Below are 57,671 nucleotides of genomic sequence, written 5' to 3'. Positions count from 1 at the left end.
GGCAAAGCGCCGTTCCTGTTCGGTCTGGTCGCAGCACAGCCAGTATTTGAACACCAGTATGCCATCGTCGATCAGCAGGCGTTCGAACACCGGCGTGGCCGCCAGAAAACTGCGCACCTGGCCTTCGTCGGCAAAGCCTTCGACGGCTTCGACCCCGGCGCGGTTGTACCAGCTGCGATCGAACAGCGCGATTTCGCCCGCCGCCGGCAGGTGTGCGACATAGCGTTGGAAATACCACTGGCCGGCTTCGCGCCCGGTCGGCTTGTCAAGCGCGACGGTGCGCACCTGGCGCGGGTTCAGCTTTTCGGAAATGGCATGGATCACCCCGGTTTTACCCGCGGTGTCGCGCCCTTCGAACAGCACCAGCACGCGTGCGCCGGTCTTGGCCGCCCAGCGCGCGGCCACGCTCAAGTCTTCCTGCATGTCCTCGAGCGCGGCGGCGTAATGCTTGTGCCCCAGCGTGTCGGGCGAATGTGCCATCAGGCTTTCAGCATCAGGAACAGCGCGATGCTGCCGACCAGGATGCGATAGATCGCAAACGGGACAAAGCTGTTGCGGCTGATATAGCCGATGAACAGGCGGATCACGATCAGCGAGACGGTGAACGAAATGATCGATCCGATCGCGATCTGGGTAAACCCGACATGCGCGGTCTGCGTCGCCAGTTCGTGGCGGTTGTCCCACAATTGCTTGGCCGTGGCGCCAAACATCGTCGGCACCGCCAGGAAAAAGCTGAATTCTGCCGCGGTCTTGCGGTTTTCGCCCATCGACAGCGCGCCCATGATGGTCGCGCCCGAACGCGACACGCCCGGGATCATCGCCACGCATTGCACCAGCCCGATCATGAACGAGCGGCGCACCGGCAATTCACCCACCGTTTCATACGCGCGCTGGCGCGCCAGGCGCTCGATCACGATGATCGCGATCCCGCCTGCAATCAGCGCGATGGCCACGATCACCGGCGATTCGAGCAGCAGGTCGATCTTTTTCTTCAGCAGCACGCCCAGCACCGCGGCGGGGACAAATGCCACCAGCACGTTGCGGATGAAATGCAGCGAACGCGTATCACGACGCAGCGCGCCGATCGCCACATCGGCAAAGGTGCGCCAATAGACCACCACCACGGCCATGATCGCGGGCAGCTGGATGACGATGTTGAACACTTCCCAATCCTTCAGGTCCAGCCCGAAGATGCGGGTGGCCAGGACCAGATGCCCGGTGGAGGAAACAGGAAGGAACTCGGTCAGTCCTTCGACGATGCCAAGCACGATGGCGGTAAGGTTCAGGCTATCCATGGCGCAAGGGAATTGCCGCAGCGCAGCACGCTGTCAAGCGCTGGCGGTGCCTGGCAAGATATCGCAGGCGCCCCCGGTCGGAAAGGTCACGCTCAGCGACCCGCGCACCGGCACCTTGTCCCATTGCGCGGTCAGCACATCGATCCGCGCCCGGATCGCCTCCACATCGCCGGCGGTGACAGGAACGACGGCATGGCCGCTGGCTTCACACGCATGTTCGTAAGTCGCCACAAGGTCGGCAATCGCCACGCGCCCGCCCCACATTTCCGCCTGAAATGTCTCGACCAGCCGTTCTGTTGCGTTTTCGATGTCGCCACCTTTGGTGGTGAACGACGCCGGGCTGCCGTTGGCGACCAGCGACAGAAAGCCGCGATGCGCCAGTGTGCTTTCCACCGCATAATGGACCATGTCGTGCGGAATGATGCCCTGCTTGGGACAGGCAATCGGTTCCAGAACCACGCCGTCGCGTTCGATGTGCAAAGCGTCGTACTTGCCGCTGCCTTTGATGAATGTCAGCCGCATGGCGTTGTTTCCCGCTTGGCAATGGCAGACCGACCGCTTTTGCCGATCACCAGATATGCACCCGCTCGTCGGGTGGCAAGTACAAGGCATCACCGGGTTTGATACCGAAGGCCTTGTACCATGGGTCGAAATTGCGCAGCACGGCATTGACCCGTGCCATGGCGAGCGCATGTGGATCGGTCTTGAGCAACTGGCGGCCAAACGCATCGCGCAGTTTCCAGCGCCAGGCCTGGGCATAGGCCAGGAAGAACCGCTGATCGCCGGTCAGTCCGTCGATCACTTTGGCGGATTTGCCGTGCAGCGACAGGCGCCACGCCTGATAGGCCATCGCCAGCCCGCCCAGATCGCCGATATTTTCGCCCAGCGTCAGCCGCCCGTTGTGGCAGGTCTGGCCTTCGTCATAGGGGCATTGCCGGTCATATTGTGCAACCAGCCGCGCGGTCAGCGTTTCAAAGGTCTTGCGATCGGCGGGCGTCCACCAGTCGCGCAGCGCGCCCGTGCCGTCATAACGAGACCCCTGATCATCGAAGCCGTGCCCGATCTCGTGGCCGATCGTGGCCCCGATCGCGCCATAGTTCACCGCATCATCGGCCCTGGGATTGAAATAGGGTGGCTGCAGATAGGCCGCGGGAAACACCACTTCATTGGCGGTCGGCAGGTAATAGGCATTCACCGTTTGCGGTGTCATCAGCCACTTGGTCCGGTCCACCGGCCGGGCCAGTTCGCGCAAGCTGTCCTGCCAGTGCCAGCGCTGTGCCGCGATGGTATTGGCCAGCGGTGCATCGGCGCGGATGATCAGCCCGTCATAAGTCTTGAAGTGGTCAGGATAACCGATCTTGACGCCGAACTGGTCCAGCTTGGCGCGGGCCGCACTGCGTGTCGGCGGGGTCATCCATGCCAGATCCTTCAGATTGGCGGCCATCGCGCTGCGCAGATTGGCGACCAGTTTTTCCATCGCCACTTTGCTGGCCGGCGGGAAATGGCGCGCAACATACAGCTTGCCCACCGCTTCGCCCATCTGCGCGTCGAGCGCGCCGATCGCGCGTTCCCACCGTGCGCGCTGGCTTTGCTGGCCGGTCAGGGTCGTGCCATAAAACGCGAAATTGGCATCATCGATGTCGCTTGGCAGCACCGCGGCATGCGCGATCAGGAAATGCGCGGTCATCCATGCCTGAATGGTTGGCACATCGGTTGTGCCCAGCAGTTTGAGCAATGCGGGCATCCCGCCGCCCAGCCTGGCCTGATCGGCAGGGGCAAGGCCCGCTTGCGCCAGGCGCTCGGGATCGGGCGGCACTTCGCTGACAACGATTGCGTGCACGCCGCCAAGGCCGCTTGCCTCGATCAACGGCGCCACCGGAAATTCGCCGCCCCAGCCCGCAAAGGTGGCCATCGGCACGATGGTGTTGGTCAACAGCGGGTTGCGCGAAAGCGCCCGATCCCATCCGGCGATCGCGATCCGGTGTTCGAATTCATAGACCTGCAGCGCCATTGCAGCGGCATCGGCCCGGCCCGCCTTGGCCAGCAGGAACGCCAGGTGCGCCTGATAGGCGCGGCGCAGTTCGACATTGCGCACAGTGTCGATCAGATAATAATCGCGATCGGGCAGGCCCAGGCCGGTGATCGCGCAAAACACCGCATTGGTATCGGGTTGATGGGGGTCGATGCCGATTTCAAATCCGATCGGACTGGGCATGCCCGGCTGTGCCATCAATGCGGCCAATTGCGCGCGGGTCGATGCGGCGGCAATCGGTTCGAGCCAGGCGCGTGCGGGCACAAGGCCTGCGGCATCGATCGCGGGGCGATCCATGAACGCCTTGTAACTGTCGGCCAGGCGCTGTTCGATGGTGCCATCGGCATGCGGCATGGCGGTCAGATCGTCGATGATCGCCCGCACCGCGCGGCTTTCCCCCAGCCGCAGCGCGAGCGCGTTGCCGCTGTAGGCGTAGCTGTCGGGGATGACCTCGGCTTGGGCCCACTTGCCGTTGACATAGGCAAAGAAATCGTCGCCCGGCCGCACGGCATGGTCGATATCGGCGGGGTTGACCCCCCATCCGGCAAACACCGGCAGCGGGTAATCCCCATTCGCCGGCGCTGCGATCGCGGGCGCATCGGCCGCCATGGCCGGCGCAGGCAGCGCCGCGACAAGCAAGGCGGATGCCAGGGCGAACGAAAGCGAAAGCGGCATCGGGGTTGCTCGTCTGGGGTCAGGCCTGGCGCACAGGCCTAACAAGCATCGCGCAATTGGCAAAGACCTGCTTTCACCCCGCGCCTAATCGGCCAGCGTGGCCGCGCTGTCGAACTGCAACCGCGCAAGCCGCGCGTAAAGCCCGCTGCGCGCGGTCAGCTCGGTGTGGGTGCCCTGTTCGACGATCCGGCCGTCTTCCATCACCACGATCCGGTCGGCCTGGCGCACGGTGGCCAGACGATGCGCGATCACCAGGGTCGTGCGGGTTTTCATCAGGCGATCGAGCGCGTCTTGTACCAGCCGTTCGCTTTCGGCGTCGAGCGCGCTGGTGGCTTCGTCGAGCAGCAGGATCGGTGCATCGCGCAGCAGCGCGCGCGCAATGGCGATGCGCTGGCGCTGTCCGCCCGACAGGCGCGTGCCGTCTTCGCCCAGAAAGGTATCAAGCCCCTCGGGCAGGTCTTTCAGAAAATCCTCGGCGTTGGCGGCGCGCGCGGCGGCCCAGATCGCGTCGTCGCTGGCATTGGGCTGACCATAGCGCAGATTGTCGCGCGCGCTTGCGCCAAACAGCACGCCTTCTTGGGGGACGAGCGCCATGCGCGCGCGCAGTTCGGACGGATCGGCTTCGCGCAAGGGCACGCCGTCAATCCGCACGGTGCCCGCCTGGGGGTCATAAAATCGCTCTGCCAGCAAGAACAGCGTGGATTTGCCGGCACCCGACGGGCCGACGATGGCCACCGTTTCGCCCGGTTCAACCGACAGCGAAAAATCGCTCAAGGCCGCGATTTCGGGACGGCTGGGATAACGGAACGTGACATTCTGGAACGCGATCTGTCCGCGTGGCGGCACCGGCATGGCCAGGGGCCGGGCGGGCGGGGCGATTTCGGGGCTGACCCGCAGCAGTTCGCTCAACCGTTCGGCGGCACCGGCACCGCGCACCAGATCGCCATAGACTTCGGTCAGGGCCTGGAATGCACCTGCGACCAGCGCACCGGTCAACACGAACTGGGCGATCATGCCGCCGCTGATCGTGCCCGCGGCGACACCGAGCGCACCCTGCCACATCAACGCGGTCAATCCGCCCAGGACCAGCACCATCGCGATCGCGGTCATCAGGCTGCGGATCAGGATCCGCCGCTGTGCCGTGGCAAAAGTATGTTCGACCGCCTCTCCAAACCGGGCCTGTTCGCGGGTTTCCTGACCGAAGGCCTGGACCACCTTGATCGCCGACAGCACTTCGGCCACGCGGGCACCGACCAGCGCGACGCGATCCTGGCTGGAGCGCGACACCCGTCGCAGCCGACTGCTGAACAGGGTGATCGGTATCACCACCACCGGTATGCCGGCCAGCAGTTCGGCGGTCAGCGCCGGGGCCAGCCAGAACAGAATGGTGATCCCGCTGATGATCGACAGCGAATTGCGCAGCGCGATCGAAACCGTGGTGCCGACCACCTGTTCGATGACGGCGGTGTCCGATGTCATCCGGCTGGAAATTTCGCGCGGGCTGTTCACCTCAAAGAAACTGGGCGGCATGGTCAGCAGGTTGGCCTGCACTTTCAGCCGGATGTCTGCCACCACACGTTCGCCCAGCCAGGATACGAAAAAGAACCGGATCGCGGTGAACACGCCCAGCAGTGCTACAATCACGAACAGCAGCAGGAACCAGCGGCCCAGTGCATGGACATCGGCGCCTTTGGAAAAGCCCTTGTCGATCACCAGGCGAAATCCGAACGGCACCGCCGCCGTCAGCAGCGAAGTGGTGACAAGCGCCATTCCGGCCAGCGCCAGGCGGCCCGGATAAGCCAGCGCCTGATCGAGCACCATGCGCAAGGGGCCAAGCGACCTTCGGCGGCCCCGTTCGACAGCGGTTTCAGCCGCAGGGGGTGCATACGGGGCGTCCAGTTGTATCGCTTCGCTCATGCGCCACCGCCTAGAGCATTTTTTCGGACAACGGTATGGGCGAAATGGGGCACACACTGTCCCGCAGTGCGGCATGGGTTTCAGGTTGCATTGCACAATCGACGCAATGCGCCCAATATGGGTTACGCGGATTCGTACAGGCATTCCCTGTATGACATGTCCGCCCGGCAATGGGACTGTTCGCGCCATGTTGTACAAGGCCTATGAAATCCAGCGCTCGTTCCTGAACGCGGGCAGCGCCATGGCCTCGATGGCGGCCGAATGGCTTGGCGATCCGCGCTATCCGCTGGCCGGAACCGCACCCAGCCAGGCGATGGCTTCGGCGCTCGAAGTGTTTGCCCATGCCGCCGCGCCGCGCGGCAAGCCGGCGTTCGGGCTGAAGACGATCCAGGTCGATGGCGGCACCCATGCGGTGACCGAAACCACCGTGATCGAGCGCGCGTTCGGCGATCTGAAGAAATTTACACATGCGGGGCTGCCGGCCGATGCACCGCGCCTGCTGATCGTGGCACCGATGAGCGGGCATTATGCCACGCTGCTGCGCGGCACGGTCGAACGCATGCTGGAACGCCATGTGGTCTATATCACCGACTGGGTCGACGCCAAGCAGGTGCCGGTGGACGAGGGGCGGTTCGATCTGGATGAATATATCGATTATCTGATCGCGTTTCTCGACCATATCGGCCCCGGCGCGCACGTCATGGCGGTGTGCCAGCCATCGGTGCCGGCTTTTGCTGCAACCGCAGTCATGGCGCGCGACGGGCACCCGTGCCGCCCGCTGACGCTGACCATGATGGGCGGCCCGGTCGACACGCGCGAAAGCCCGACCGCAGTCAACGACCATGCCATCACCAAGCCCTATGTGTGGTTCAAGCACAATGTGATTACCGATGTGCCGGTCAATTATCCCGGCGTCGGGCGCAAGGTCTATCCGGGTTTTGTTCAGCTGGCCTCGTTCATGTCGATGAACCTGGGCAGCCACATGATGAGCCATTACGGCCTGTTCAAGCATCTGGTGCAGGGCGATGGCGAAAGCGCCGACGCCACCAAGGCATTCTATGACGAATATCGTTCGGTCTGCGATATCACCGCCGAATTCTATCTGCAGACGGTCGACGTGGTGTTTCAGCAGCACCTGTTGCCGCGCGGCGAATTCGTCCACCGCGACCGGATCGTCGATCTGGGTGCGATCACCGATACCGCGATCCTGTGTATCGAGGGCGAACGCGACGATATTTCCGGCATCGGCCAGACCCGCGCCGCGCTGAAGGTTACCCCCGGCTTGCCCGATGCGATGAAGAAATACCACCTGGCGCCCGAAGTCGGCCATTACGGCATCTTCAACGGTTCGCGCTGGCGGTCTTCGATCGCGCCGGTGGTTGACGAATGGATTGCGCGCCATGACGCACGCGCGCAGGGCCGCACGCTGGGCGTGGTGGCGTAACCCTGATCCTCCCCGGCGAGGGGCAGGCGTTCAGTTGATTATACGAAGAACTGCGTGATCCATTCGCAGATGAGCGCGGGCTTGGCTTCGCCTTCGATCTCGATGGTGATTTCCATGGTCTGTTGCCACTGGCCGGGGCGTTTTTCATCGACTTCGAGCAGCTTGAAATGACCGCGGATGTTTTTGCCCGAACGCACCGGTGACAGGAACCGCGTTTTGTTGCCGCCGTAATTGACACCCATCTTGATGCCCGCCGGGCGCGGCACATCGCTTTGCTGGGTCAGCAGCGGGATCAGCGACAGGGTCAGGAACCCGTGCGCAATCGTGCCGCCGAACGGGGTCTTGGCCGCGGCTTCCGGGTCCAGGTGGATGAACTGGAAATCCCCGGTGGCTTCGGCAAACTGGTTGATGCGTTCCTGGCTGACTTGCACCCATTCGGATGTGCCGACGACCTGGCCGACCAGATCTTTCATGGCATGGGCGTCGATAGTGTTGGGCATGCTCGTCCCCGCAATGTGTGTCGTTGATCGGCCCGTCATGCCGCCTTGGCTGCGCGGGCGCAACCCGGTTCTTAATCAGCTGTTTAACGCGGGGTGCCGTCACCCAGCAGCGGGCCCGCGGTCGACGGATGACGCACCGCGATCGCGGGTGCGGCCGCAGGGGCAGGGGGCCGGCGCAGCAGCCTGGCCTGGCGCTGCGCCTCCATCGCTGCTTCGTCCAGCCGGCCGACATAGGCGGCAAGCCCGCATTGCAGTCCGACCAGCATGTAACAGAACGGCTGAAACGCGATGCCGACAAAGCTGCCACCGACCAGATAGACGATCTGCGCCTGTTGCAGTGCATCGGCCAGCGGGCTGATCCAGGCCATCCCGTCGGGCGGGTCGGTCTTGTACCGCCGGCGGATGCGTTCCATCTGCACCACGCCCAGAATGTGCAGCAGCAGCCACAGGCCAAGACCCGGATAGCCCTGTTCGCCCAGCATCTCGAAATAGCTGGAATGGTACGCGCGGCCATGTTCCAGCACGTGTTCGGTGCGCACCGCGGTGCTGTTGCCATCGGTTGCGGTGATCACCTTGTCATAACTGACGGTGTCCTGCCGGAACGCGTCGAACCCGCCGCCGAACGGGTGCGTTTTGGCAAATTCGATGGTCCATTGCCACACCGCCACGCGCGTGCTGGCCGATTGGTCGGCCTTGTGATCCTGGATCGTACTCATCCGTTCGGTAAAGCTTGCAGGCAACAACGGCATCGCGATGGCCGCACCCAGGCCGATCAGCACAAGATAGGTTGCGCGGCGCCTGGTGCTGCGCAATTTCAACAGTCCCAGCACCGCCACGCAGATCAGCCCGGTGCGTGCCTGCGTGCCCACCGGCATCAGGATCGCCGAAAAACTGACGCCGATTGCAAACAGCCGCACCATCCAGCCGGGGCGGAACACCGTGCCATACGTCGCCAGCCAGAACGCCAGCGGGATGGTGCAGATCGACACGGTCGAAATGATCGACCCTTCGTAAAGGCCGGTGTTGTCGTTCACCAGCAGCTTAAGTTCGCCATAGCCACCGCCGCCGGCAAGTGTTTTGAGCGCGCCATCGATGGTGATCACCGCCACGCCCAGCACCATGATCAGGGTCAGCGCTTCGATCCGCAGCCGTGTGCGCAAAGTCAGCGGCAGGAAAATCGCAAAGATCAGCGCTTTCCACACCCAATCCCACTTCGCCGCCGCTTCAACCGGGAAATCCGCGCCCAAAGTGGTCAGTCCGCAATAGACCAGCAGGGCCAGCATCAGCCCCTGGCGCGACGACAGCCGCATGCCCGACTTGTCCTCGCGCGCGGCCCACATCACCACCGCCAGCACAAACGCGACCAACGAAATCGACAACGATCCCAGCGGCCCCCAGCCGATCTTCTGGGGGCTGACAATATCGATGTAGGCATAGGCCAGCACCAGCAGGAACGGCCGCGACATTCCGGCTATGAAGAATGCCAGCACAAACGCGGTAAGCGCCAGATTGGTCATGGCACCCTGCGCGGATCGGCTGCGTTGCGGGGCAGCGCGGGATCGTCATCCAGATCCTGACGACGCACCAGCCGCCACACGGCAAGCGCCATGACGAAATGCGGAACGGCAAGGGCAAGCAGGTCGATCATGGTTGTTGCAGGTTACCTGACAAAAGCACCGGGTTCGCGCGCCGCGGTCAGCCATGGACCACCTTCGGTTGATACGGCGTTAAGCCTTGCTGTGGCATGGCAGGGGCATGACCCGTATCCTGCACGTGCTCGATCACAGCCTGCCGCTGCAAAGCGGCTATACCTTCCGCACGCGCGCCATCCTTGCGGCACAGATCGCGCTGGGGCTGGACGTGCGCGCGGTGACCGGCCAGCGTCACAGCGCAGAGCCGGCCGCCGGGAACTGCGAGCCCGAGGTGATCGATGGCCTGCAGTTCTGGCGCACACCGGGCCGGGCCGAAGGCGTGGCCGGTCTGCGCGAATGGCGCGAAGTCGGTGCACTGGCCGACCGGATCGTCGCACTGGCCCGGACCTGGCGCCCCGACGTGATCCATGCGCACAGTCCCGCGCTGTGCGGCATGGCCGCCTTGCGCGCCAGCCGGCAGCTGGGCGTGCCGCTGGTCTATGAAATCCGCGCGTTCTGGGAAGATGCGGCCGTGGGCAATGGCACCGGCAGCGCAAGCTCGTGGCGCTATTGGTTGACGCGGCAGCTGGAAAACCGCGTCGTGGCCGGCGCCCATGCAGTGGTCACGATCTGCCAGGGGCTGAAGGATGATCTGATCGCGCGCGGGGTTGCTGCGCAGCGGATCACGATCATGCCCAACGGGGTCGATCTGGGGCTGTTCGGTACGCCGCTGGCGCGCGATCCGGCGCTGGCCGCACGGCTGGGGCTGGGCCAGGGGCCGGTGATCGGGTTTCTGGGCAGTTTCTACCCCTATGAAGGGCTGGATGACCTGATCGCTGCGATGCCCGCGATTGTCGCGCGCCACCGCGACGCCCGCCTGCTGCTGGTCGGAGGCGGCCCCGCCGAAACCGCGTTGCGCGCCGCGGCGCAGGCCTCGGGCGCGGCCGATGCCATCCATTTTGTCGGGCGCGTGCCGCATCACGACGTGGAACGCTATTACGCGCTGGTGGATGTGGTGTGCTATCCGCGCAAGGCAATGCGGCTGACCGATCTCGTCACCCCGCTCAAGCCGCTGGAGGCCATGGCCCAGGGCAAACTGGTTGCGGCCAGCAGTGTCGGCGGGCATCGCGAACTGATCGCCGATGGCGTGACCGGCACCTTGTTTGCGCCCGATGATCCGGCACGGCTGGCCGATGCTGTGGCAGGGCTGCTGGCCGACCGCGCCAGCTGGGACGAACGCCGCGCGATCGCGCGCCGGTTTGTCGAAACCGATCATGACTGGGGTCGCAACGTCAGGCGTTATCTTCCCGTTTACCAAACCGTGCTAGCCATGATGGGTGATTCTGCCCGGATTGCTGCCTGACCCCCCGTCCAGCCGCAGTCCAAGGGCCACTCGCAAGGACATAATGAGCGTCGTGATCAAACCAGCCCGCCCACGGTCCGAACAGACCACGCCGTCGTTCCCGGCAAAGCCCATGCGCCGTTCCGCGGCTGGTCAGCCCGGGGTCATGACCCATCGGCTGTTTCCCGTGCTGTGCGCGCTATGGTTTGCTGCTCTGTTCGGTCTGGGCTGTCTGGCCGCTGGCGCCGATGCGCTGGCCGGTCTGGTGCGCCATCTCCACCTGCCTGCAATCCTGCCCGCGGCTGCGCCGCCGCTGGGCATGACCGCGCGCCTGATGCTGGGTCTGCTGTTTGCCATGCTTGGCGGCGCATTTGGCCTGGTGCTGGGCATGATCGGCCAAGCCCGCGCCGGCGGTGCGCAATTGCGTCGGCCGCGTGACGCGGCGGTTGCCGAACCGGTGGCAGAACCCGCCGCCGCATTGCCGGGCGCGCCGCGTGTGCGCAGCCGCGATGCCCATCCCGATGCGCCGCCGCGCCGGCCGCTGGTGGTGACCGAGGATGTGCTGCCTTATCCGACGGCGGTGGGCGATCCTGCGCCGGTTATCGTGCCTGTGGCACCCGAACCCGCTGCACCCGAATACAACGCCGGCGACGAACCCGACGAATCGGGCCTGCCGCCCTTTCTGGCCGCCGCCTACAGTTCCGCCAGCCGCGGCGATGCACCCATCGTCATTTCGCCCGCCGAACCGGTGATCGTGCCCGCCATCGCGGCAGAGCCGGAGCCCGAAGCGCCCGGGCACGAGGCGGCAGAACCGGCCGAGCCCGCAGCACCTGCACCGGTTGCGCATGTTCCGCCCCTGGCCAGCATCGCCGCCGCAGCACCGCATGTGCCGCTGCACGAAGCGCCGCTCGACAGCCTTGGTCTGGTGCAATTGATCGAACGCCTTGCGCTGGCGATTGCCACGCGCCAGGCGCGCCGCGCCGCGGCGCCATCGGTGGCAGCGCCTGCCGAGGCGGTTGATCCGCGCCAGCCGCTGCATCGGTTCGATCCGCTGACGATGGACCCCGATGGGCCGTTGCTGCGCGCCAAACCGCCGAAATCGCACGCCTTCGCCACGCACGACACCGCGCCATCGGCTGAGGCTCAGCATGATGCCGCGCCGTCGCCGATCCTGCATGATCCGCTTTCGGCCATCGACGATTGGTCGGACGAGGACCATGACGCGACTGTGCCGCCGCGCTTTCTGGGCGGGATCGCGCACGATCATGCCCCGATCGAGGCGCACGGTCTGACCGCCGGGGTGGTCGAAGACCTGGATGACGGGACAGACGATGCCGTTGCCGAAGAACGGTATTCGTCGCTGGCCCGGATGACGATGCGCCGGCCCGAACTGATGCCATCGGATCTTGTCCCGCTGGCCGATCACCTGCCCGACGAGGGCCACGCCCCGCTTGCGATCACGACCGATCCGGTGGTGCAATTTCCCTCGCGGTTGACGGGCGAGAGCGGGGCCGGGCGCACTCTGCCGGTCTCCGAAGAGGGCGATCGCGCACTGCGCGAGGCGCTGGCCACCTTGCGCAGGATGAGCGCCCAGCGCTGAAGCGCGTCGACCTTCGCACGAAGCGCTGTGCAAGCGGCCTGCCCCCAAGGTGAACCGGGCGCGGATGCCATTGCAAAATAAGATTCATACAGCCATGGGGGCTTTCGCGCAACTTTCATTGCCTTTTGGGCAGGGTGATTCGCGCGAGCATTGCCGACTCTGGTTGCAGGAATATTGGAAAGATGGCTTTTCCGCCGGTTCAAGGCCTTTACGATCCGCGTAACGAACACGACGCCTGTGGTGTGGGTTTCATTGCCCATATCGAGGGCGGCAAAAGCCACGCGATCGTCAAACAGGCCTTGGAAATCCTGCACAATCTTGACCATCGCGGCGCGGTGGGTGCCGATCCGCTGCTGGGCGACGGCGCGGGCATCCTGATCCAGCTGCCCGATGCCCTGTTCCGCAAGTGGGCGCATGATGCGGGCACGACGCTGCCGGCACCCGGCGATTATGCCGTGGCAATGTGCTTTTTGCCGCAGGATGAACCCAGTCGCAGCGTGATCACCGAATTTTTCGAGAAGTTCATTGCCAAAGAAGGCCAGGTCCTGATCGGCTGGCGCGATGTGCCGACCACGACCGAGGGACTGGGGGCGGCGGTGATTGCCGAAATGCCGGTGATCCGCCAGTGCATCGTGGGGCGCGGCGATGGTACGCCGGATCAGGATGCGTTCGAACGCAAGTTGCTGGCGATCCGCAAGCAGACCCAGAACCCGCTCGACGCGCTGGCCGAAAAGCATCAGCTGCCGGGCATCAGCCAGCTGTACATGCCCAGCTTTTCGTCGCGCACGATCGTCTACAAGGGGCTGTTGCTGGCAACCCAGGTCGGCAGCTTTTACGACGATCTGCGTGATCCCGATTGCGTGTCGGCGCTGGGGCTGGTGCATCAGCGGTTTTCGACCAACACCTTTCCCAGCTGGAAACTGGCGCACCCGTATCGGTTCGTCGCGCACAACGGCGAAATCAACACCGTGCGTGGCAACGTCAACTGGATGAACGCGCGCCGCCGCACGATGGAATCCGAACTGCTCGGCCCCGATCTCGACAAGATGTGGCCGATCATTCCGCACGGCCAGTCCGACACCGCCAGCCTTGACAACGCGCTCGAACTGCTGGTGGCAGGCGGGTACAGCCTGGCGCATGCGGTGATGATGCTGATCCCCGAGGCCTGGGCGGGCAATCCGCTGATGGATGCCCGGCGCCGCGCATTTTATGAATACCACGCCGCCCTGATGGAGCCGTGGGACGGCCCGGCGGCGGTGGCATTTACCGATGGCCGCCAGATCGGCGCGACGCTCGATCGCAACGGGCTGCGCCCGGCGCGTTTTTCGATCACGCGCGATGGCCTGATCTGCATGGCGTCGGAATCGGGCGTGCTGCCGTTCCGCGAAGAGGACATCGTGCGCAAATGGCGGTTGCAGCCCGGCCGCATGCTGCTGATCGACCTGGAAAAGGGCCGCATCGTCGAGGACGAGGAAATCAAGGCCGAACTCGCCGGGGCCGAACCCTACGAGGAATGGCTGGCCGCTGCGCAGTACAAGCTGAAGGAACTCGCGCTGGTCGAGCCAGAGCTTGCCGACGAACACGTCCAGGCCGCGCCGCTGCTCGATCGGCAGCAGGCGTTCGGTTACACGCAGGAAGACATTGCCCGGTTCCTGGAACCCATGGCGTTGACCGGTGACGATCCGATCGGGTCGATGGGCACCGACACGCCGATCGCGGTGCTGTCGCGCCGGTCGCGCCTGCTGTACGATTATTTCAAACAGAACTTTGCCCAGGTAACCAATCCGCCGATCGATCCGATCCGCGAAGAACTGGTGATGAGCCTGGTGTCGATGATCGGCCCGCGCCCCAATCTGCTGGGCCGCGTGGCGGGTACGCACAAGCGGCTGGAGGTCGATCAGCCGATCCTGACCAATGATGAAGTGGTCAAGATCCGCTCGGTCGAGGCGACGCTCGACGGTGCGTTCCGCACGGCCACGGTCGACATGACCTGGGATGCCGCCAGCGGTGCCGCCGGGCTGGAACAGGCGGTCAAGGAAATGTGCTGGGCCGCAACCGAAGCGGTGCTGGCCGACCAGAACATCCTGATCCTGTCCGACCGGGCGCAGAATGCCGACCGCGTGCCGATGCCCGCCTTGCTGGCAACCGCGGCGGTGCATCACCATCTGGTGCGGCAGGGGTTGCGCATGCAGACCGGGCTGGTTGTCGAAACCGGCGAAGCGCGCGAAGTGCACCATTTCTGCGCGCTGGCCGGCTATGGCGCAGAAGCGATCAACCCGTATCTGGCGTTCGAAACGCTTGAAGCGATCCGGGTCGAAAAGGACCTGCCGCTGTCGACTTATGATGTGCAGAAGAACTACATCAAGGCGATCGGCAAAGGCATTCTCAAGGTCATGTCCAAGATGGGCATTTCGACCTATCAGTCGTATTGCGGTGCGCAGATCTTTGACGCGGTCGGGCTGTCGTCGGCATTTGTCGGCAAGTATTTCACCGGCACCGCGACCACGATCGAAGGCGTCGGCCTGACCGAAATTGCCGAGGAAACCGTGCGGCGCCATGCCGCCGCCTATGGCAACAACCCGATCTATGCCAAAATGCTCGACGTGGGCGGGATGTACCAGCTGCGCTTGCGCGGCGAAGAACATGCCTGGACCGCAACCAACATCGCCAGCCTGCAGCACGCGGTGCGCGGCAATCTGCCCGATCAGTACCGCGAATTTGCCCAGTCGATCAACGACCAGTCGGAACGGATGCTGACGATCCGCGGGCTGCTCGATCTCAAGCCCGCCGAGACCCCGATCGCGCTCGACGATGTCGAACCCGCGGCCGAAATCGTCAAGCGGTTTGCCACCGGCGCGATGAGCTTTGGCTCGATCAGCCGCGAGGCGCACACCACGCTCGCGATCGCGATGAACCGCATCGGCGGCAAATCGAACACGGGCGAAGGCGGCGAAGAACCCGATCGTTACAAGCCGCTGCCAAACGGCGATTCGATGCGTTCAGCGATCAAGCAGGTTGCCTCGGGCCGGTTTGGCGTGACCACCGAATATCTGGTCAACGCCGACGATATCCAGATCAAGATGGCGCAGGGCGCAAAGCCGGGCGAGGGCGGCCAATTGCCTGGCGACAAAGTCGACAAGGTGATCGGTCGCACCCGCCATTCGACGCCGGGCGTCGGTCTGATCAGCCCGCCGCCGCACCACGACATCTATTCGATCGAGGATCTGGCGCAGCTGATCCACGATCTCAAGAACGTGAACACCAAGGCGCGGATTTCGGTCAAGCTGGTGTCCGAAGTGGGCGTGGGCACCGTGGCCGCGGGCGTGTCAAAGGCGCGCGCCGACCACGTGACGATTTCGGGCTATGAAGGGGGCACCGGCGCATCGCCGCTGACCAGCCTGACCCATGCGGGATCGCCCTGGGAAATCGGCCTGGCCGAAACCCAACAGACGCTGCTGCTGAACAATCTGCGCAGCCGCATCGCGGTGCAGGCCGATGGCGGCCTGCGCACCGGGCGCGACGTGGCGATTGCCGCATTGCTGGGCGCAGACGAATTCGGCTTTGCCACTGCGCCGCTGATTGCCAGCGGGTGCATCATGATGCGCAAGTGCCATCTCAACACCTGCCCGGTGGGCGTGGCAACGCAGGACCCGGTGCTGCGCGCGCGCTTTACCGGCAAGCCCGAACACGTGATCAACTATGTGTTCTTCGTTGCCGAAGAACTGCGCGAGATCATGGCCGCAATGGGGTTTCGTACGATCAGCGAGATGGTCGGCCGGGTCGATCGGCTCGATGCCAGGAAGGTGATCCACCACTGGAAGGCGCAAGGTATCGATTTGGCGCGCCTGTTGCACCGCGTCGAACCCGTCGCCGGCACTTCGCTGGGGTGGAGCGGACGCCAGGATCACGGCCTGCAGGCAGCACTCGACAACGAACTGATCGAGGCGGCGCGGCCGGCGCTCGATCATGGCACCGCGGTCCGCATCGAACGCAGCGTGATCAACGTCAACCGCACGGTCGGCGCGATGCTGTCGGGCGAAGTGGCGCGGCGGTTCGGCCATCCCGGCCTGCCCGACAACACCATCCATATCGCGTTCAAGGGCGTTGCGGGGCAGTCGTTTGCCGCGTTCCTGGCCCATGGCGTGACGCTTGATCTGACCGGCGATGCCAACGATTATGTCGGCAAGGGTCTGTCGGGTGGCCGCGTGATCGTGCGCCAGCCCGCGCATGTCGACCGCGAAGCCGCCGACAATATCATCGTCGGCAACACCGTGCTGTATGGCGCGATCGCGGGTGAAGCCTATTTCAACGGGGTAGCGGGCGAACGTTTTGCCGTGCGCAATTCGGGTGCGATCGCGGTGGTCGAAGGCACCGGCGATCATGGCTGCGAATACATGACCGGCGGCGCGGTGGTCGTGCTGGGCCGCACCGGTCGCAACTTTGCCGCCGGCATGTCGGGCGGGGTGGCCTATGTCCACGATGCGGACGGGGTGTTTGCGCAATTGGCCAACACCGCGATGGTCGACCTTTTGCCGATTTCACCCGATCGCGATGAAGACGAAGGCACCGGCCGTCCGCAGCAGCGCGCGATCGACGTGGCCGATTTCGGCATGGGCGACATGTTGCGCCACGATGCCGAACGGCTGCGGATCCTGATCGAGCGTCACCTGCTTCACACCGGCAGCCGCAGGGCACGCGCAATCCTTGACAACTGGGCCGAGGAACTGCCCCGTTTCGTCAAGGTGATGCCGCGTGATTACGCCCGTGCACTGCGCCAGCTTGAGGCGGAACGCCTCGCCGCCGCGTCGGTCGCGGCCGAATAAGGATTGATGACCCATGGGTAAGGCGACCGGATTTCTCGAACACGAGCGCAAGGAACGGGGCTATGACGCCCCCGCCGAGCGGCTGAAGCACTATCGCGAATTCATCGTGCCGCACGACGACGCCACGTTGAAAGGACAGGCCTCGCGGTGCATGAACTGCGGCATCCCGTTCTGTCATAACGGCTGCCCGGTGAACAACCAGATCCCCGACTGGAATCACCTGGTGTATGAGGCCGATTGGCGCGGCGCGCTCGACAACCTGCATTCGACCAACAATTTTCCCGAATTCACCGGCCGCATCTGCCCCGCCCCGTGCGAGGCGGCGTGCACGCTGAACATTGTCGATCAACCTGTCACGATCAAATCGATCGAATGCGCGATTGTCGACAAGGGCTGGCGCGAAGGCTGGATCGAACCCCAGGTGCCGGCCAGAAAGACCGGCAAGTCGGTTGCCATCGTCGGGTCCGGCCCGGCGGGCATGGCCTGTGCGCAGCAATTGGCGCGCGTCGGGCATTCGGTGACGGTGTTTGAAAAGTCCGACCGGATGGGCGGGCTGCTGCGCTATGGCATCCCCGACTTCAAGATGGAAAAGGCGCTGATCAACCGGCGGCTGGTGCAAATGATGGCCGAAGGCGTCGAATTCCGCACCTCGGTCGAAGTCGGCGTGACGGTGTCGATGGCGTCGTTGCGCGAAAATTTCGACGTGGTGGTGCTTGCGGGCGGATCCGAAGATCCGCGCCCGCTGCTGATCCCCGGGTTCGAACTGCCCGGCGTGCGCTATGCGATGGAGTTCCTGACCCAGCAGAACAAGCGCAACGCCGGCGATGACGAAATCCGCGCCGCGCCGCGCGGATCGCTGACCGCCACGGGCAAGCATGTGGTGGTGATCGGCGGCGGCGACACCGGATCGGACTGCGTCGGCACGTCGAACCGGCAGGGCGCGCTGTCGGTAACGCAACTGGAAATCATGCCGCGTCCGCCCGAAAAAGAGGACAAGGCGCTGACCTGGCCCGATTGGCCGATGAAGCTGCGCACGTCGAGCAGCCACGAAGAAGGGGTGGCGCGCGAATTCGCCGTGCTGACCAAGCGCGTCACCGGTGAAAACGATGTCACCGGCCTTGAATGCGTGCGCGTCGAATGGGTTGGCGGGAAAATGCAGGAAGTGCCCGGCAGCGAATTCACGCTGAAGGCCGATCTGATCCTGCTGGCGATGGGTTTTGTCGGTCCGCGCAAGCAGGGGCTGATCGAACAGGCCGGTGTGGAACTGGACCCGCGTGGCAATGTGCGCGCCACCGTGGCCGATTATCGCACCAGCGCCGACGGCGTGTTTGCGTGTGGCGACATGCGTCGCGGGCAAAGCCTGGTGGTCTGGGCGATCCGCGAAGGCCGCCAGTGCGCGCGCGCGGTGGACGAAGCGCTGATGGGCGTGTCCGACCTGCCGCGATGACACCAGGGGGGCCTTGCGCCGCCTTTTTCAACACGTGCCGGGGGCTGCGGCCGCCAGCGGCGGCCGTTTGCTTGACTTGTCACGGTTTTGTCATCTAGCGGCCGGACAGCCTTGTTCGGGAGAATCCGCCGTCGATCAGATTGCCGCCTTGCCATACCGCACCCGGGGTGACGGTCTGTCCGCCCCGACCGAGGTTTTGCTCGTTACGTCGCGCGGCACCGGTCGCTGGGTCGTGCCCAAGGGCAATGTGGGCAAGCGCGAGGCGCCGCATATGGCCGCCGCGCGCGAAGCGCTGGAAGAGGCGGGCGTGGCAGGCGCGATCTGTCCCAGCCCGCTCGGCAGCTATTTCTATCGCAAGACGCTGCGTTCGGGTGCAGCGATCCGTGCCGAGGTGCAGGTCTATCCGCTGGCGGTGACCGACGAATTGGCCGAATGGGCCGAAGACGGTCAGCGCACCCGGCAATGGTTTTCGCTGGCCGAAGCGGCCGGCCTGGTTGACGAACCCGATCTTGGTACCCTGATCCGCAATTTTAGTGCGTCCGAAGTGCGCGCGCTGACCCAGACCGCGCCGCTGTTTGCCCGATTGGGCGGGGCGAAGGAGAAATTTGGAATGTTTCACTGGTTTCAGACGCTCCTGCCGCGGCAGGGCAATTTCTTTGCCTTGTTCGAAGCGCATGGCGAAACGCTGGTCGCGGGCAGCAACGCGCTTGTGCGCATGTTGCAGGGCGGCGACGCGATGGCACAGCACGTGCGCGAAATTTCCGAACGCGAGCACGATGCCGATGCGATCACCCGCGAAGTGCTGATCAGCGTGCGCAAAACGTTCCTGACCCCGTTTGATCGCGGCGCCATCACGTCGCTGATCGGAGTGATGGACGATGCCATCGACCAGATGCAGCAAGTCGCCAGCGTGGCTGCGATCTATGATGTCGGCACCTTCGAGCCCGAAATGCAGGACATGGCCGCGATCATCGTCGAAGCAACGCGCCTGATTGCCGAGGCGCTGCCGCTGTTGCGCGCGATCCACGCCAATGCCCCGCGGCTGCACGAACTGACCGAGCGGTTGATCCGGCTGGAAGGGCGTGCCGATGAAATTCACGACGCCGGCCTGGCGCGCGCCTATCGCACGCTGGGCGAAGTGGCGCCGATGCGTTTTTTCGTGTGCCGCGAAATCTACAGCCACCTCGAACGCGTGGTCGACAAGTGCGAGGATGTTGCCAACGAGATCGACAATCTCGTGATCGATCACGCCTGAGGCGCCGGTCATGCAACACATCGGTCTTGCACTGCCATTGATCATCGCGCTGGTGGTCATGGCGTTAGCCTTCGATTTTCTCAACGGCATGCACGATGCGGCCAATTCGATCGCCACGGTCGTCTCGACCCGGCTGCTGACGCCGGTGCAGGCGGTGCTGTTTGCCGCGGTGTTCAACTTTGCCGCCTATTTCGTGTTCGGCCTGAAAGTGGCCGAAACCGTCGGCAAGGGTATCATCAACAAGGATGTGGTGACGCCCGGCGTCGTGTTCGGCGCGCTGGTCGGGGCGATGGCGTGGAACGTGATCACGTGGTGGCGCGGCATTCCCTCGTCATCGAGCCACGCGCTGGTCGGCGGATTGCTGGGCGCAGGCATGATGCATGCCGGCCCCGGCGCGATCGTGTGGGGTGGGCTGACCGCAACCACGGTGGCGATCGTGCTGTCGCCGCTGATCGGGCTGGCGGTGTCGATGCTGTTTTTCCTGGTCACCGCCTGGCTGCTGGTGCTGATGACCGCGCGCACCGCCGAAGGGCTGCTCAAACGGCTGCACCTGGTTTCGGCGGCGGCCTATTCGCTGGGCCATGGCGCCAACGACGCGCAAAAGACGATGGGGATCATCACCGTCCTGCTGTATTCCCAAGGCTATCTCGGTGGCGGGTTTCACGTGCCGACCTGGGTGGTGCTGGGGTGTTATGCCGCGATGGGGCTGGGCACTTTGTCGGGCGGGTGGAAAATCATCGAAACGATGGGCAGCCGCATTACCAAGCTTAGCCAGCACCAGGGGTTCTGCGCGTCGGCCGGGGGCTCGGTCATGCTGTTTGCGGCCAGTTCGCTGGGCATTCCGGTGTCGACTACGCACACCATCACCGGCTGCATCGTCGGTGTCGGCGCGGCGCGGCGGTCATCGGCCGTGCGCTGGGGCGTGGCACAGCGCGTGGCCGTGGCCTGGGTCGTGACAATTCCCGCGGCCGCGGTGGTGGGTGCGCTGTTTTACGAAATTTCGCGGGTGTTCGGCGCATAACACCAGCATTTTTGGTTATGCTGCAAGGCGGGCTTGAGCCGGCGGGCCACTCGGCTAATGTGCGATCGCAGATCGAACAGCGCTGACTCGAGGACCGTTTTCATGTCGCACACCGCCAATGCCCTGAAATTCTACATCGACGGTGCCTGGGTCGATCCCGCGGGATCGGCCACGCTCGACGTGATCAACCCCGCGACCGAAGCGCCGTTCATGACGATTGCCATGGGTGGTGCGGCCGATGTCGATCGGGCGGTGGCCGCCGCGCGCAAGGCGTTTGGCACCTGGGCCTTTTCGTCGCGCGAAGACCGTCTGGCGCTGCTGCGGCGGGTGCTTGACGAATACAACCGCCGCTTTGAAGACATTGCCCAGGCGGTGACCGCTGAAATGGGGGCGCCGATCGCCTTTGCGCGCGAAGCGCAGGCCTGGGCGGGCCAGGCCCATATGGAAGCCACGATCAAGGCGCTGGAAGACTATACGTTCGAAGAAGCCCTCGGCACGACGCAGATCATCAAGGAACCGATCGGTGTTGCCGCACTGATCACCCCGTGGAACTGGCCGCTCAACCAGATCGTGTGCAAAGTGGCCCCCGCGATCGCCGCAGGGTGCACCGTGGTGCTCAAACCGTCCGAAATCGCGCCGCTGAGCGGGTTGATCTTTGCCGAGATCATGCATGCCGCGGGCACGCCTGCGGGCGTGTTCAACCTGGTCTGCGGCAATGGGCCCGACGTGGGGCAGATCATGGCCGAACATCCCGATGTCGACATGGTATCGTTCACCGGTTCGACCCGGGCGGGCATTCTAGTGGCCAAGGCGGCGGCCGACACGGTAAAGCGCGTGGCGCAGGAACTGGGCGGCAAATCGGCCAATATCATCCTGCCCGATGCCGATTTTGCTGCCGCGGTCGATGCCGGGGTGCGCGGCTGTTTCAGCAATTCGGGACAGTCGTGCGACGCGCCTACGCGCATGCTGGTGCCCGCCGACCGCCACGCCGAAGCGCTCGCCATCGCCCGTGCCACCGTCGCGACCATCGTGGTGGGTGATCCGCACGATCCTGCCACCACGCTGGGTCCGGTGGTCAGCGATGTGCAATGGGGCAAGATCCAGCGCCTGATCCAGATCGGCATCGACGAAGGCGCCGAACTGGTGACCGGTGGACCCGGCCTGCCCGACGGGCTGGACAAGGGGTATTACGTGCGCCCCACCGTGTTTGGCGGCGTGACGCCAGACATGACCATCGCGCGCGACGAAGTGTTCGGCACGGTGCTGGCGATCATGCCCTATGACAGCGTCGAACAGGCGATCGCGATCGCCAACGACACCGTCTATGGCCTGGCCAGCTATATCGCCGGCACCGACATCGATCAGATCCGCAGCATCGCGCGCCGTTTGCGCAGCGGCACGGTCAATATCAACTATCCCGACTGGGACACGATGGCCCCGTTCGGCGGATACAAGCAGTCGGGCAATGGTCGCGAATACGCAGGCTATGGCATCCACGACTTCCTGGAAATCAAAGGTGTCGTCGGCTGGGGCTGATCCGCGACAACGACACCCGCACCCCCTTCGCCCTGTGGCGGAGCGGGCTGCGCGGTGAACCGGATCAATCGGGCAGGCGCCAGTCGATCGTGCCGCGCCCGTGTGCGGCCAGGAACGTGTTGGCCTGGCTGAACGGCTTGCTGCCGAAAAAACCGGCATAGGCCGACAGCGGGCTGGGGTGCGGGGCCTGCAGCACCAGGTGCGGCCCATTGATCAGGCCCGGCACGCGCGCGGCCTTTTTCTGTGCGTGGCTGCCCCACAGCATGAACACGGTCGGGGTGTCGCGCGCCGCTACTGCGGCGATGACGGCGTCGGTCAGCGTTTCCCAGCCGCGTTTCTGGTGCGACCCGGCCTGCGCCGCCTCGACCGTCAGCGCATTGTTGAGCAACAGCACGCCCTGCCGCGCCCACGCCTCAAGATGGCCGTGCCGAGCGGGCGCTATGCCCAGATCGCTGTGCAGTTCCTTGTAGATATTGGCCAGGCTGGGCGGCACTTTTACCCCCCGCTGCACCGAAAAAGCCAGGCCATGCGCCTGACCCGCACCATGATACGGATCCTGCCCCAGGATCACCACACGCACCGCCTCGAGCGGGGTCAGATCGAGCGCGGCCAGCCGCATGCCGCGGGGCGGGTAGATCACTTTGCCGGCCGCTTGCTCGGCGTGCAGCCACGCGCCCAGCGCACGCAGGACAGGCGTGGCAAGGATCGGTTCAAGCGTTGCACGCCATGGCTCGGGAATGCTGGTATGGGGCATAAGACCGCGACAATAGCCATGCCCGCGCCGGCTGGCCAGCCATAGCCGCTTGCCCCGTGCGGCCTTAACGCCTAAGCGTCGGCAATGGCCGTATACCTCCACGAAGAAGACTTGCCCTGCGATGTCCTGGCACCGGGGATCGTTGCCGTCGATACCGAGACAATGGGGCTTATCACCCGGCGCGACCGGCTGTGTCTGCTGCAGATTGCCGATGGACGGGGTGACGAACATCTGGTCCGCTTTGGCCCCGACAGCAGCTATGACGCCCCCAATCTGAAGGCGGTGCTGGCCGATCCGGCGCGGCTGAAGCTGTTTCATTATGCCCGGTTCGATCTGGCCGCGATCCACCATTATCTGGGCGTGATGGCGACGCCGGTGTTCTGCACCAAGATCGCATCGAAACTGGTGCGTACCTATACCGATCGCCACGGCCTGAAAGAGGTCGTGCGCGAAACCACCGGCAAGGAAATTTCCAAGCAGCAGCAATCGAGCGACTGGGGTGGCCCGGTGCTGAGCGACGCACAGCTGGATTATGCCGCGTCCGACGTGCGGTATCTCCATGCGGCCCACGCCGCGCTGGCGGGGCGTCTGGATCGCGAAGGCCGCACCGCGATTGCCCAGGCCTGTTTCGACTTTCTGCCCACCCGCGCGCTGCTTGATCTGGCCGGTTGGGCGGAAAACGACATCTTCAGCCACGAATAGGGCCCGCATGACCCTGCCTGCTGCCCGTTCCGGACCCGTCGCATGACCTTGCGCGCAGACCAGATGCGCGATCGCCGCCAGGTGTTTGCAGCGCCCGGCGGTTCGCACGATCGCACGGTGCGGGTGCTGTCGGTGGCGTTGCCGGGCCTGATCGGCGCACTCGTCGCGATCATGGTGCTGGCACCGCTATCCCCGCGCGGCGAAATCAGCTTTCTGCTCGATCGTACCAAAGTTGCGATGGTCGATGACCGCATGCGTGCGCTGGGTGCGCTGTATCGCGGGGAAGACGATCGCGGGCGCAGCTTTTCGGTAACCGCCGGCAGCGCGGTGCAACGTTCGGCAAGCCGCCAACTGGTGGAAATGAAGGACGTGACCGCGCGCATGCTGCTCGATGATGGTCCGGCCATGCTGGTCGCCGAAGCCGGTACCTATGACTTTGGCCATCAACAGATTGCCGTGCCCGGCCCGGTCAACATGCAAACCGCCGATGGCTACCGCATGATCACCCAGGGTGCCGCGATCGACCTCGATCATCGCCGGCTGGTCAGCAATGGCCGGGTCGAAGGACGGGTGCCGATCGGCACGTTCAGCGCCGATCATTTTGTCGCCGATCTCGACAGCCGCGATATCCGCCTTGATGGTCATGCGCATCTGCACATGGTGCCCGGCAAGCTGAGCCTGCCTGGCCAAGCCGCTGCCCGGGGCGCCGCGCCACAAACCCCCATTCAACCCACGCAGGGACGCAAGCCGTGACAGTTCGTCCGACCACCACCCATTCGCGCCGCGCTGTGCGCAGCTTTGTCATCGGCTTTGCGGTTTCGGCAGCGGTGATTGCCGGGGCCGGGCATTTTGCTCTGGCCGCGCCGGTTGCGCACAACAGCGATGCCCCCGTCGATGTGTCCGCCGACCATATGGAACTGCAGGACAAGCAGAAGCGGTCGGTGTGGAGCGGCAATGTGGTGGTGGTTCAGGCCGAATTGCGGCTGGCCGCCGATCGCACCCTGCTGGCCTATACCGATGTGGACAAGCTGATCCTTCAGCGGGTCGATGCCACCGGCCACGTGGTGGTTACGCGCAACGACGAACGCGCCAGCGGCGATGATGCGGTCTACGATCTCAATCGCAAGCTGATCACGATGGTCGGGCACGTCGTGCTGCATCGCGCGAACGGCGATACGCTGAACGGCGGGCGGCTGGTGATTGATCTCAACACCGGCATATCCAGCATTGACGGCCACACCTCGAGCCCTGCGGGCGCCGGGGCGGCGGGTCAGCCAGCGGGCGGTTCGGGGCGGGTCAGCGGCACGTTCAATGTGCCCAAAAAAGACGACAAGGCCGCCAAAAAGCCCTGAGCGGTCATTCCTCGGTGCGGATCAGCACCGCTTCGCCGATCAGCAGGAACAACAGGAATGGTGACCACGCCGCCAGGAACGGCGTGTAAGCACCGAAATTGCCCATCGCCAGCGCGGCATTGTCGACCACGAAATAGGCAAAGCCCAGCGCCATGCCGATGACGATGCGCACGAACATCTTGCCCGAACGCGCCAGGCCAAAGCCCGCCACCGCGCCCAACAGCGGCATCAGCAGTGCCGACAGCGGCCCCGACAGCTTGTGCCACCATTTGCCGTCAAGTTCTCCGGTGCGAAACCCCGCGGCATGGATCTCGTCGATCGATCCGGTCAGCCGCCACAGCGATTCGCCGTCGGCATCGGTCTTGCGCACGATCACCTGCGCGGGATTGACCTGCTGGCCATAGATCCGTGCGCCGGCCAGCGGCGTCTTGCGCGTGCTTTGCACATCAAAACTGACAGGCGCGGTCAGCCGCCAGCCGGGGTTGGCAAACGTCGCGTCGTTGCCGTGGACGATTTCGGTGACCATGCCGGTGGGATCGCGGCGATACCAGTTGACGTCGTGCATCTGCATCCCGGCGCCGCGCCCGGTGACCATGCGGGCATAAAGGATGTTGGTGCCATCCTGCATCCACACATTGGTCTTGACGTCGCTGTCGGGCGGGACATGGCCATATTCGACATCCTGCCAGGCCTTGAGCGCGGCCGTGGCGCGTACGGTGACGCGTTCGTTGAAGGCAAAGGTTGCCAGGCTGGTGATCGCGGCAACCAGAAACAGCGGGGCAAGGATCTGGTGCGCCGACATGCCGGCGGCCTTCATCGAGATGACTTCGCTGTTGGTGTTGAGCGTGGCCAGCGTAAAGATCGTGGCCAGCAGCACCGAATAGGGCAGAAACCGGCTGATCAGTTGCGGCAGGCGCAAGGCGACAAAGCGCAGCAGTTCAAGCTGGCCGTTGCCCTTGGCCGCCAGGATATGGCCGCTTTCGCTCAACAGGTTGAGCATTTGCAGCACGAGCACCAGCATGAACAGCACGGCCACGATCCGCACCGCAAACATCTTGGCGATGTAGCCGGTCATCGTGCGCGAAGGAAAGAATTCAAGCAGCATGGGGTGCCCCGGTACCATCGGTTGCATCGTCGGCCGGCCGTTTGGCCACCGGCGCCCGGCGCAAGCCGCCGAACAGCCGGCCGATCGCCTTGCCAAGCCGTGAAAAGGCGGTTTCCAGCCCGCCGATCGGCTGCCCGCCCGGCACATAGGCCAGGCGCCAGTACATCCACATGATCAGCCCGGCAAAGGCGGTGAACGGCCCCCACAGCGCCAATGTCGGGTCGACCCGGCCCAGGCTCGACACGTCCTGCCCGTATTCGTTGACCTTGTGATAGGCGACCACCATGATGATCGACACAAACACGCCCAGCGCCGAAGTCGATCGCTTGGGTGGCACTGCCAGCGCAACTGCAAGCATCGGCAGCAGGAACATCATCGCCACTTCGACCAGACGATAATTCAGGTTGGCAATGCTCTGTACCCGCATTTCGTGCGATGCGCTCTTGCTCCAGCCGATGCGCAGCAGTTCGGGCAGGAAATATTCGCGATCCTTGTCACCACGCCGGCGGAATTGTTCGATCTTGGGCAAGTCGATGGGCAAATCGTGGCTGGCAAAGGTCAGCACGCGCGGATTGCGAATGGTCGGCGATTGCTGAACGATCTGCCCGTCGGTCAACCGCAGGATGATCGTGTCGGGGTTTTCGCGGCTGGCAAAGAATTGCCCCTCGCGCGCGGAAATCACCATCACTTCGCCATTGGTCGCTGCAATCCGCGCAAAAATGCCTTCAAGCTGCCGCCCGTCGTCTTTGCTCGATTCGACGCGCAGCGCGGTACGGTTTTGCAAGGCGTTGAATTCGCCCACCTTGATCGACGCACCCAGTGCGCCCGAACGCAATTCGAACTGCAGTTCTTCGTAATAATAACGCGACAACGGCTGGACATAGCTGACGATCAGCAGGTTCAGCCCGGCCAGCACGATCGCGAACAGGAACGGCACGCGCAACAGGCGGGTATAGCTCAGGCCCAGCGCGCGCATCACATCGAGTTCGGAACTGGTGGCCAGCCGGCGGAACGCGAACAGGATGCCCAGCATCAGCCCCAGCGGAATGGCAAGGCTGGCATATTCGGGCAGCATGTTGGCCAGCATCTTGAACACGACGGTCACCGGGCCGCCCTGCGTCGCGACAAAGTCGAACAAGGTCAACATCTTGTCGAGAATGAGCAGCGATGCCGCGACGACAAACACCGCCAGCATCGGCACCAGCACCAGCCGGGCAATATATCGATCGATCGCGGTGATGAATTTCACGACTGGGCCAGTGCTGTTGCGGTGTCGCGTGCCGGTGCCGATGTGCCGTCACGCTGCGCGTTCCCGCCTAGCCGGGATCATCCCGTGAAGAAAGTGCAAAAGGCGCAGGCGGCCTTGTGCCCTGACGCGATCAGGCCTTTTCCAGCGTACAGCTCAACGGGTGCTGGTTTTGCGCGGCGCAATCCATCACTTGCGTCACTTTGGTCTCGGCGATTTCATAGGGAAAGATGCCGCAGACCCCGACGCCGCGCTGGTGCACGTGGAGCATGACCCGCGTCGCCTGTTCCATGTCCATCTGGAAGAACCGTTTCAGCACCATCACCACGAATTCCATCGGGGTGTAATCGTCATTCAGCATCAGCACTTTGAACATGCTGGGCTTTTTGGGCTTGGTGCGGGTGCGCGTGGCGATCCCGACCTGGCCGTCGCCATCCTTGCCGCCGCCGTCAGGCGTATCATCGCCGGCGCATGCCGGGGGCTGGCACGCATCGGCCGTGAAGATCAGGTGCCCGGCTTCGCGCGGGAGAATGGGTTTGGCGGATGTCATGGCAGACAGGAATATCGCATTGCACCGCCCCGCGTTCAAGAGGCGTGACGGGCGATGCGTACAGCCGGTTGCGCAAATGCCCTAAAAAAGACCCTGGCCAACGCAAACGGGCCGGACGACGCGCCGTCCGGCCCGCAAACGTCTGGTTCGAAAAACCGCGATCAGGCTGCGTGCTTGATCTTTTCGACCGCCAGGCTGACGCGGGTCGAGATCGGCTGGAACGCTTCGTTGGCCAGCTTCAGCACGGCTTCGCTGTTCTTCGAGCTGACCGCTACGGCCGCATCGAACTGCTTGCGCAGCAGAGCGGTCTGCTTTTCCATCAGCTCGGTCGGCGATTTCACCGCAGCCATTTCCTTCATTTCGGCGGTCAGTGTTTCAAACGCCGACTTGCTTTCGGTCATGTAGCCTTTGCTCAGCGCCTGCAGACCGGCTGCAAAAATCTTGCTCGATTCGACCAGCGCTTCGACATTGCCTTTGGTGAAGGCGCCCATTTCGCCAAAACTGGCCTGGCTCTTTTCGAACGCGGCCTTGGCCTTGGCCGAGGCGTCCTTGATGGCGGCCTGGAACTTTTCGGTAACTTCGGTGGCGGGGGTGGTCATGATACGGGGTTCCTTGCTGGGTGCGGTCGCGGTCCGTCCTGCGGGGGCGGCGGCACGTGGTTTTGGTTGCTGTGCTTGCGGCGCAGACGCCGGCCTGGCCGATGCGGCAGGGGCCACGGGCCGGGCCTTGCGCATCGGTTTGCGGGGCGTTGCCGCCTTGGCCGCGACGTCGCGTTGCGGCCCTACCTGGTTGGTGCGGCCAGCGTTCTTCTTGACCGGAACAGACTTGGTCGCGGGTCCTGCGTGCGCGCGGGCCGCAGTGTCACGGGCGGGCGCGGGTGTAATCGCCTGATCGATGCCTTCGGCCTTGCCCTCGGCGGGCGCGGCTGTGCCGACGACTGCTTCGATGCTGTTTTCGACGGTATCGGCCATTGCCTGCATGCTCCTTCGCGCTGCTGCAGGCCGGCGTCGGGTTCGCACCAGACGAAGCACCGGCCTTTGCTGCGATGCAACATTACCGCGCGTGCGGGTGCGAAGTCAAGCCATATTGTGCAGTGCACAAAAGCATTCGAGTCCATTTTGGACCCCGCGCCGGCCGGGCGCTCAACGCTGTTTGACGTAACGTCCCGGTGCATTTTCAATGGTGCGATCGCCGCGCCCCCCCGGCACGCGCCGGCCCTTTGCGGCGATTTGCGCACCGCCGTGCGCGCGGATCCATTCGATCCAGTCGGGCCACCAGCTGCCTTTGGTTTCGTGCGCACCGGCAATGAACTGATCGAGCGTCTGCGGGTCGGCCGGATTAAGCCAGTACTGGTATTTGCCCGATTGCGGAGGGTTGACCACACCGGCGATATGCCCCGAACCAGCCAGCACGAATTTCCACGGACCGGACAGGTGCCGGGTCAATTTCCAGACGCTTTCGGCCGGGGCAATATGGTCCTGCCGGCCGGCCTGGATATAGCAGGGCGTGGCAATCCGGCGCAGATCGATCGGCGTGCCGTCGATCGTCAGCGCATCGGGCACGACCAGCCGGTTGTCGCGGTAAAGGTCGACCAGATAGGCGCGCAGCCACGCAAACGGCAGGTTGGTGGTATCGCCGTTCCAGTACAGCAGGTCGAACGCTGGATAATCGTCGCCCAGCAGGTAATTGTTGACGACGTAGTTCCAGACCAGGTCGGACGAGCGCAACAGGTTGAACGTCGCGGCCATATAGCGGCCGTCGAGATATCCGTCGGTGGCCAGACTTTCCAGCATGCGCAGCTGGCTATCATCGATAAAGTTTTTGAGATCGCCGGCTTTTTCGAAATCGACTTGCGCAGTGAAAAACGTGGCCGAGGCAACCGTTGCCGCCTGGCCACGGCGTGCCAGCAGGGCCAGCGTCGCCGCCAGCGTGGTGCCCGCCACGCAATAGCCGATGGTGTGCACCGCGGGCACCTTCAGCCGGGCGCGGACCAGTTCGATCGCCTCGATCTGCGCCAGCACGTAATCGTCCCAGGCCAGATCGGCCATCGTTGCATCGGCCGATCGCCAGGACACGACAAACACGCTCAACCCTTGCGCCACGGCCCAGCGGATGAAGCTGTTTGCGGGGTTGAGATCAAGAATGTAGAACCGGTTGATCCACGGCGGAAAGATCACCAGCGGCGTTTCGATCACGGTCTGTGTGGTCGGGCTGTACTGGATAAGCTGGAACAGCGGGGTTTCATGCACCACTTTGCCGGGCGTTGCGGCAATGTTTTCGCCCAGCACAAAGGCATCCTGCCGGGCATGCGTCAATTGCCCCTGGCGCAGATCGGTCAGCAGGTGTTCGACCCCGCGCACCAGGTTTTCGCCGCGTGTTGCAAGCGTGCGTTCGATCACCAACGGGTTGGTCATCGGGAAATTTGCCGGGCTCAGGGCTTCGGTCACCACCTTGATGACAAAGCGCAGCTGTTCGGCCTTGTCTGGCGCCAGCCCGGTGACATCGTCGACCATCGCGGTCAGCCGTTCCGACAACAGCAGATAGGTCTGGTGGATCAGCGCAAACACCGGCTGTTCGCGCCAGCGCGGATCGGCAAACCGGCGGTCGTGGCGGGGCAGGTCGGGCACTTTGTCGGGCGCGGTCGGGGTGCTGGCCCCGGCATAGCTGCGCATCACGGTGGTCCACAGCGCAACACTGTCGTCCCACAGCTTTTGCTGCGCCTCGGGCCTGGCCAGCGGCAGTTGCGCAAACCATTCGCCGGCCCAGGTGTTCCATTTGGCCGGATCGGCCCATTGCGCCATGACCGGCTCGATCCGGCCGGCCTGTTCGGCGCCGAAATCAAGCCACATCTTTTGCAGCTTGGCCGCCGACATCGCCCAATGCTGCAGGTCGGCGGGTTCGGGCGGGGTGCTGTGCACGGTGGGCATGAATGGCGTGAACAGCGCCTGCAGCGCGGCGCCCTGCTGGCGCATCAGGTCCTCGATCACGGCGGCGTCATCGTTTGCCGGCGGCGTTTCGCCCGTTTTCCTCGTGCCCATGGCATTCCCTTTTCCGCTTGATCCCGGTCATAGCCCCTTGCGCGCGTGATATCCACACGCAGTCGTGCCGCGCGCCGCGCGAAAGCAGGACGGTTTTCATGCGGCGCCATTTGGCGTAGGGGACGGGGACACGCACCCAATGGAGAAAGACCCCGCGCCGTGGACGAAGAATTCTATCGCATGAAGCGCCTGCCGCCCTATGTCATCGCCGAAGTCAACGGCATGCGGGCCGCGGCACGCGCCGAAGGGCGGGATATCATCGACCTTGGCATGGGCAATCCCGATCTGCCGCCGCCACCGCATGTGATCGAAAAGCTGTGCGAAGTGGCGCAAAAGCCGTCGGCCCACGGTTATTCCGCATCGCGCGGGATCCCCGGTGTGCGCAAGGCGCAGGCCAACTATTATGCGCGCCGGTTCGGCGTCGATCTCGATCCCGAAACCGAAGTGGTGATGACGCTGGGATCGAAGGAAGGGCTGGCCAGCCTGGCCACCGCGATCACCGCGCCTGGCGATGTCGTGCTGGCGCCCAACCCCAGCTATCCGATCCATACGTTCGGGTTCATCATTGCGGGTGCGACGATCCGGTCGGTGCCGACCACGCCCGACGATCGGTACTGGGAATCGCTTGATCGGGCGATGCGCTATTCGGTGCCGCGTCCTTCGGTGCTGATCGTCAATTATCCGTCGAACCCCACCGCCGAAACCGTCGACCTGGCGTTTTACGAGCGGCTGGTGGCGTGGGCGCGCGAAAACAAGGTGTGGGTGCTGTCGGATCTGGCCTATTCCGAACTGTATTACGACGGCAAGCCGACGCGTTCGATCCTTGAAGTGCCGGGCGCCAAGGATGTCGCGGTCGAATTCACCAGCATGAGCAAGACGTTCTCGATGGCCGGGTGGCGCGTCGGATTTGCGGTGGGCAACCGGCAACTGATCGCCGCGCTGACACGCGTGAAAAGCTATCTCGACTATGGCGCGTTCACCCCGATCCAGGCGGCGACGTGCGCGGCGCTCAACGGGCCGCAGGACATCGTTGAAACCAACCGCCTGCTGTATCAAAAGCGGCGCGATGTGCTGGTCGAAAGCTTTGGCCGCGCCGGGTGGGATATTCCCAGCCCGCCTGCCTCGATGTTTGCCTGGGCACCGCTGCCGCCGGCCCTGCGCCACCTGGGCAGCCTGGAATTTTCCAAGCAATTGCTGACCCAGGCCGAAGTCGCGGTGGCACCGGGCGTGGGCTATGGCGAAGATGGCGAAGGCTATGTGCGCATCGCGCTTGTGGAAAACGAACAGCGCCTGCGCCAGGCCGCGCGCAACATTCGCCGGTATCTTGCCAGCATGGGCGTCAACGCCACCGCGGCCTGATCGGGCTGGACTTTCCGGGCATCCCGGGCAATTCATCGATCGATGAAATTGCCCGGGACCGATGCCATGATCCAGAATTTTGCCGATCGCGTGACGGTCAGCCTTGAAAACCACGTTGCGCACGTGCTGCTCGACCGCGCGGACAAGATGAATGCGCTTGACGATGCCATGTTCGAAGCGGTGATTGCCGCGGGCGAACATGTGCGCAGCCTGCCGGGCGTGCGCGCGGTGGTGCTGTCGGGCGCGGGGCGCGCATTTTGCGCCGGGCTCGACCTGTCGAGCTTTGGCCGCGAAGACCGGTGGAAGGATGGATCGCTGGCCACCCGCACCCACGGCCTGGCCAATCGCCCGCAATATGTCGCCACGATCTGGCGCGATCTGCCGATGCCGGTGATCGCAGCGGTACACGGCGTGTGCTTTGGCGGCGGGCTGCAGATTGCCAGCGGCGCCGATATCCGCATCGCCCATCCCGACACGCGCATGGCGGTGATGGAGGTTAAATGGGGGCTGGTGCCCGATATGGGCGGATACCTGCTGTGGCGCGGCAATGTGCGCGACGATGTGCTGCGCGAAATGACCTATACCCATCGCGAATTCACCGGCGCACAAGCCGCGGACATGGGCTTTGTCACCCATGTCGACCCCGATCCGCTGAGCCGCGCCATGGCGCTCGCGCATGACATTGCCGGCAAAAGCCCGCACGCGGTGCGCGCCGCCAAGGATCTTTCGAACCGCACGCCACTGATGGATGACGCGCAAGTGCTGATGGCCGAAAGCCTGAGCCAGATCGATCTGATGGGATCGGCGGGCCAGATCGAATCGGTGCGGGCGGGCATGGAGCGCCGCGCGCCCGAATTCATTGACCCCTGATCAAGAAACCCGTTGCCCAATGCCGCACAGGTTGCTAACCGCCCGTTTCCCACGCACCGCGTGTCGGGGGCCCGATGGCGGAATGGTTACGCGCCGGACTGCAAATCCGTTTATGCCGGTTCGATTCCGGCTCGGGCCTCCATTTTCCCCATCACTGACATGCGGCGGCCGTGGCTGGCCTCACTGCTTTGTGCCGACCGCGCCGGCCGGGCGAGGCACCGGTCGTCGGGCTGCGACGGGTTCAACCAGTGCAACGGCGTTGGGCGCCAGATCGAGCGTAATCCAGCCGCCGGCATCGGCCTGGGCGGGCGTGGCTGCGGGCACTTGCGCAACGTGGTTGAGCGCCTCGATCTGCGCACGCGTCGGGTATTGCGGGCTTCCCATCGTGCGGTAGGCGGTTTGGGTATTGCCGTGCCAGGTATCGAGCAATGTCACCCGCACCGTCTGACCGGGCCGTACCGTATCGACCCGCAGGGCTACATGGCGTGGCATGCCCGGCCGATCCGGGGGGGCCAGATTCCACACGGCGATCGCCAGGGCTCCGTCGGCGCGTCGTGTCGCCAGCACCTGCGTGCCATCTGCCGCCAGCCGTATCTGCCCCAGGCGATGCAACAGGGCAAACGCCGTGAAACCCGGTTTGCGGATCCCGCCGGGGCCGATCAGGCCGAATTGTCCGTGAAACGGGGCTGTGTCGGGACCGCCTTCTTCGAACACGGCGCTGAACGTCCACAAGGACATCATTTGCGCCAGGCCGTCGCATTGCGCGATATCGTCGGCCAGCGCCGCGCCCATATAAGCGCTGTCCCGCGCGTTCAGATCGCCATACGAGGGCACGTTCCATTCGGTCCAGAACAGCGGCAAGTCGGGGCGGGGCGAAGCCGCAATCTGATCGTGCACTTTGCGGACCGCGCGGCATAGCCGTTGTTCCATCGGGATCACCTCGGACGTGCCGAACAGGTCTTCGACCGTGTCATCGGCATAGCCATGCGTCGAAATGAAATCGACCGGCACTTTGTCTGCGGCCATATGGGCGATGAATTCAGGCACCCAGTGCGCGCTTGACGTGGCTGGACCGCCGACGCGCAAGCGCGTGTCGACCGTTTTCAGCGCTCGCGCAGTGTGTTCATAAAGCTTGAAATAGGTGCCCTGCTTGGGTTCGCCCGCCCAAAAATCGATGTTGGGTTCGTTCCACACCTCGAAGTACCATTGCGCCACTTCGTCAATGCCATAGCGTTCGACAAGATGCCGCCCCAGCGCGCGGATCAGGTCATCCCAGCGGACATAGTCGCGGGGTGGGGCGACGATCGGGTGGTACCAGAACGGGTGGACCGCGTGGCGTTCGGCCAGTTGCTGCGGCATGAACCCGATTTCGACCACGGGGCGCACGCCCTGTGCCAGCAGGCCGTCGTAGATCTGATCGACATAGCTGAAATTGTAGACCGCACGGCCCTGTGCATCTTCGCCATAGACGCCGTTTTCATCATGCAGAATGGCATGAAACCGGACATAGCGCAGGTCGGTCGCGGCTTTCATCGCGGCAAGATCTTCGCGGTATTGGCCGCGCAGCGACAGCACCGCGCGGCCCGATCCGAACATCGCTTCCCAGAAATGCGGGAAATCGTGGCCCGGGTCGGCGGCGTGGACAATCACGCGATCGGGCGGCGGTTCGGCAAATCCGGGCGAAGCGGTCAGCAGCGCGACCAGCGCCGGCAGCAAGTGGGGGCGCAAGCGGCGGATCATTGCGGGCGATCGATGCAGAATGTGTCGCAAATGGCATGCGCCACGTAACCCGCTGCCGTGGCAAAGGCCAGGCCCTGGCTGTCGGGCAGGCCGGTCTGCGGTTTGACCCCTTCGGTCACGATACCGCCGTCCCACGGGCTTTGGCGCAGGATTTTCAGCGCCCGTTCGCGACCCGCTTGCAATCGCAAGTGGTCGGCCACCGCCCAAGACGTGGTGAACGGCAGGCGATAGCTGCCGGGCAGGCCAAACGGTTGATCGGCATAGCCATAGCGATAACGCGCCGAATGCAGCCAGGCATATGTGCGCACAAACAGCGGATCATCGGCGCCGATAAAGCCCAGTGCCGGCAGTTTCATCAGCGATCCGGGGGGCACATCGTTGCAATCCGCGTCGTGCGCATCGACGCTGGCCGCCAGGATCGGACCGGTGGCGCCGGGCGCATCATGGACGCCATGGTGCAGGATTGCGGCCCTCAGATGCGCCGCCTCGGTGCGCAAGGCCGCGGCACCGGCAGGCGTCGCCCCGGTATCGGCCCAATCGAGCAACGCGCGCCACACCAGCACATTGTCGTAAATCGAAAAGGGCTTGCGGATATATTCATCCTGCGCGTCCTGGAATGTTGCATAAAGCCCGGTCGCCGGATCGCGCAGCGCGGCCAGTTGCTCCAGCAGTGCTGCCACCCGCGCGCGGTGCTCGGACAGCGCTGTGGCATCGTGCGTAACCCGCACATACCGGGCCAGCGCATGGACCGGCGCCACCAGTTCATCCAGTTCCAGCCCGTCTTCCAGCACCACGCCATCGATAAACCGGCTGTGGATGCCGATATTGCGGCCCTGAATGGTGAACGCGTAGTCGATCGCCTGGCGCGCGCGCGCCCGATCGCTGTCGAGCAGCGCCGGGAAACTCCACAGCAGCGCGTCGCGATCCCAGAACGCGGCCGACACGTAATAGCGGTTTGATCGCGACGTCACCCCGACGAACTGTTCGGTGTCGATCGCACGGCCCCACGCGAAAAAGTGCGTGAACAGCAGGTTGCGGTTCATGATCCGGTCGAGATCGGCCTGCCCGGTGGTGCGGGTCAGGCGGTGCAGGGCCAGCGCGGCCTGGTCGATCACCCCATCGATGCCATACCGGTCGATCCGCGCGTTCAGCACGCGCATGGCATAGGCGGCGCTGTATTCTTCCATCCCTGCACCGATCAGGTAATGCATGTCGAGTGTCTGGCCCGGTGCCAGATCATCGGGGTGGCGGGCAATCAGTCCGGGATCGGCGCCCGGCTGCAGCACCGCCTGCGATCCGACATAGCCGAAACCCCAGGCAACATGCGCGTCATCGGTGCCATAGCTGAACACCTGCATATCGGTGTCGATCGGCGTCGGCGTCATCGTGCGGGCGCCGCCAAGTGGTTCGGGCGAATAGGTTACCCGGTGGGTGGCGCCCCAGCCAAGCCGCACGCCGGGCGCCACGTGCACACGATGATCGGTCAGGTTGGTGATGCGAAACCGGATGATCGCGGCGCGGCTTTCGGGCGGCGCGACATAGGTCACACTGATGCGCAGACCGTCTGCCGTCATCGTCGCGGTGGGAATCCAGTAATCGCGCAACGTCCAGGCGATCTGTTCAAGCGGACGATCGTGACCGTCGATTTCGACGAACGGGGTTATCAGCGCGCGCCCCGCCAACCCGGCCATTTCCACCAGTCCGCGATACCGCATCGATATCACGTTGAAATCGCGGATCGCCCCATCGCCGGCGCGGATCGTCGGCAGTGCGATCCAGTCATTGCCGGTGGGAATGACGTCGTCCGGTTTCAGGGTCAGCGCCACATCGCGCGGCGCTTCGGGTGCGGGGGCTGCGGCGCACAGCGGCAGGGCGCTGATGGCCAGGGCGGTGCGCGCCAACACATCCATCAGAGCCATCCACGCGTCCTTTCCGGGTGAAATCAGGCAGGTTGCGCCGCACAATGGCGCGCGATGAAATCTTCATGCCGGGGGATCAGCGCGACATTGGCGGCAATGACCTGTTCCACGTGCTGGACCAGGTTCATCACATCGCCATCTTTGACCCAGTCGACGGCGGGGTGGTACGTGCGCGGCGTGATGCCTTGTCCCAGCATGACCTGGACCCAGCTGGTCAGGCCGAACAGTTCGGTCCCTTCGCGAAAAAACTGCCCGTTGGCGGCGAACAGGTCGATGTATGATTGCAGCGTGTCCGGGATGGTCATCGTGCGCACATGGTTCCAGAATTCGGAATCATCGCGCTGCGTGGCGCGATAGTGCAGAATGATGAAATCCCTGATCCGTTCGTACTCGAAATGCATTTGGGCGTTGTAAGTGTCCTGCAGGATCCGGTCGAAGCCCGCCTGCGGAAACAGGCCCATCAACCGGTTGATGCCCGACTGGATCAGGAAAATCGCGGTCGATTCCAGCGGCTCGATAAAACCCGATGACAGTCCGATCGCGACAACGTTCTTGTCCCAGATCTTGCGGCGGCGCCCGGTCGTAAACCGCACCAGCCGCGGATCGGCCAGCGGCCGCCCATCGAGATTGGCGATCAGGATTTCTTCGGCCTGCGCGTCGCTGATGAACGCGCTGCTGTATACATGGCCGTTGCCGGTGCGATGCTGCAGCGGGATACGCCATTGCCAGCCGGCGGTGCGCGCGGTGGAGCGGGTATAGGGGGTAGGGGGCCCGACTTTGGCGCAAGGCACCGCCACCGCGCGATCGCACGGCAGCCACTGCGACCAGTCTTCGTATCCGGCGTGCAATGTCTGTTCGATCAGCAGCGCGCGAAATCCGCTGCAATCGACAAACAGGTCGGCCGCGATCACCGCGCCGCTTTCCAGTTGCACGCTTTCGACAAACCCGCTTTCGCCGGCCTGGTTTACCGCAACCACTTTGCCCTCGGTCCGCACGACCCCCTGGGCTTCGGCACGCCGGCGCAGGAACAGCGCATAGAGCGCCGCATCGAAGTGGTAGGCATAGGCAATTTCGGCCAAAGGCGTGTTGGGTGGCGCATCGCTGGGCGGCACCATGAACCGGCCCTGCGGCGCGGCCAGCGTGTTGAGCGAATAATGGCTGATATCCTTGGCGCGGCCGGCTGCACGCGCCTTCAGCCAGTACTGGTGAAACGGCATCAACCCCAGATCGCGGCCGATCGTCCCAAAACCGTGCACGTACGAATCGCCGATCCTGCCCCAGTCGTTGAACTGGATGCCCAGCTTGAACGTGCCCTGGGTCTGGCGCACGAACTCGCCTTCATCGATCTGCAGCAGGCGGTTGAACATCGACAGATGCGGCACGGTGGCTTCGCCCACCCCGATCGTGCCGATTTCATCGGATTCGACAAGCTGGACATGGATATCGCGACCAAACGACTTGGAAATGGCCGCCGCCGTCATCCATCCGGCGGTGCCGCCGCCGATGATCGCCACCGACCGGATCGCGCCTTCGCGCCGCTGCTGTGTCATGACTCACCCGAAAAATTGACCAGAGCGTAGATCCATAAATCGCATTGCGCCGACGGCAAGACGGCCCGGCGGGGCCAGGTGCGCGTTACCCCGGCGCGCCTGACAGCGCCGGGGTGACGCGCACAGGTCAGAACCGCAGGCCGGCCGAGAACTTCATTGTAAATGGCGAACCGACGATCGGACCGGTCGTGTTGTACTGTGCCGAAACCGGTACCCCTGCGGCATTGCTGTTGAACTGGATCGCGGCGGGATCGTAATTGTGCCAGTTGAACAGGTTGATCAGGTCCACGCGGCCATAGGCCGTGACGCCCCCGATCGTGAAGTTCTTGGTCAGCTGCAGATCGAGATCCTTGTACCCCAGGAACCCGCTGGGCTGCAGCACCGCGACGCCGCCCGTGCCACCGCCATAGGCGTTGTTCGGATTGCACCCCGGTACGCCCGTGTTGCACCCATAGATCGCGCTGGCGGCCTGCGGGGTTGCCAGCGAAAGCTTTGCGCCCAGCTGGAAACCCCAGGGCAGGTCGCGCGTGCCGGTCAGCACCAGGCGATGCCGCGGCACCGCGGTGGACCGGATCGTCGGATAGTCTGCCGCGATGGGATAATCGAACAGGTACATATTGCCGGCCGCGCCATAGGCATAGGCATTGTTCTGTGCCGCGGCCGAGAACGTATAGCTGACTGTAGCGCTCCACCCCGACTGCTTGGTATAAGGCTTTTGCGCAGCCAGTGTGACCTGGAAATCGCTGTCCTTGAAACCGTTGTCCCACAAGATCAGCGATCCTACGCCGGGCACGCCTTGCGCGCCCCACTGGCTGCCGTTCTGATAGAACGAACCGTCGGCATAGCGCGCACCCCAATGACCATAGATCCCGTCGTAGCTGGCAACATAGGCCACGGTTACCTGCGTGTTCCAGTCACCCAGCTTGTTGCGGATACCCAGGCTGAACTGGTCCGAATACGGCGTCTTGATGTTGTTGTTCATCAGGTCGACTTCATGCGAAGTCGGGCTGGTCTGGAACCCGGCCAGGCCCGCCGGGGTCAGATAGGCGGGATTCCACCCATAGCAGTGGTTGGTCGGGTTGATGTCGGTGGTCGTCGCGCAATTCCCGAAGGAATCCTGCGTCTGGGGTGAGGGGAAATAGACCTGCGGGTTGCCGTTCAGCGCAATCTTGGTGGTTTCCAGCGCCAGCGTGCTGAACAGATTGCGGTTGTAGGAACGGGCATAGCCGCCAAACAGGACATGCTGCCCATCGCCGCCGAAATCATAGGTGAACCCGATCCTTGGCGAAAAGTTTTCGGGCGCATGGCGGTTGTTGCCGGTGCTGATGTAATTGTTGATATTGATGCCCGGTGCGCCCGGAGCATTCGTGGCCAGCACCGAAGCATAGCTTTGCATCAGGCCCGGGAAATTGCCGTTGATGGCCGATACCACGTTCGCAGGCGTCACATAGTTCAGATAGGCCGGGACGACTTCATGATCCCAGCGCAGCCCGGCGTCGATTTCCAGCTTGTCGTTGACGGTCCAGTTGTCCTGAACATAGGCGCTGTACTGCTTGTCCTTCGTCGTCACGCCGGCCGAATTGAAGCCTGCGGTCAGGTTGGGATACTGCACCTCGTAGGGCGTGGTTGCCACGCCGCCGGCTGGCGTAACCGCATAGAAATACGTCGCATCGGCAAGATTGGACGTGGCATTTTGCGTAATCAGCGTGATCGAGCCATAGCTCGCGCCCACTTTCAGCGTGTGGTCGCCGGCCAGATGCAGGTTGGTGAAGGTGGCGTTGTCGGCAAAGGTCCACCCCTTTTGCCGGTTGATTGCGCCGATGCCCGAGCCTGGACCGCCGACATTGATGATCGACTGGCTGTTCTGGTTGCTGTTGGTCGCGTCGGGCGCGTTGGGAAAGTAGGTGTAATCGAATTGCGGGGATGCCGTGGTCGCCACGGCCGACGAATTGGCATCCTGGTACGATGCGCGCAATTCGTTGGTCCAGTGATTGCCGCTGTGCTGCCAGCGCAGATCGCCGCGCTTCACATTGTTCTTGTAGGGCGCCTCGGTCGTCACCGCGTTCTGGCCGCCACTGCCGGTCAGATTGCTTTCGATCCGCAAGTTGCCCGACAATTCGATGCGGTCTTGCGCGCTTGGCTCGACGTCGATCTTGCCGAAGTACAGATCTTCGCGGAACGGGTTGGTCACCGGGCCAAACTGGCTTGAAACACTCGACGGCAACAGCGCGATGATTGCGGCCGGCACCTGGCCATTGGGATAGACCGTGCCATAGTCGGCCAGGCGCTTGCCTTCATAACTGAAGAAGAAGTGCGCAACGTCCTTGATGATCGGGCCGCCCAGAGCAACGCCGAATTCCTTGTCCGGCTCGTGCGCCTTGCCGTTGCCCGCAGCGATCTCGTCCGGCCGCGATGCGCGCAAGTGTTCATCGGTATAATCGGCAATCAGTTCGCCATGGAAACTGTTGGTGCCCGATTTGGTTTGCGCGATGACCACCGCGCTGGCCGCATCGCCGTATTCGGCGCTGTAGTTCGAGGTGACGACTTTGTATTCGGCCAGTGCGAGCTGCGAGAACGGATTGCCCGGGTCCCCATTGCCGTTCTGGCCGCCGCTGCCGGTAAAGCCCGAACCGCTGCCACCCGTACCGCCACCGCTGCCGACGAAATCCTTCTGGCTGACCCCGTCGATAAAGACGTTGACCGCCGAATCGAGCTGCGCCCCGCCGCGCAGCGAGGTGTTGTGCCCGGCGCCCAAGGTGAAGGTCATGCCCGGCACGGTGTCGGCGAATTCGAGGAAATTGCGCGTGACTTCGGGCAGCGCGACAATGTCATGCAGCGACACGATCTGGTTGACCTGCGACGAGTGCACTTCGACCGTCTGGCGCTTGCCCGAAACGATGATCTTGTCCCTGTCGGCGGCCGACACAGCGCCGCCTTTGCCAAAATCGACCACCGACACCGACGCCACCGATATCGTGACGTCGCCCGACAGATTGGCCCCGGCGGTAACATGATAGACGCCCGCAGGCAGGCCGGGGATGACGTAAGTTCCGTCCGGGCCGGCCGTGGTTGTGCGTTCGGCACCGGTATCGACATCTTTGGCAACGATGGTTGCGCCCGCCGGCGCGGTGCCGCGCAAGGTGGATTGTGACGATTGTGCCCAGACCGTGCCCGGTGCACCAAGGGTTGCGGCGATCGCGATCGCCACAAGCGACGTTCCGAGCTTGGCAAGGCCGGCTGTTTTCGCAGTACGGACGTGGTTCATCTGTTACCCCTCCCTGAGCATCCTGTGGCGTCAACCGCTGCGCGGTGCGACAAACCTTCCCAATCGCCGACTTTTGAGTCGGTTCGACGTGTTGTAACCGGTTACCGGATCGGGTAAGCGGTTACAACAAAAAACCGCGACAGGTCGTTACGATCGGTTAAACATGGCCCATGTCTGACTTTTGCTTTGAAAGTCCGGTCAGGACCGCCGACGGGCCGACCCATCACGCAGCCCCCCGGATGACCGCGCCGGCGATCGTGTGGTGGCGCCTGCTGGTCTATGCCGCGGGCGATTTTGCCTTCAATCTCTACTGGCAAAGCATGATGCTTTACCTGCTGTTTTATTACACCGAAGCGCTGCGCCTGCCGATCGCGCAGGCGGCTGCGTGTTATGCGATTGCCATGGCGTGGGATGGCGTGGCCGGCCTGGTGGTCGGGGTGTGGGCCGACCGGCACCTGACTGCGGCGCGTTATCGCGCAGTGATTGCTGCCGGAACAGTGCCGCTGGGGCTGTGTTTTGTCATGGCCTATGCCGCACCGCCGCACGGCATCGCGGTGTTTGCCTGGGTTCTGACCGGGCATCTTCTGTTTCGCACCTGTTACAGCCTGGTTAATATCCCCTATCTCGCGCTGTCGGCGCGATTGTGCAGCACCGGGGCGGACTGCGCGCGCCTGGCCGGGTGGCGCATGCTGGCAGGAACGCTGGCGGCGCTGATCGTGGCGGTCGGCACGCTGCCGCTGGGCAGCACGATTGCGGGCAATCCCGGACCGGTCGCCTATCGGGCTGCAGCGCTGCTGTTTGCCGGTGTCGGCACGCTGGTGCTGCTGGCAGCGGTCCTGGCGGTTCCATCGTTGCCCGATCATGAGATGCCGGCCGCACGGACGTCGCTGCGGGTGCTGGCGGGTGCGCTGTCGAACCGCGCCTTTGTGAACCTTGGCGCGGCGATGCTGGCGATGATCTTGGCCAGCACGATGATCGACAAGGCGGTGCTTTATTACTTCAAATATGCGCTGCACGATCAGCAGGCCGGCCAATTGACGCTCGGCTGGATGATGGCGACAGGCGCGGTTGCAGTGCCGTGCTGGATGGCGGTTGCACGGCGGATCGGCGTGGTGACCGGCTGGTTTTTGGCGATCGGGCTGTGTACCGCGGCACTGGTGGCGTTCATTGGCGGCTGGGTGGTCGGCGCGCTGGCGTTGAAGACATTCCTGGTGGTGGTGCAGGCTGCACTTGTCGGGCTGAGCTTTACGTTGTGGGCGTTGTTGCCCGGGGTGATCGCGCGCGGCGAGGCGGCGGCGCGCATCAGCATGGGTGCGGTTATCTATGGCCTGTTCGCGCTGATCCAGCGGATCGGCATCGGGCTGGGTACGCTGCTGCTCGGCCTGATGCTGCGCGGCATCGGGATTGCGCAGGGCGCAGCCGCCAGCGAACCGCTGCGGCTGGCGATTGCCGCCATGCCCTTGGGGTTCTTGCTGCTGTCAGCGGCCGTGATGCTGGCCAATCCGATGGTGCGCCGTCAGGTCTGAAGCAATTCGAACGTGCCATGGACGCCATCATCCTGGGCCGAAGGCGCAATCCACACGTCAAATTGCCCCGGCTCGACCGTGGGTGTCAGGCCCAGCCCGATAAACAGCAGGTCGGCGCGGCGCAGCGTAAAGCGCACCTCGCGCGTTTCGCCCGCGGCCAGCGCCACTTTGGCAAAGGCTTTCAATTCGCGCACCGGCCGGGTGATGCTGGCGACTCGGTCATGGATATACAGTTGCGCCACCTCTTGCGCCGCACGTGCGCCATGGTTGGTCAATCGGGCCGACACGGTGATCGTGCCGTCCCATGGCATAGTCGTGCGGTCCATTGTCAGGTCGGCATAGGTGATCTTGCCATATGTCAGCCCGTGGCCAAAGGCGAACAGCGCAGCATCGGGCAAATCGTGATAATGCGCCTTGTAGGGCTGCAAGGGGCCCGGCGGCTGGGGGCGGCCGGTGGTCTTGTGATCATAGTGATACGGTTCCTGCCCGGATTCGTAGGGAAAACTGACGGGCAGGCGTCCTTGCGGGCCATGATCGCCATAGACCACCTCGGCAATGGCATGGCCGCTTTCCGATCCCAGTTGCCAGGTCACCAGGATCGCCGCCGCATTGCGCACCGCGCCCGACAGCGCCAGCGCGCGGCCGTTCTTGAGCACCACCACGATCGGCTTGCCGGTGGCGGCCACGGCCTCGGCCAATTGCTGTTGGGCCTGCGGCACGGTGATTTCGGCGCGCGACTGCGCTTCGCCCGACCAGTCCTGGCTTTCACCGACTGTCAGCATCACCACGTCGGCGGCGCGGGCTGCGGCGACCGCTTCGGCGATCCCGCCGGGCAGCGGGGCATCGATGGCGCATCCGGCCACGACCGTGACATGCCCGCCCGCTGCGCGCAGGCCGGTGGCAAGATCGACCCCTTGCGCGTCATCGCCATACACCGACCAGCCGCCGATGATATCGTGCGGGCCCGCCGCAAAGGGCCCGATCAGCGCGATGCGCGACGCGCGGGGCAGCGGCAGCACGCCGCCCTGGTTGCGGACCATGACAATCGACTTGCGCGCGGCCTCGCGCGCCAGCGCCATCGTTTCCGGGCGGCGTGAACGTGCAGCCTCGCGCGCGGGATCGATCCGCCGAAGCGGATTGTCGAACAGCCCGACCATGGCCTTCATCGCCAGCACGCGCCGCACCGAACGATCCACCGCAGCCTCGGGCACATGACCGTCCCGCACCAGACCCGGCAGGTGCAACCGGTAAAGGTCGCTCTCCATGCTCATGTCCACCCCGGCCAGGAACGCCAGCCGTGCGGCATCGCGCCCGTCGCGCGCCACGCCGTGCGCGATCAGTTCCATGTCGCCGGTGTAATCGGACACGACCACGCCGGGAAAATGCCATTCCCCGCGCAGCAGGTCGGTCAGCAGCCAGTGATTGGCGGTCGACGGCACGCCGGCAATTTCGTTGAACGACGCCATCGTCGTGCCGCAGCCCGCAGCAAAGGCCGCGTGGAACGGCGGCAGATAGATTTCGCGCAAGGTGCGTTCGGACAGGTCGGCCGTGCTGTAGTCCAGCCCGGCCTCGGCCGCGCCATAGGCGGCAAAATGTTTGGCGCATGCCATCATGGCATCGTCTGCGGCAAGGTTGTCGCCCTGGAAACCGCGCACCCGCGCCGCCGCGAACAGCCGGCCAAGCAGCACGTCTTCGCCCGCACCCTCCATCGCGCGGCCCCAGCGCTGGTCGCGCGCGATGTCGACCATCGGTGCAAAGGTCCAGTCGATGCCGGCGCCGGCCGCCTCGAAGGCGGCCGCACGCGCGGTGCGCTGCGCCAGTTCGGGCTCGAAACTGGCGACTTCACCCACCGGTATCGGGAAAATCGTGCGATGGCCGTGAATGACGTCAGCGGCAAAGATCAACGGAATTTTCAGCCGCGACCGTTCCATCACCGCGCTTTGCAGGCGCAAGGCCATCGCTGCGCCATTGCCGTTGAACACGCCGGTCAGGCGTCCCGCCACGGCATCTTCGATCTGCTTGTCGAAATCGCTCAGGCCGCCGGGCGGATTAAGCCCGGCCGCCCGATCGCCGCCCCAGGCCGATGCCATCAGCGTCAGTTGGCCGGCCTTTTCCTCCAGCGTCATCCGCGCGACCAGCGCGTCGATGAAATCCGGGGTGTCGCGCGTCGCAGCCGCTGCAAGCCCTGCACGCAACGGGCTGATCGACCACGCCGTGGCCAGCCCCAATGCATGAATGGCGCTGCGCCGGGACAATCGGGATGACGGCATGCAATTCTCCCGGGTCGATCGGCCATTCGGTGCGGTGATGGCCTTGCGCGGTTTCAGGCTGGTGTTGACTGAATTGGGTAACCGGTTACATATGCAAACTCGACAGTCTTGGCAATCACTGTTGCGCCTGGCTATCAACGGCGCAGTTTTCGGGCTGAAACGGCAAAGGGGCCGAAGTGGCTGGTTCTGCAGTTACGATCAGGGACGTCGCGCGGCTGGCCGGTTTTTCGGTCGCATCGGTGTCGCGCGTGCTGAACGAAAGCGGCAAAGTCACCGACGAGACGCGCGAAAGCGTGATGAAGGCGGTCAACGCACTTGGCTATTCCCCCAACATCGCCGCGCGTTCGCTGAGCACCGCGCGCAGCCAGGCGATCGGTGTGGTGCTGCCCGACATGCACGGCGAATTTTTCAGCGAGCTGGTGCGCGGCATCGATCGCGCGGCCAGCGAAAGCGGGTATTTGCTGTTGCTGTCGAACATCCATGCCGATCCGGCGATGGCCGACCACGCGCTGGCGGCGATGCGCGGCCGGGTCGACGGGGTGATCGTGATGGCGCCGCAATTGGCCGAAACCGAACGCGAACGCGCATTGCCGCGCGGTATGCCGGCAGTGCTGATCAACAGCCCCGGCAACCAGGGCCACCATGCGCTGCGCATCGACAATGCCGGCGGGGTCAAGGCGATGGTCGGGCATCTGCTCGACACCGGCCGGCGCACGATTGTCCATTTCGGCGGCGCACGGCAGAATTTCGACGCGTTCGAGCGTCAGCAGGCCTATCGCGAAGCAATGGCCGAACTCGCACCCGAATTGCCGGTGCGCGTGCTGGAAGGCACGTTTGACGAGGCCAGTGGCGCAGCACTGGCGCAGCGCCTGATCGATGAAGGGTTGCCGGTCGATGCGATACTGGCGGGCAATGACATGATGGCGCTGGGCGCACTGTTCACGTTGCGCAATGCCGGTGTGTCCGTACCCGAACAGGTGGCCGTGGCCGGTTTCGACGATGTGCCGCTGGCACGTTTTCTCGATCTCAGCACGGTCAGCGTCGACATCGTCGGACTGGGCACGCGTGCCGTGGAACTGCTGCTGGAAACCATGAACGCGGCGACCCAGCCGCCGCGCACCGAATTGAGCAATACCCGGCTGATTCTAAGAGCATCGACGCAAAAGGCCACCTGACGGAGAGGACAATGGCGCTGACCATGGCCCGGCGCGCAGCTTTGCGCGCCGCCGGAAATCTTGTTTGCGCGGCGACCGCCGGACCAGCCCTGGCGCAGGCCATTGGCACGGGTGCTGCGCCCGCGTTGCCCGCGCTGTTTGACGACATCGAACACCGCACGTTCCGCTTTTTCTGGGAACGCGCCAATCCGGCCAACGGCATGGTGCCCGACCGCTGGCCGACGCCGTCCTTTGCCAGCATTGCGGCGATCGGCTTTGCGCTGACGGCGTATCCGCTGGGGGTGGAACGCGGCTGGATTTCACGCGCCGACGCGCGTCAGCGCACGCTGGTGACCTTGCGTTTTCTGGGTGGGTTGCCGACGGGCGCGGGCAATCGCGGCACGGCCGGGTATCGCGGTTTTTTCTATCACTTTCTCGATATGCACACCGGGCTGCGCTACCGCGATTGCGAGCTGTCGACCGTCGATACGACGATGCTGCATCTTGGCGCACTTTTTTCCGCCGGCTGGTTCGATGGCAACCATCCCGAAGAAGCCGAGATCCGGCGCCTGGCGGTGGATCTGGTCGACCGGGCGGAATGGGACTGGTTTCAGCGCGCTGACACCAAGACCGGCCTGGCGATCTCGATGGGCTGGCATCCCGAGAGCGGCTTTATCGAACGCGTATGGGACGGTTATAACGAAGGCAAGATGGTCTATATTCTGGCGCTGGGTTCGGGGCGGCACCCGGCGCGGGACGGCAGCTGGAATGCCTGGACCGCGCCCTATGACCGTTTCTGGCGCGGCGAAGGCAGCCGGCGGCACCTGGCCTTTGCGGCGCTGTGCATGCACCAGTACAGCGAGATGTGGATCGATTTCCGCGGGATTTACGACGCGCCGATGCGCGCCGCCGGCTTCGACTATTTTGAAAACAGCCGCCGCGAGACTTATGCCAACAGAGCCTATTGCATCGCCAACCCGATGGGGTGGGATGGATATGGCGACACCATCTGGGGTCTGTGCGCCTGCGATGGACCGGGCAATTTCGCGGCTCCGCGCCAGGGGCGCACCGCACATTTCAGAGGGTATAGCGCGCGCGGTCCGGTGGATGAGCCCGATGGGTTTGACGATGGCACGCTGGCCCCGACGGCCGCGCTGTCGTCGATGCCGTTCGCGCCGGAAATATGCATCCCCGCAGCGCTTGCGCTCCACCGCCGCTATGGCGCGCGCCTGTATGGCGAATATGGTTTTCGCGACAGCTTCAACCCCAGCTTTCGCGACACGTCGGTGCGCGTCGACACAGGGTCGGTCGACGCATATTCCGGGTGGGTGGCAACCGACTGGCTTGGCCTCGACCAGGGGCCGATCCTGGGAATGCTGGCAAATTACCGGACCGAGGCGGTGTGGCGCGTGATGCGCCGTTCCGCGCACGTCCGTCGTGGCCTGGTGCGGGCCGGTTTTACAGGTGGATGGCTGGGCTGAATACCAACAGGGAAGGGTGGGGCGACATGATCAGGGTGTTGGCAGGCGCCGTTGTCGGCGCGTTGTTGATCGCATCACCGGCAATGGCCCAGACGGCCTATTACCGCCACGTGGTGTTCGACAACAGCCTTGCGCATGACCTCTATGTCTTTTCGACGGCAACCGCGGTCAGCCCTTCGACCCTTGAAAACATCGATTCCAGATTGCCGGTGGACACTGCGCATTTCCGCACTCCGCCCAATGCCCTGCGCCTGGCCTGGAATTCACGCGTCGGCGGGGCGTGGGATGCGGAAATTCATCTGATGAATTTCCCCAATCGCTATCCCGAGATGGATGGCCGGATTCTCAAGTTCTGGATCTGGTCCGAACAGCCGATCGCCGCTGCCGATCTGCCCAATATTCAGCTGTCCGACGCGGTGAACGGCCTGCAGGTGGCGACGATGCCGGGCAGCTTTACCAGCCCTGTGCCGCTGACGGGCTATGTCGGGCGCGATCTGCCGGCGCAGACCTGGGTTCAGGTGCAGATCCCGATGGATACGCTGGCTTCGCAATCGGTCTACCGGTTTCATCCCGAACGTTTGCAAAGCGTGATTTTCAGCCAGGGCCGCGCCGATGGCGTGGAACATCGCCTGATCATCGATGACGTGCGTGTGGACAACACCGACAGCAATGCCCCTGCGGACCGCGCGATCCTGACAACCCCGACCAATCTGGTAGCCAAAGGCTATGACCGCCATATCACGCTGAGCTGGGACGCACCCGAAGCGGCCGGGTTTGATCACACGGTGATTTACCGTTCGCTCAACGGCGCACCGTTCAAACCGCTGGGCATACAATTGCCCGGCATTCACCGCTTCGTCGACTTTGTCGGGCAAAGCGGCATCCGGGCGCGGTACCGGATCGCGCAGGCCGATGCCGGCGACGCGGTTTCTGCGCCTTCGGCAACGGTTGAAGCCGCCAGCCGCGCGCTCGGCGATGACGAACTGCTGACCATGCTGCAGGAAGAAGCATTCCACTATTATTGGGAAGGCGCCGGCGCGCATTCGGGCATGGCGCACGAAAATCTGCCAGGCGATGATCGTATCGTGGCCACCGCCGCCAGCGGCTTTGGCCTGATGGCGCTGGTCGTTGGTGCCGACCGCGGTTTCGTCACCCGCGACGCGGCACGGGAACGGGTTGAAAAAATTGTCGGCTTTCTGGAACTTGCGCCGAAATATCATGGTGCCTGGTCGCATTACATGAACGATGCCACGGGCGCGACGATGCCGTTGTTCGGTCAGCTGGACAATGGCGCCGATATTCTGGAAACGTCCTACCTGATCCAGGGGCTGCTGACTGCGCGGCAATATTTCAACCATGACGATGCGCACGAACAGGCGCTGGACCGGCGGATCACGCGGCTGTGGGAAGGCGTGGAATGGGACTGGTTTCGCCAGACCGACACGAGCCCGTTCCTCTACTGGCACTGGTCACCGCAATGGGGTTTCCAGATCCATCATCCGCTGATCGGTTTCAACGAGACGATGGCGGTCTATCTGCTGGCAATTTCGTCACCCACCCATCCGGTGCCACCGGCCATGTACTATTCGGGCTGGGCTGGCCAGAATGACCAGGCCTATTCGTATCGTGCCGGCTGGTCGGGAACGCACGATGGCGATCACTACGCCAATGGCCACACGTATGCCGGTATCAGGCTCGATGTCGGGGTGGGCAGAGGGGGGCCACTGTTTTTTACCCAATACACCTTCATGGGTTTCGATCCGCACACCCTGCGTGATCGCTATACCCCGTCGTATTTTGCCAACAATCGCAATATCGCGCGGATCAATCATGCCTGGTGCGTTGACAATCCCGGCCACTTCAAGGGCTATGGCAGCGATGCCTGGGGCCTGACGGCAAGCTTTGGTTTCAAAGGGTACACCACGCCTGCACCCGACAGTTTGAACGACGAAGGCACCATCACGCTGACCGGCGCCTTGTCCTCGTTTCCTTATACGCCGCAGCAATCGATGGCGGCGTTCAAGCATTATTACCGCGATCTGGGCCAGGACCTGTGGGGCATTTATGGCCCGCGCGACAATTACAACCCCGGCCAGCACTGGGTGGCAACCCACTATATGGGGCTAAACCAGGCGCCGATTGTGGCCATGGTCGAAAACTATCGGACCGGTCTGTTGTGGAAATCCTTCATGGCCAATCCGGACATCGTGCAGGGTCTGCGCAAACTCGATGCCTATACCGACCAGGCCCCGCCGGACCGGGCCGCGCAGCCGTGACCGTGCAAAGGCTGCCAGGCGGCTGGCGCGCGGCATGCGCCTGCGCGTTGCTTGCCTTCGGCCTGCAGCATCCGGCGGTCCAAGCGCAACAGCCGTTTGCCGCCATTGCAACCGTTGACGCCACGTCGATCGCGGGCCGGCCCGTCGCTGTGGACACCCACGGCAAACTGCTGCCCTGGCCCATGCCCACCAGCACCGGTTATTCCTATTCCGCCCACGTGCTGGGCCAATGGGCCATCCTGTGGGACCAGTACCAGCGCCAGCGGCTGCCCTACTTTTACTGCTGCTTTGCCATCGATCCTGCCACAGCCGAGCTTGTGCCCGACCGCAACTGGGCCAATTCCACCGGCTATCTGCGTGCGATGATGACGGGGTTTGTCGAACGGCTGTACCCCTATACCGGCGATCCACGCACGTTGGTGTTCCTGCAGGACCTTGTTGATTACGAACTGGCCAACGGCACCACGCCGGCCGATTATGCCTGGGCCCGCGTGCCCTATCCATCGGCCGACCCGGGCAGTGCGCGTTATACCGGATGGAGCGCGCATGGCACCGATTTCATCGAGCCGCATGTCGTCGGCGGAGACGGCTATGCCTATCTGCGTCTGTACGAAATGACCGGCAAAGCGGTGTATCTTGGCGCCGCCATCGATTGCGCGGACGCGCTGGCGCGGAATTACAAACCCGGCACCGCACGCGTGTCACCCTGGCCCGGTCGCGCCTATGCGCGCGACGGGGCGGCCCGCGGCAATCCCCGGATGTTTGCCTATTCGGCCAATGTGGTCGATCCGATCATGCTGTTCGACGAACTGATCCGGCTGCACCGGGGCAATACCCGTCGCTATCGCGCAGTGCGCCATGGGGCGTGGGACTGGCTGATGCGGTACCCGATGAAAAACGCCCGGTGGTCGGGCTATTTCGAAGATGTGCCCGGCAGCATGGACAACCTCAACCAGGTCATCCCGCTGGAATTTGCGCGCTATGTGCTGTTGCACCCGGAACTCGACCGCGACTGGCGTCGCCATGCCCGCGATCTGATCGGCTGGGTCAAAACCACGCCCAAATGGCCCAAATACCGCGTGCTTGGCGCCATCGTCACCACCGAACAGGGTGATGGCAAGACGTTCTGCTGCAACGCGCCAAACCAGTGCTGCGACAGCCATAGTGCACGGCTGGCGGCCGCAGAGGCGCTGTATTATGCCCGAACCGGCGATGCCGCCTATCGCGAAGACGCCTATCGCACCTACAACTGGGTCAGCTATTGGCAGGGCCTGCCCGGTGCGGCGCATGCGCCGTTTGCCGATCAGTGGTGGTTCACCGACGAATTCGCCGACGGGCCGCGTCGCCTGATGGATGCATTCTGGGCCGTGCCCGAATGGGCGCCAGACGATGAAACGCATCTGGTGGGCGCATCGTCTGTGGTTACCGGGATTGCCTATGGCGCGGGCTGGGTCCGCTATGCCACATTTGATGCGCGATCGGACGATGTGCTGCGCGTGGATTTCACCGTGCAAAGCGTCACCGTGGATGGCAGGCCGCTTCGGCGCGTGGCCAGCCGCACCCGGATTGCGAGCCTGGCATGCGCGCAGGGTTACGCATTTGATGAAAAGACCCGCGTGCTGCGTATCCGCCATGCACTGGGGCGCGATGTAGAAGTGCGGGGGATCGGAGGCGCGCGCACGCCCGACTATGTGACTTTTGACACTCCGCATCGGCCGGCGGGATCGGTGTTGCGGCCAAACGACGCGGGAGCGGGCATTTCCTGGCCGCCAGCCACGTGGAAGATCGGCGCGCCGATCGGCAAGTTTGGAACGTTCAACCTGATGCTGGACACTGCGGGTGCACAAAATGCGGCGTTGTCATTTTCCACGCCCACCGTCTTTGTCGGGATCGACGCCTATAACGGCGCCGACCATGATGCGACTGTGACGGTGACCGCACCAGGGTTGCCCGCGCAAAGCTTTATTCTCGGGCCAAAGGCGTTGCGCCGCCTGCGCACCGGTTGGCGTACCCCGGGCAGGCACATCGAATTCCGGTTTCGCCAGGCCGAGGGGCTGCGGTTCGACAATCTGGCCTATCTGCGCGGCCAGGGCCAGGTTCCGGGGTGCAAACGTTCTTCTTGCGGTCGGGAATGATCCCCGACCTGTTGTTTCGTGTACCGTTTGTGGGACGAACGCCGACTGCAACGGGTTTAAGCATTACTACGTAGCTGCTACATTCCGCCAACAAGGGGTGCGTGGCGGCATCGGTGATCGGCCTCGTACAATCTTCTACGCGGAGATGGTCATGAGCGTTGTCATCGTCAACGGTTCGACAGCATTACCCGGGCAAGGGGTGTCGGGGGCCACCAATACGCCGGGCGACCCGCAGAACATTGCCGTCGTTACCGGTGGCAATGGCCGTTCGAACACCAACGAAAACGGCGGCAGCGCCAGCGCCCGAACGACCACATCGCGGCCTGGCATCGCCTCGGCCCAAAGCACGGCAACCGGCGGCAATGCAACCGATGGCCTGATCGTGGGCGCAGGTGGCGCGGCAACGGCAACCAGTTCGGCCACCAACACCGCCGCAACCGCCGATCCGGTCACAGCCTGGGCATCGGCCACCGGTGGCAATGGCAATCAGCCGGACGCGAACACGGCCGGCGCGGCGGGCATTGCCAGCGAGACGACGGCCAGTGCGATCAGCGCCGGCAACGGCCTGGTTTCCGCCACGGCGATCCAGACCGGCGGCAATGGCGGCACGACATATGGCAGCGGCAACGGCGGGGTGGGCGCCGCCTCGGCGCTGTTGAACGCGGTGCATGCCAAAAGCAACGGCGGAACCCTGGCCCTGGATCAGACCGCCACCGGTGGCAAAGGCGGGGTCGGTCGCAATGGGGGCAATGGGGGCAGCGGGTCGTCCATCCTGCAATTCGACGACACCTTGCAAGGCACGCAAAGCGCCGCGATCGTGGCGCAAGTTACCGCCAATGGCGGGGACGGCGGCAATGCGGCTTCGTTTGTGGACCCGCAGGGCGTTCCGGGCAATGGCGGCAACGGAGGCGGTGCGCTGGCGCAAGTGACGGTGACCGGGGCCGGGTCGGTCGCCCTGTCCGCCATTGCCACGGCCGGTAATGCGGGATTTTCGACGCTGACCGTCACAGCCTTAGGCACCGGTTCCACCGCCAACGCGAACGCCATATCGACCGGCACCGGCAATGCGCAAGTCAGTGCATCGTCGCTTGCCATTGGCGGGAACGGCAGTTCCTCGATTGTGGTGTCTGGCACGGGCGGCATGGGTGGATTTGGCAACGCAAACGCCAGCGCCATGACCGCCGGCGATGGCGTGGCCACCGCCTCGGCGGCGTCCATCGGCGGGAACGGCGGCGCCGGCACCGACGGCGGTGCCGGCGGTACCGGCTATGTGGAAAATGGCGCCACGGGTTCGACCAACGGCGGTTCGCTGGAACTTGATCAAACCGCGCTGGGCGGAAATGGCGGCGATGGCAGTATCGTCAGCGATCCCGCAGCCGGAGAGGGCGAAGGCGGACTTGGCGGAGAAGGTCTGTCGGACCTGACCGTTGCCGATACGACCAGCAATTCGGTCTCTGCTGTGCTGACCGCCATCGGCGGCGCCGGGGGCGCCGGGCAAAACGGGTTTGCGGGCGACGAACGCAATGCCGGCGGCGATGGCGTTGCCACTGGCAACATCAGCGGCGTGGGCAATGTCAGCGACCAGTCGCTGGCAACCGGTGGTGTCGGCGGCATGAGCACGACCGGCTTTGGCGCGGACGGCGGCCTTGCCACTGCGCAAGCCACGGCCGCATCCACCGCAACCAACGGCCAGGCGGTCATCGCCGATGCCGAAGCCACCGGCGGCACGGGCGGCTATGGCATATCGGGCGGAGGCGCCGGCGGCCTGGCCCAAAGCTCGTCCGCGCTGGCCAGCGGCGCCGGCAGCGACACGGTGTCGGCTACAGTCGTCGATACCGGCGGCAACGGTGCGGACGGATTTTATTTTGGCAGCACGGCTTCGCCTGGTGCGGCCCACAACGGCAACCCGGCGGGCAATGGCAGCATGGTGGATACCGCCGACGGCCTGGCCGTGCCGCAGGCGACTGCCAGCAGCACGGGCAATGGCACCGTGTCTGCAACCGTCGTGCAGATCGGTGGCAACGGCGGCAACGGGCTGGCGAACGGGGCGCTGTGCAATGGCGGAACCGGTGCGGATTCGACCTTGAACAACACGGTCGGCGCAATCAGCAATGGCGGTTCGCTGGTGCTTGACCAAGAGGCTTATGGCGGAAACGGCGGCGACGGCCTGATCGCCGGAAACGGCGGTCAGGCGCTGTCGGGGCTGGTGTTCGACGATACCGGCCAGGCGACGCAAAGCGCCGCATTGACCGGTACGGCGATTGGCTATGGCGGCAACGGCGGTACGGGCGGCGGCACCGGCGGGCAGGGTGATGCCTTCGCGCTTATGACCGGGGCTGGCAGCGTAACCGCAATCGCCTCGGCACTTGGCGGCAACAGCGGTTCGGGGATCGTGGGAACTGCGGGCGGCATCGGCGCAGCCAGTGCGCAAGCGGACAGTACCGGGACAGGTCCTGGCGTGGTGTCGGCGTCGGCCGATGACAACGGCGGCAACGGCGGGTCGGGCTCGATCGGTGGCGGCAACGGCGGCGATGGCTCGGCTGCCACCGCGGTGGCCATGGGCGGGGGGCAGGAAACGGTTTCGGCACGGGCTTTTCAATCGGGCGGCAACGGCGGCAATGCCGGGCCCAGCGGGCTGGTCGCCGGCGCGGGCGGAATTGCCTACGGCGCCACCGCCAAGGCGCAAACCACCGGCAATGGCCAGGCGTCGGCAACGGTCATCCAGATCGGCGGCAGTGGCGGTGCGGGCAGCACGGCGGGCACCATGGCCAATGGCGGTGCCGGCGCCGATTCGGCGCTGGACGGCGCAGCGCAGGGCTTCAGCACGGGCGGGGCCCTGATCCTCGATCAGGAAGCCACCGGCGGCTATGGCGGCTCGGGCGTGGCCGGGGGAACCGGGGGCAATGCCAGTTCGATCCTGACCCGGCCTTTCGATACGACTGACGGTTCCGTCACCGCAACCTTGTCGGCAACCGGCGGGGGCGGCGGGTCCGGTGTGGCCGGTGCGGCGGCCGGCGGCACGGCACAGGCGCAACTGAACCTCAGCGGAACGGGCGCATTTGCCGGGCAGGTCACCGCGGTGGCGGGCGATGGCGGCAGTTCATCCACACTGAGCGGGGCCAATGGCGGCAGCGCGACCGCGAGTGATGTCGTTGCATCAACCTCTGCGGGCAATGCCGCCGTCAGCGCATCGGCCAGTGCCACCGGCGGCAACGGCGGCAATGGTGCGGGCAATTTCAAAAATCACGCCGGCGCAGGCGGCACCGCAGTTGCAAGCGCCAGCGCCACAACCGCGGGCAATGGCCTGGCAACAGTCTCGGTCTATCAGGCAGGCGGCAGCGGCGGCACACCCGGCGGATCGGCGCTGAGCGGGGTGGCAGCATCATCCACGCTGACCAATGCGGCCACGGGCAGCACCGTGGGCGGAACGCTGGGGCTGAGCCAGACCGCGGTCGGGGGAAATGGCGGCGGCCTGGCTGCGGGCGGCAATGCCACGTCGTCGCTGACTTTGGCCGACACCACCAGCGCATCGCTTGGCGGCAGGACTGTGGCCACCGGCGGCAATGGCGGTGGCAGCGGCGGCGCAGCAGTGGCGGTAACCAGCTTGACGGGCGTTGGCGCGATCACGTCGGCGACGGGTGCCGGATCGACCGCGATCGCGACAGGCGGCAATGGCGGGGGCAGCGCCACCGGGCAATCGGGTGGCACGGCCACGGCCACGGCGCTGGCCCGATCCACAGCCACGTCCGGCGCGCCCGTATCCGCCCTGGCCAGTGCCACGGGCGGCAGTGGCGGCATTGGTGGCCATGTGGCAGGCGCCGGGGGCGCAGCGACAGGATCTGGCGCCACAGCCAACGGCGCAGGCACCGATACGGTATCGGCAGCGGTCAACCAGACCGGGGGCAACGGCGGCGTGGCAACGGCCGTGGGCGGCGCGTCGGGTGCGGGCGGTGGCGTCAGCGGGGCCAGCGCCAAGGCCAGCAGCACCGGCAATGGCGCGGTTTCGGCCTCGGCCATCCAGACCGGGGGTAACGGCGGGTCGGGCACGACGGGCAATGGCGGCGCGGGCGCCGCGTCATGGCTGTCCAACGCGGTCAGCGCGGTCAGCAACGGTGGCGCAGCGACACTTTTGCAACAGGCGGTGGGCGGCAGTGGCGGCAGTTCGATCAACACCGGCGGTGCAGGTGGCGCAGCGTCGTCCTCGCTCAGCTTTTCCGACGCGGCGCAGACCACGCACAGTGCCTCGGTGGGCGCCACAGTATCGGCCAGCGGCGGCAGCGGCGGCAATGGCGGGGCAAGTGGCGCCGTTGCGGGCACGGCGCAGGCGCAATTGACATTGTCAACGGTGGCGGCCGCAGCCGGCCAGGCGACCGCAACGGGCGGGAACGCCGGTGCTGCAGCTGCGGGCAATGGCGCAGTCGGTGCCATTGCCACGGCCAGCGATACGGTTTCGTCCAGCAGCACCGGCAGTTTCGCGGTCAGCGCCGCGGCCAGCGCGACAGGCGGCAGCGGCGGCGCCAGTGCAGGCGGCGTCACCACCACCGCAGGCGCGGGCGGCATGGCCTCGGTCAAGGCCGCAGCCACCAGCGGCGGCGGCGGCACGGTTGCGGTTTCTGCCACCCAGACCGGTGGTGCCGGTGGCGCGGGAACGGGCGGTGCGGCCGGTGGTGCCGGAGCCGCGTCAAACATGGCCAACAGCGTGACCGGCAGCAGCCATGGCGGCACGCTGGTCCTGACCCAGACCGCGGTCGGCGGGACGGGCGGCGGGGGTGCGGCAGGCGCCGCCGGCGGTTATGGCGTGTCGTCGCTGACCACGACCGACACCACGAGCGCCACTGTCAATGAAACCGCCACGGGCCAG

General features: G+C 64.6%; 38 protein-coding genes and 1 tRNA gene (2 of these 39 cut by a window edge). 20 read left to right on the top strand and 19 right to left on the bottom strand.

Annotation, left to right across the window (positions count from 1 at the left end):
* The 5 genes from ppk2 to G404_RS0108310 all read right to left on the bottom strand — a co-directional run.
* Nucleotides 1-480: the 5' portion of a polyphosphate kinase 2 gene (gene ppk2, locus G404_RS0108330; RefSeq protein ID WP_028640674.1), read on the bottom strand. 321 nt of this gene lie to the left of the window's left edge; only the first 480 of its 801 coding nucleotides appear in the window; its start codon is at nucleotides 478-480; its stop codon lies off the left edge, out of view.
* On the bottom strand, nucleotides 480-1,295 hold the full coding sequence (locus tag G404_RS0108325) for an undecaprenyl-diphosphate phosphatase (RefSeq protein WP_028640673.1): 816 nt from the start codon (nucleotides 1,293-1,295) through the stop codon (nucleotides 480-482). The genes ppk2 and G404_RS0108325 overlap by 1 nt, the downstream gene beginning before the upstream one ends.
* Nucleotides 1,296-1,328: 33 nt before the next feature.
* Nucleotides 1,329-1,817, bottom strand: coding sequence for a hypothetical protein (locus G404_RS19815; protein ID WP_051280397.1), 489 nt, complete (start codon nucleotides 1,815-1,817; stop codon nucleotides 1,329-1,331).
* A gap of 46 nt (nucleotides 1,818-1,863) precedes the next feature.
* Nucleotides 1,864-4,002 (bottom strand): M13 family metallopeptidase, encoded by a 2,139-nt coding sequence (locus G404_RS0108315; protein WP_028640672.1) that lies wholly within the window; start codon nucleotides 4,000-4,002, stop codon nucleotides 1,864-1,866.
* Nucleotides 4,003-4,086: 84 nt separating this feature from the next.
* Nucleotides 4,087-5,919 (bottom strand): ABC transporter transmembrane domain-containing protein, encoded by a 1,833-nt coding sequence (locus G404_RS0108310; RefSeq protein WP_051280395.1) that lies wholly within the window; start codon nucleotides 5,917-5,919, stop codon nucleotides 4,087-4,089.
* Between the two features lie 187 nt (nucleotides 5,920-6,106).
* On the opposite strand from G404_RS0108310, the gene G404_RS0108305 reads away from it, so the two are divergent.
* Nucleotides 6,107-7,363, top strand: coding sequence for a polyhydroxyalkanoate depolymerase (locus G404_RS0108305; RefSeq protein ID WP_028640670.1), 1,257 nt, complete (start codon nucleotides 6,107-6,109; stop codon nucleotides 7,361-7,363).
* A gap of 38 nt (nucleotides 7,364-7,401) precedes the next feature.
* Here G404_RS0108305 and G404_RS0108300 read toward each other — a convergent pair whose 3' ends face one another.
* The 3 genes from G404_RS0108300 to G404_RS20930 form a co-directional block, all read right to left on the bottom strand.
* Nucleotides 7,402-7,863: a MaoC family dehydratase gene (locus G404_RS0108300; protein WP_051280393.1), complete on the bottom strand. Its 462-nt coding sequence runs from the start codon at nucleotides 7,861-7,863 to the stop codon at nucleotides 7,402-7,404.
* Nucleotides 7,864-7,946: 83 nt separating this feature from the next.
* Nucleotides 7,947-9,380, bottom strand: coding sequence for a putative O-glycosylation ligase, exosortase A system-associated (locus G404_RS18535; protein WP_051280392.1), 1,434 nt, complete (start codon nucleotides 9,378-9,380; stop codon nucleotides 7,947-7,949).
* The gene (locus tag G404_RS20930) at nucleotides 9,377-9,511 is read right to left on the bottom strand and encodes a hypothetical protein (RefSeq protein ID WP_281170259.1); all 135 of its coding nucleotides are present in this window, start codon (nucleotides 9,509-9,511) and stop codon (nucleotides 9,377-9,379) included. Before G404_RS20930 ends, G404_RS18535 begins: the two co-directional genes overlap by 4 nt.
* Before the next feature lie 107 nt (nucleotides 9,512-9,618).
* Between G404_RS20930 and G404_RS0108285 the strand changes: the two genes are divergently transcribed.
* The 7 genes from G404_RS0108285 (at nucleotide 9,619) to G404_RS0108255 (ending at nucleotide 22,518) form a co-directional block, all read left to right on the top strand.
* Entirely contained in the window at nucleotides 9,619-10,857 is a 1,239-nt protein-coding gene (locus tag G404_RS0108285; RefSeq protein WP_036520786.1) for a TIGR04063 family PEP-CTERM/XrtA system glycosyltransferase, read from the top strand.
* Between the two features lie 112 nt (nucleotides 10,858-10,969).
* Nucleotides 10,970-12,436 carry a hypothetical protein gene (locus tag G404_RS0108280; RefSeq protein ID WP_028640667.1) on the top strand — a complete coding sequence of 489 codons (1,467 nt, stop codon included), beginning with the start codon at nucleotides 10,970-10,972 and terminating at the stop codon, nucleotides 12,434-12,436.
* Between the two features lie 182 nt (nucleotides 12,437-12,618).
* On the top strand, nucleotides 12,619-17,259 hold the full coding sequence (gene gltB, locus G404_RS0108275; protein ID WP_028640666.1) for a glutamate synthase large subunit: 4,641 nt from the start codon (nucleotides 12,619-12,621) through the stop codon (nucleotides 17,257-17,259).
* Nucleotides 17,260-17,272: 13 nt separating this feature from the next.
* Nucleotides 17,273-18,706 carry a glutamate synthase subunit beta gene (locus tag G404_RS0108270; RefSeq protein WP_028640665.1) on the top strand — a complete coding sequence of 478 codons (1,434 nt, stop codon included), beginning with the start codon at nucleotides 17,273-17,275 and terminating at the stop codon, nucleotides 18,704-18,706.
* A gap of 196 nt (nucleotides 18,707-18,902) precedes the next feature.
* Nucleotides 18,903-19,961: a DUF47 family protein gene (locus G404_RS0108265; protein WP_028640664.1), complete on the top strand. Its 1,059-nt coding sequence runs from the start codon at nucleotides 18,903-18,905 to the stop codon at nucleotides 19,959-19,961.
* A 10-nt stretch (nucleotides 19,962-19,971) separates the two neighbouring features.
* A complete protein-coding gene (locus G404_RS0108260; RefSeq protein WP_028640663.1) occupies nucleotides 19,972-20,982 on the top strand; it encodes an inorganic phosphate transporter in 1,011 nt (336 codons plus the stop codon).
* 102 nt (nucleotides 20,983-21,084) lie between these two features.
* On the top strand, nucleotides 21,085-22,518 hold the full coding sequence (locus tag G404_RS0108255; protein WP_028640662.1) for an aldehyde dehydrogenase family protein: 1,434 nt from the start codon (nucleotides 21,085-21,087) through the stop codon (nucleotides 22,516-22,518).
* Between the two features lie 64 nt (nucleotides 22,519-22,582).
* Here G404_RS0108255 and ung read toward each other — a convergent pair whose 3' ends face one another.
* Nucleotides 22,583-23,272, bottom strand: coding sequence for a uracil-DNA glycosylase (gene ung, locus G404_RS0108250; protein WP_028640661.1), 690 nt, complete (start codon nucleotides 23,270-23,272; stop codon nucleotides 22,583-22,585).
* Between the two features lie 84 nt (nucleotides 23,273-23,356).
* Here ung and G404_RS0108245 point away from each other — a divergent pair, with 84 nt between their 5' ends.
* From G404_RS0108245 to G404_RS0108235, 3 genes are read left to right on the top strand one after another with little or no spacing between them, the layout of a single operon-like run.
* Complete coding sequence (locus G404_RS0108245; protein ID WP_028640660.1) at nucleotides 23,357-23,974, top strand: ribonuclease D; 618 nt, start codon at nucleotides 23,357-23,359, stop codon at nucleotides 23,972-23,974.
* Nucleotides 23,975-24,016: 42 nt separating this feature from the next.
* A complete protein-coding gene (locus G404_RS18530; RefSeq protein WP_051280388.1) occupies nucleotides 24,017-24,727 on the top strand; it encodes a hypothetical protein in 711 nt (236 codons plus the stop codon).
* On the top strand, nucleotides 24,724-25,326 hold the full coding sequence (locus tag G404_RS0108235) for an LptA/OstA family protein (protein ID WP_028640659.1): 603 nt from the start codon (nucleotides 24,724-24,726) through the stop codon (nucleotides 25,324-25,326). The genes G404_RS18530 and G404_RS0108235 overlap by 4 nt, the downstream gene beginning before the upstream one ends.
* A 4-nt stretch (nucleotides 25,327-25,330) precedes the next feature.
* Here G404_RS0108235 and lptG read toward each other — a convergent pair whose 3' ends face one another.
* From lptG to G404_RS0108210, 5 genes are all read right to left on the bottom strand, one after another.
* Nucleotides 25,331-26,431 carry an LPS export ABC transporter permease LptG gene (lptG, locus tag G404_RS0108230; RefSeq protein ID WP_028640658.1) on the bottom strand — a complete coding sequence of 367 codons (1,101 nt, stop codon included), beginning with the start codon at nucleotides 26,429-26,431 and terminating at the stop codon, nucleotides 25,331-25,333.
* On the bottom strand, nucleotides 26,421-27,680 hold the full coding sequence (lptF, locus tag G404_RS18525) for an LPS export ABC transporter permease LptF (protein WP_036520784.1): 1,260 nt from the start codon (nucleotides 27,678-27,680) through the stop codon (nucleotides 26,421-26,423). The genes lptG and lptF overlap by 11 nt, the downstream gene beginning before the upstream one ends.
* A 130-nt stretch (nucleotides 27,681-27,810) precedes the next feature.
* Nucleotides 27,811-28,227, bottom strand: coding sequence for an ATP-dependent Clp protease adapter ClpS (gene clpS, locus G404_RS0108220; RefSeq protein WP_084601163.1), 417 nt, complete (start codon nucleotides 28,225-28,227; stop codon nucleotides 27,811-27,813).
* 161 nt (nucleotides 28,228-28,388) lie between these two features.
* Nucleotides 28,389-29,198, bottom strand: coding sequence for a TIGR01841 family phasin (locus G404_RS0108215; RefSeq protein ID WP_028640656.1), 810 nt, complete (start codon nucleotides 29,196-29,198; stop codon nucleotides 28,389-28,391).
* A 171-nt stretch (nucleotides 29,199-29,369) separates the two neighbouring features.
* Nucleotides 29,370-31,265 (bottom strand): PHA/PHB synthase family protein, encoded by a 1,896-nt coding sequence (locus G404_RS0108210; protein ID WP_028640655.1) that lies wholly within the window; start codon nucleotides 31,263-31,265, stop codon nucleotides 29,370-29,372.
* 159 nt (nucleotides 31,266-31,424) lie between these two features.
* On the opposite strand from G404_RS0108210, the gene G404_RS0108205 reads away from it, so the two are divergent.
* The 3 genes from G404_RS0108205 to G404_RS0108195 all read left to right on the top strand — a co-directional run bounded on the left by G404_RS0108205 (nucleotide 31,425) and on the right by G404_RS0108195 (nucleotide 33,636).
* A complete protein-coding gene (locus G404_RS0108205) occupies nucleotides 31,425-32,624 on the top strand; it encodes an LL-diaminopimelate aminotransferase (protein WP_028640654.1) in 1,200 nt (399 codons plus the stop codon).
* 42 nt (nucleotides 32,625-32,666) lie between these two features.
* Entirely contained in the window at nucleotides 32,667-33,494 is an 828-nt protein-coding gene (locus G404_RS0108200) for a crotonase/enoyl-CoA hydratase family protein (RefSeq protein ID WP_211230749.1), read from the top strand.
* A 68-nt stretch (nucleotides 33,495-33,562) separates the two neighbouring features.
* A tRNA-Cys gene (locus G404_RS0108195) sits at nucleotides 33,563-33,636 on the top strand.
* A gap of 38 nt (nucleotides 33,637-33,674) precedes the next feature.
* On the opposite strand, the gene G404_RS18520 is transcribed toward G404_RS0108195, so the two are convergent.
* The 4 genes from G404_RS18520 to G404_RS0108175 all read right to left on the bottom strand — a co-directional run bounded on the left by G404_RS18520 (nucleotide 33,675) and on the right by G404_RS0108175 (nucleotide 41,911).
* A complete protein-coding gene (locus G404_RS18520) occupies nucleotides 33,675-35,234 on the bottom strand; it encodes a GH39 family glycosyl hydrolase (RefSeq protein WP_051280386.1) in 1,560 nt (519 codons plus the stop codon).
* Complete coding sequence (locus tag G404_RS0108185; protein ID WP_156906242.1) at nucleotides 35,231-37,153, bottom strand: glycoside hydrolase family 125 protein; 1,923 nt, start codon at nucleotides 37,151-37,153, stop codon at nucleotides 35,231-35,233. The genes G404_RS18520 and G404_RS0108185 overlap by 4 nt, the downstream gene beginning before the upstream one ends.
* 23 nt (nucleotides 37,154-37,176) lie before the next feature.
* On the bottom strand, nucleotides 37,177-38,703 hold the full coding sequence (locus tag G404_RS0108180; protein WP_028640651.1) for a tryptophan halogenase family protein: 1,527 nt from the start codon (nucleotides 38,701-38,703) through the stop codon (nucleotides 37,177-37,179).
* Between the two features lie 127 nt (nucleotides 38,704-38,830).
* Nucleotides 38,831-41,911, bottom strand: a complete 3,081-nt coding sequence (locus G404_RS0108175; protein WP_051280384.1) for a TonB-dependent receptor — start codon at nucleotides 41,909-41,911, stop codon at nucleotides 38,831-38,833.
* A 296-nt stretch (nucleotides 41,912-42,207) separates the two neighbouring features.
* On the opposite strand from G404_RS0108175, the gene G404_RS0108170 reads away from it, so the two are divergent.
* Nucleotides 42,208-43,494 carry an MFS transporter gene (locus G404_RS0108170; protein ID WP_028640649.1) on the top strand — a complete coding sequence of 429 codons (1,287 nt, stop codon included), beginning with the start codon at nucleotides 42,208-42,210 and terminating at the stop codon, nucleotides 43,492-43,494.
* Here G404_RS0108170 and G404_RS0108165 read toward each other — a convergent pair.
* A complete protein-coding gene (locus G404_RS0108165) occupies nucleotides 43,485-45,764 on the bottom strand; it encodes a glycoside hydrolase family 3 N-terminal domain-containing protein (RefSeq protein WP_028640648.1) in 2,280 nt (759 codons plus the stop codon). The two genes, G404_RS0108170 and G404_RS0108165, sit on opposite strands and share 10 nt — an antisense overlap.
* A 176-nt stretch (nucleotides 45,765-45,940) precedes the next feature.
* Here G404_RS0108165 and G404_RS0108160 point away from each other — a divergent pair, with 176 nt between their 5' ends.
* From G404_RS0108160 to G404_RS20925, 5 genes are all read left to right on the top strand, one after another.
* Nucleotides 45,941-46,939, top strand: a complete 999-nt coding sequence (locus tag G404_RS0108160) for a LacI family DNA-binding transcriptional regulator (protein WP_028640647.1) — start codon at nucleotides 45,941-45,943, stop codon at nucleotides 46,937-46,939.
* 11 nt (nucleotides 46,940-46,950) lie between these two features.
* Nucleotides 46,951-48,399, top strand: a complete 1,449-nt coding sequence (locus G404_RS0108155; RefSeq protein ID WP_051280382.1) for a glucoamylase family protein — start codon at nucleotides 46,951-46,953, stop codon at nucleotides 48,397-48,399.
* Between the two features lie 26 nt (nucleotides 48,400-48,425).
* On the top strand, nucleotides 48,426-50,675 hold the full coding sequence (locus G404_RS0108150; protein ID WP_028640645.1) for a glucoamylase family protein: 2,250 nt from the start codon (nucleotides 48,426-48,428) through the stop codon (nucleotides 50,673-50,675).
* A gap of 182 nt (nucleotides 50,676-50,857) precedes the next feature.
* Complete coding sequence (locus G404_RS18515) at nucleotides 50,858-52,810, top strand: hypothetical protein (protein WP_156906241.1); 1,953 nt, start codon at nucleotides 50,858-50,860, stop codon at nucleotides 52,808-52,810.
* A gap of 151 nt (nucleotides 52,811-52,961) precedes the next feature.
* A protein-coding gene (locus tag G404_RS20925) for a hypothetical protein (protein ID WP_156906240.1) crosses the window boundary here: on the top strand, nucleotides 52,962-57,671 show its 5' portion. It continues 1,692 nt past the right edge of the window; 4,710 of the gene's 6,402 nt are visible here — the first part of the coding sequence; the start codon lies at nucleotides 52,962-52,964; its stop codon lies beyond the right edge, outside the window.

This window comes from Novosphingobium acidiphilum DSM 19966 (assembly GCF_000429005.1).
Lineage (GTDB): Bacteria > Pseudomonadota > Alphaproteobacteria > Sphingomonadales > Sphingomonadaceae > Novosphingobium > Novosphingobium acidiphilum.
Note: the sequence above shows the minus strand (reverse complement) of the source record. Positions and strands in the feature narration are given on the sequence as shown.

What these genes read in the sequence shown, in the direction of transcription:
- G404_RS0108325 (WP_028640673.1), bottom strand. Translation starts at nt 1,295, where the DNA reads ATGGATAGCCTGAACCTTACCGCCATCGTGCTTGGCATCGTCGAAGGA.
- G404_RS19815 (WP_051280397.1), bottom strand. Translation starts at nt 1,817, where the DNA reads ATGCGGCTGACATTCATCAAAGGCAGCGGCAAGTACGACGCTTTGCAC.
- G404_RS0108315 (WP_028640672.1), bottom strand. Translation starts at nt 4,002, where the DNA reads ATGCCGCTTTCGCTTTCGTTCGCCCTGGCATCCGCCTTGCTTGTCGCG.
- G404_RS0108310 (WP_051280395.1), bottom strand. Translation starts at nt 5,919, where the DNA reads ATGAGCGAAGCGATACAACTGGACGCCCCGTATGCACCCCCTGCGGCT.
- G404_RS0108305 (WP_028640670.1), top strand. Translation starts at nt 6,107, where the DNA reads ATGTTGTACAAGGCCTATGAAATCCAGCGCTCGTTCCTGAACGCGGGC.
- G404_RS0108300 (WP_051280393.1), bottom strand. Translation starts at nt 7,863, where the DNA reads ATGCCCAACACTATCGACGCCCATGCCATGAAAGATCTGGTCGGCCAG.
- G404_RS18535 (WP_051280392.1), bottom strand. Translation starts at nt 9,380, where the DNA reads ATGACCAATCTGGCGCTTACCGCGTTTGTGCTGGCATTCTTCATAGCC.
- G404_RS20930 (WP_281170259.1), bottom strand. Translation starts at nt 9,511, where the DNA reads ATGATCGACCTGCTTGCCCTTGCCGTTCCGCATTTCGTCATGGCGCTT.
- G404_RS0108285 (WP_036520786.1), top strand. Translation starts at nt 9,619, where the DNA reads ATGACCCGTATCCTGCACGTGCTCGATCACAGCCTGCCGCTGCAAAGC.
- G404_RS0108280 (WP_028640667.1), top strand. Translation starts at nt 10,970, where the DNA reads ATGCGCCGTTCCGCGGCTGGTCAGCCCGGGGTCATGACCCATCGGCTG.
- gltB (WP_028640666.1), top strand. Translation starts at nt 12,619, where the DNA reads ATGGCTTTTCCGCCGGTTCAAGGCCTTTACGATCCGCGTAACGAACAC.
- G404_RS0108270 (WP_028640665.1), top strand. Translation starts at nt 17,273, where the DNA reads ATGGGTAAGGCGACCGGATTTCTCGAACACGAGCGCAAGGAACGGGGC.
- G404_RS0108260 (WP_028640663.1), top strand. Translation starts at nt 19,972, where the DNA reads ATGCAACACATCGGTCTTGCACTGCCATTGATCATCGCGCTGGTGGTC.
- G404_RS0108255 (WP_028640662.1), top strand. Translation starts at nt 21,085, where the DNA reads ATGTCGCACACCGCCAATGCCCTGAAATTCTACATCGACGGTGCCTGG.
- ung (WP_028640661.1), bottom strand. Translation starts at nt 23,272, where the DNA reads ATGCCCCATACCAGCATTCCCGAGCCATGGCGTGCAACGCTTGAACCG.
- G404_RS0108245 (WP_028640660.1), top strand. Translation starts at nt 23,357, where the DNA reads ATGGCCGTATACCTCCACGAAGAAGACTTGCCCTGCGATGTCCTGGCA.
- G404_RS18530 (WP_051280388.1), top strand. Translation starts at nt 24,017, where the DNA reads ATGACCTTGCGCGCAGACCAGATGCGCGATCGCCGCCAGGTGTTTGCA.
- lptG (WP_028640658.1), bottom strand. Translation starts at nt 26,431, where the DNA reads ATGCTGCTTGAATTCTTTCCTTCGCGCACGATGACCGGCTACATCGCC.
- clpS (WP_084601163.1), bottom strand. Translation starts at nt 28,227, where the DNA reads ATGACATCCGCCAAACCCATTCTCCCGCGCGAAGCCGGGCACCTGATC.
- G404_RS0108215 (WP_028640656.1), bottom strand. Translation starts at nt 29,198, where the DNA reads ATGGCCGATACCGTCGAAAACAGCATCGAAGCAGTCGTCGGCACAGCC.
- G404_RS0108210 (WP_028640655.1), bottom strand. Translation starts at nt 31,265, where the DNA reads ATGGGCACGAGGAAAACGGGCGAAACGCCGCCGGCAAACGATGACGCC.
- G404_RS0108200 (WP_211230749.1), top strand. Translation starts at nt 32,667, where the DNA reads ATGAAATTGCCCGGGACCGATGCCATGATCCAGAATTTTGCCGATCGC.
- G404_RS18520 (WP_051280386.1), bottom strand. Translation starts at nt 35,234, where the DNA reads ATGATCCGCCGCTTGCGCCCCCACTTGCTGCCGGCGCTGGTCGCGCTG.
- G404_RS0108185 (WP_156906242.1), bottom strand. Translation starts at nt 37,153, where the DNA reads ATGGCTCTGATGGATGTGTTGGCGCGCACCGCCCTGGCCATCAGCGCC.
- G404_RS0108180 (WP_028640651.1), bottom strand. Translation starts at nt 38,703, where the DNA reads ATGACACAGCAGCGGCGCGAAGGCGCGATCCGGTCGGTGGCGATCATC.
- G404_RS0108170 (WP_028640649.1), top strand. Translation starts at nt 42,208, where the DNA reads ATGACCGCGCCGGCGATCGTGTGGTGGCGCCTGCTGGTCTATGCCGCG.
- G404_RS0108165 (WP_028640648.1), bottom strand. Translation starts at nt 45,764, where the DNA reads ATGCCGTCATCCCGATTGTCCCGGCGCAGCGCCATTCATGCATTGGGG.
- G404_RS0108155 (WP_051280382.1), top strand. Translation starts at nt 46,951, where the DNA reads ATGGCGCTGACCATGGCCCGGCGCGCAGCTTTGCGCGCCGCCGGAAAT.
- G404_RS0108150 (WP_028640645.1), top strand. Translation starts at nt 48,426, where the DNA reads ATGATCAGGGTGTTGGCAGGCGCCGTTGTCGGCGCGTTGTTGATCGCA.
- G404_RS18515 (WP_156906241.1), top strand. Translation starts at nt 50,858, where the DNA reads ATGCCCACCAGCACCGGTTATTCCTATTCCGCCCACGTGCTGGGCCAA.